We start from the raw sequence: 57,671 nt of genomic DNA on the forward strand, positions 1-57,671 counted from the left end.
AAGAAGCACTGTACCAATTGCAGTACCGATTATTCCCTGCGGTAGTTGATTTAGTCTATCGGCATAATATATATAGGACACCGCATTTGGTATAAAACTCGCCATGATTGTATCAATCCATAAGCTTATTTGAGTTACACAATTGTTGATAATTGCAGGTATCACACGCTTAAAAAACAACCTTATTTCATTGCTTAATTCAAGGCTAAAAGAAAAAGCTGCCTTTAACTTGTATGCACTAAACAGTATCAGAAGTAACTGTAAAATCCCTCCGATCAGCACAGCTATAGAAAGGTTGTGCGCTGGAGTTTTTACGTAAGGCACAAATAAACTGATGATTAAACAGAGATTCAAAACAATTGGTGCAATAGCTGTTGAAGCAAAATGCTGCTTTACCTGCAGCATTCCACCAATAAGTGATGCAATTGAAACAAAGATTATGTAGGGCATCATAATTCTTGATAAAGTAACAGTAAGGATAAACTTACTTTGGTCAAATCCAGGAGCAAAAATTTGAATCATATAAGGGGAGAAAGTTTGCATGATAAGGCAAAAAATTACTAAGATAATAAACGTAATGGATATTACACTACTTGCAAAATTAAATGCCTTCTTATTATCATGTGATTCTGCTGAGTATAACGGTATGAATGAGGTAGTGAACGCTCCTTCTGCAAAAAATGCTCGAAATAGATTGGCAAAGCGAAACGAAGAAAAAAATATGTCTGCAAGAGAGTTTGCACCAATAACCGTAGCAATCAATACATCTCTTATTAACCCTGAGATCCTTGAAATAGCCGTAAAAAAACTAAATGTGAAAATACTTTTAAACATACCACTACTTCATTAGTGTCAATACGATCAACTATAATGGTAAAAGTATCAATGAAAATATTTATTGGCTAAACTTAAAACCCTCTGCAAAAGGAGAGTCAAATAATCAATTGACTATTTGCGCTCTTATGTTAGAAATTTTATATCTTGGCGGGCGTAGCTCAGTTGGTAGAGCGTCAGTTTGTGGTACTGAATGTCGCCAGTTCGATCCTGGTCGCTCGCCCCACTAAAATTTTCTGCTTGACGGAGATATGAACAAATGGTAACATATCAAATTAATTAGGGAGGGTGTATGAAAGAATTTTTAATAGCCTGTGGTATAGTATCAGTAATAGGAGCATTGACAGGTTTGGGATTGAGTTTTACAGCTTTGTCACCTTTGGTTATAGGTGGAATTATTGCCGCCATTCCTGCAATATTAGTTAGTGCACATGGTATATACGATAGTGTAAAAAAAGGAGAATTCTCCAAAAAAGATCTTTTCATGCTTGCTGGTGTCTGCGTTACAAGCGCTGCAATCGGAGTTGGCCTTGCTGCAGCCGCAACTGCTATTTTTCCTGGTGCAATGCTTGGAATGGGATCTGCAGCTTTAGCAGGTGCAACAATAGGAGTAATTGCGCCAATTATAGCGTCTCTTGCAATGGAAAATATTATAGTACCAATAGCTGAAAAAGTGAATGAGCACATTATATCACCTATAATTGAGCACTTTTCTTCGAAAGGGAAGGGGTATGAGCCAGTTTAAGCTAATCAAGTAAGGTTTCTGTTATTCCAGTGTGCAACATTGGAATAACAAGATTTGACATTAACCGCTGATAATCGGAATATTAGTAGGGTACGAATTACTTAAAAAGCATGCATAAATATGATGTAGTAGTAGTAGGTGGTGGTCATGCAGGGTGCGAAGCGGCTGCTGCGGCAGCTCGCCTTGGTGCAAACACGCTGCTTATAACTCATAAAATTTCAACTATAGGAGAAATGTCCTGCAATCCAGCAATCGGAGGAGTTGCAAAGGGTGTTGTAGTTAGGGAAGTTGACGCTCTTAATGGAATAATGGGAAGAGCAATCGATCAAGCAAGCATACACTCAGTCATTTTAAATAGCAGCAGAGGTGCAGCAGTATGGGGACCACGTGCACAGGCAGACCGAAAATTGTACAAGCAAGCAATACAGGAAATTATTCTAAATTATAACAATTTGACGGTAAAAGAAGAGTCAGTTGACGATTTTCTTATAGAGAGTAATAACAATGGAGAATTGTACATTAAAGCTGTAATAACAAGTTCTGGTGAAAGTATACTAACAGGTAAAGTTGTTTTAACTACGGGAACTTTCCTGCAAGGTGTAATTCATATAGGAGAGCAAACAACTCCTTCAGGGAGAATGGGAGATAAGTCTGCCGTAGAACTTGCAAATACGTTGAAGAAATATAATTTCAAATTAGGTAGACTGCGTACCGGAACTCCACCAAGGCTTGATCGTAATACTATAAACTGGTCAATATTGCAAGAACAAGTGGGTGATAATCCACCTGTGCCGTTTTCTTACTTAACAGAAAAAATTAACCAACCCCAGGTACCATGCTTTATTACCCATACTAATGAAAATACGCATAAAATAATTCGAGAGAATCTTCACAGGTCAGCTTCCTCATATTTAGATGACATTGTTGCACCAAGATACTGCCCATCCATTGAAATTAAAGTTAATAAATTTGCAGAAAAAAATAGTCACCAAATATTTCTAGAGCCAGAAGGGCTTGACGATAACACTATATATCCAAATGGAATTTCAAATTCATTGCCTATTGAAGTGCAGCGTGAAATGATAAATAGTATCAAGGGACTTGAAAATGCAGAAATACTAAGGCCTGGGTATGCGGTTGAATATGACTATATTGACCCACGAGAGCTATTTCATACTCTTGAAACTAAGAAAGTCAAAGGTCTATATTTCGCCGGCCAAATTAATGGCACTACTGGATATGAAGAAGCAGCAGGGCAAGGAATTATCGCTGGAATTAACGCAGCACTTTCTGCATCTGAAAAAAAAGAAAGCTTTGTTCTCCATCGTACAGATTCGTATATCGGCGTAATGATAGACGATTTGGTCACCAAAGGGGTGATCGAGCCTTATAGATTATTTACCTCACGTGCAGAATATAGGCTAGCTATCAGGTCAGACAATGCAGATAGAAGATTAACACAAAAAGGTTATGATATTTCCCTTGTTTCGCATGAGAGATACTCTGTTTTACAGAATAAACTTGAATCCATTAAGCAGCTTGAAGAGAAGTTAGGGAGTCTAACGATTACTCCTGAGCAGCTTAGGTCTTATGGTATCAAAATATCTTATGATGGGATAAGAAAAACGGCACTAGATTTACTTAGCTACCCAAATATCGACTGGAATAAATTACAAGAAATATGGCCGGAGTTAAGCAGCGTCACGCGCTGGAATGGCAAAATGGGACACACCAAAGCGGATAATGCAACTAAGAATGAAATATGCGAAGCGGTTGAAATTGAAGCAAAATACAAACCTTATCTAATAAGGCAAGAAGCGGATATGAAGTTTTTACGAGAGGAAATTAACACTCAAATTCCAATCAACTTCAACTATTCACAAGTTAAAGGCTTGTCAAGTGAAGTAATAGAAAAGTTGCAGACGATAAAACCAGCAACAATTGGCATTGCAAAGCAAATACAAGGCATCACTCCCGCAGCGATAGTTAGCATATTAGTGTACCTTAGGAATAAGAAAACGAAAGTAGCTGCTAGTTTTGCGTGAGGTATTCCATGTCAAAAATCGAAGAATTTCGTTCTTTTATGCACGAAATAAACGTTGATGCATTTGTGTTGTATACTAAAGATGAATATTTAAATGAGTATTCAGAGGAGCTAACTAAGTTATGTGGCTTCACAGGAACAAATGGGCTGCTCATTGTCACAAAAAACAACAAGTGCCAATTTTTTACAGATGGACGCTATATCACACAAGCTCACAATCAGCTCGATCGGGGCAATTTTCAAGTATATAATATACAAGAAGAGGATCCACGCGAATGGATAAAAGCAAACTTAACATCGACTGCCTCACTAGGTTATTATTTGCAATATTTTACCATAGAAGATATAAGAAAGTATGAGAATATCTGTAAATTAATACCCTGTTTAGCTGGAAAAAAAAGTGACTATCGAAAACAAGCAGTGGTTTTACATTCTATTAAATATGCTGGTGAAAGTAGCAAGAATAAATGTGAAAAAGTCGCTAAAAGCATAGATAAAGAAGCTGAAGCAGTGCTTTTAACCGATCCAAATTCAATTTCATGGTTATTAAATTTAAGAAATGAAAATGCTAAATATACTCCATGTATATTGGGCCGTGCTATATTGTATAAAAGCGGTAATGTTGATTTGTTTATTCAAGATAAAAAACATTCGACTATAGAAGCAAATTTAGATAACCATGTAAATATTTTTGATATTAGTGAGCTAGAAAGTTCGCTGTGTAAGCTAAATTCAATAGTTATAGATCCAAGCACAACTCCAATGAGTATCATGGCTGTAATAAAAGATAAGCAGGTAATTGAAAGAGAGGATCCTTGTTTAATTCATAAAGCAGTAAAAAATCAAACTGAAATAGCTGGGGCTATAAATGCGCACATCAGAGATGGAGTGGCAGTTACAAACTTTCTACATTGGCTTGAAAATAATGTTGGTACAGAGCTTGAAGCTGAAGAGAAACTCTTGGAATACAGAAAAGAGCAGAATTTGTTTAAGCAACTAAGTTTTCCAACAATTTCAGCATTTAATGAGAATGGAGCAATAATTCACTATCGTGCAAGCAGTAAGACGAATAAGGTAATTCAGAAAAGTGGACTATATTTGATTGACTCTGGTGGCCAATACCTTGACGGCACAACTGATGTGACAAGAACTGTAGCAATTGGTAATCCAACTGATGAACAAATAACCCACTATACAATAGTGTTGAAAGCTCACATTGCTGTAGCAAGTGTCATCTTTCCTCCTGGCACTACTGGTGGAGAATTGGATATATTAGCACGTACGCATTTATGGAAATTTGGAATGGACTATATGCATGGTACAGGACATGGAGTAGGAAGCTATTTATCAGTGCACGAAGGACCACAAGCAATATCAAAAAGTAATAAAGTAAAATTAGTACCAGGGATGATACTTTCCAACGAACCTGGCTATTACATTCCGGGAGAGTATGGAATAAGAATTGAAAATCTGATGTATGTTGACAGACAAGAAGACGGCTTCTTAAACTTTAAACAACTGACCTCTATTCCATATGATAGAAGGCTAATAGATGTGCAAATGCTTACTAAAGATGAAATTGAATGGATAAATAGCTATCATCAATTTGTCTATAAAAACTTAGAAAATAGCGTCAAAGATAAGGAGTGGTTAAAGAAAGTATGTAACCCTTTATAAGCAAAGGAGCATTTTTTGTTGTTTAAAGAGTATTAATGCAATTGTGATGAGTATTTTGTATTGTTTTTAATTTAAAAACAATATATAATAGAGAATCGATATTTTCAAGTAGGTGTAATTATGACAGGTAAAGTGCAAGAAGATGAATTTATGAAGCAGTATATGGATACTTGCAAAGAGCAAATAGAAAAATTAGCCAAGGATCCCGAATTGCTTAATCAGACTTTAAAACCATTTATGCAAATGTCTCAGCAGCTTATGGCTGGCGGTATGTTAGAAGGTGCTATGCCTAACATGATACCTGATTTGGGCAGCATGGATGCTAACAAGATGATTGCGCAGATGAAGGAAATGATTGACTACATAAGAGGTAACTATAAGGAACTAATGAAAGAGCGCAGCTCGCAGATTCAAGAGCTCGATGAATCCAGTAAAAAGCTAAGAGGCTTAGTTAAAAAATTGATAGAAAAGATCGAAAGTAAATAAATAACATCTGGATTTCTGTCATTCTATGTACAACTTTCTAGTTGGGCGGTAAGTCGAGATCAATTATTGATGTCATGCAAGTAGTGTGACTACTTGCATGGCATTATTATACCAATTTCCGTAAATAAATAAGGTACATTGCTTAAGGCTGCAGCTATAGATAGTAAGTTCTAGTTTGTTTTCTTATTTCTGAGGTTTATAGCTAACCCAAACAAGGTTTTCCCTACGTCATACCGCGATTCATTCGCGGTATCTCAGTATAGATTCCGCTAACGAGTAGCGGAATGACGAATTTGTCGTTTTTCAAATCGTCGATGAACCTAAGTCACTTTAGCTATAGTATCGGGAACGTAATTGCACATTGGTTTTACAAATTTGAAAATTAGTGTTAAATAAAAATATAAACGCAAAAGGAAAAGAGATGATTAAACTTAAAGGCCCAGAAATTTGTGCAGGCGGAAATAAGAAAAATTTGATTGTTTTTTTACATGGTTGGGGCTCAAGTGGCGATAATTTCATTCACCTTGCTAAAGTTATGAGCAAGTTTTTACTGGGTTCATATTTTGCAGTACCCAATGCTCCGTTTGAAAGAGAAATAGGTGATGGTTATCAGTGGTTCAGCTTGGAAGATCGTAGTGAGGAAGCGCTATATAATGGAGTAAAAAATGCTACATCAATTGTAAATCATTTCATTGATACAAAATTAAAGGAGCTTAATTTAAAAGATACGCAACTTTCTTTAGTTGGATTTTCTCAAGGAGCAATGCTTGCAATACATACAGCTCTCACCCGCTCTCAATCCTGTGCATCAGTTGTTGCATACTCTGGTAGGTTTCTTTCACCTTCAAAAACTGTACCAGAGATCAAATCAAAACCTAACATATGTGTTATCCATGGTGATGCTGACGACGTGGTACCTTTTTCGTCCCTCGACTTAGCGGTTAAAGCTCTGAAAGAAAATGGAGTAAATGTTGAAGGACACCCAATTCATGCATTAGGGCATATTATTAATGAAGAGGGAATAAAATTAGGAGTAGAGTTTATCAAGAAAAATTTCAGCAACTAACTTCTATGTACTTGTTTTGCTTTGGTTATGGATATGTAGCTAAATTTTTATCGAAAAAACTACTAAACTTAGGTTGGAAAGTCAGTGGCACATCAAGAAGTAAAAATATACAAAATGTAATCCTCTTTAATTATGAGAAAGTTAGTCAAGATCTGCTTAAAAGCGCAACGCACGTTTTAATTTCTATTCCTCCAGATGGCGATGATGTTGTGGAGAGATACGGTGATTGCCTGCAAAATGTTAAATGGTTTGGTTATTTGTCTGCAACTAGCGTCTATGGTGATCACTCTGGTAATTGGGTGAATGAGGAATCTGAAACACAACCTATAGAAATCAGAGGAGAAAAACGCCTTAAATCTGAAAAGAAGTGGCTGAATAGCAAACTGCCTGTACATATTTTTCGTTTAGCTGGAATATACGGTCCTGGTAGGAACGTGTTAATTGACTTGCAGCTTGGCAAAGCAAGAAATGTGAAAAAAGAAGGGCATTTTTTTTCTCGTATTCACGTTGAAGATATATCGAATATTCTATTTTCTTCCATGCAAAACATAAAACCTGGTGAAATATACAATTGTGCAGACGATTTACCCACTACACAATCTGAAGTGACAATGTATGCAGCCAAACTTCTCAATGTTAGCCCTCCAGAGCCAATTGAGGTTTCTTCCTTACCAGATTATGCACAGAGTTTTTATTTAGGATCAAAAAAAGTAAGTAATGTTAAAATTAAAAAAGATCTTAATGTCTCTCTAATTTATCCTAACTACAAGGTGGGATTAAAGAGTTTGCACGTAAAAAAAACTGAAATCACATTAGAATGATAGATAGGCCTATTGCTTAGTTCTGTGATTGTGTCCGTTCAGACGAATGTTCTCTAGGGAAGATTGTGGAGTATTCGTTGCAGCATTTGGCTGTTCAATTACGCTAGTTGATTCTTTAGGTATACTATTTCTTTCAAAATTTCCATCTCGTATAGCTTCCCAAACACTTTTTCTTCCTAAAAGACAGCTTTCTCCTAAATTTTTCCCCTTATCTTCTAACTCGTTAAGCCTTGCTTCGCTCTCCTTATCAATCTTTACTTCTATTTCATTACTATTTTTCTTAGGATTTAGATGAATACTGATTTTTCCTGCTTCACTATCAAAAGATAATGTTACACCTTGCTTACAAACATCCAGATAATTTCTTTTTCCGTTGTAGCTTTCAACTCTTACTATACTTTTCCCAATTTGCAGTATAACAACTCTTAAGTTTAAACCTTCATTCTTTTCATTGCTTAGGATTTTTGCAACTTTAACAATACTATCTTGTGGATATTCTATATAAAGACATCCATTATCTATCTCTACTTCTAATTCATCCTTTTGGGTTTGCTTATTTTTGTTTACAATACTTTCATATGCTACATTTTTTAGATCGTTTTCAATTTTCTCACATTGTGCAAAGAGATCATTTACATAACCAAAATCAGAAGTTACATGTCCTAGCTCACCACCATCGAAGAGACCTCTTTCTACTTTCCCACCTTTTAACAATAAATCCCTAATGGTGTTTCTTATGATGTCTAAATTACCATCTTCCAGTGCTTCATTCGTGTTGTCATCATCTTGATCTTCATTGTTACAGGAAACATCCTGACCTCCAAATGCATGCGCTTTACTGCTAGGGCATAGGCCTTCATTCTTAATAACATCTATTATTTCTTCAAATATCAAATTTGTTACAGTTCTATAACGATCACCATAACATGAATTTAGTCTTATCCCTTTCCCTAAATATTCATTTGTTATGTATTGAATAAGCCTTAAAGCACTTCCTTTGTTATTTTCTTCTTCCACCTTTTTCATCTTCTCACAAAATTTATCAATCAGCTTCTCTTCATTTTCAGTTAATGGTATTTCTAGATCCATTAAAAGTGAGCCATCTTCCGAAAAACAAGAATAATCTGAACTACAGCTCGAATTTGAGTTCCAATCACTTGATTCAGTACAAGGCATCTGATTACCATCAGCGGAACTATCATCTGAATCATAATTACTAAAGTGCTGTAGTCGATTATCACTTTCGTCTAACCAGTTATGAGTTGGTGACAGATTCATTAAAAATGAGTTTTCTGGAAGAAGATAATCAGTGTAAATTACCTGATCATCATCGGCAAGGTTATATCCTTGATCAAGCAAGAGCTTCGCCAGATTTTCTATATTACTTTCAACATTTTGTTGATTATCATCATCGGCAAAGTTATACTCTTGATTAAGAGAGAACTTCGTCGGATCTTTTATATTACTTTCAAAAATTTGTTGATCTATTATTTGTTGCTTTTTTATCTCATAAGTCATGTTATATAACCATTACCCATACAAATACTATAATACATAGGCAAGTCAGTAAAGAAATTTAATTTACATTACTCTACCACGATTTTGAGATAGAGCAATGAATTATTTTAGTTTTGATATTTAAATGTTTTGTATCTGCTGTAATGATTTCACTTCCAATTTGCTATTCTTTACATATTGAATTGCAAGCACTAACGCTTTACTTCCAGAAGCTGTGGTGCTGTAAGCTATATTTTGCAAAATAGCAGTTCTGCGAATATTTTTGCTGTCTGAGACTGACTTTACACCTTTTGAGGTATTGATCACTAGATTTATTTTTCCATCTTTGAGCATATCAACGATGTGGGGTCTGCCTTCTCTCACTTTATTTACAGCTTTTGCAGCAATGCCGTTATTGTTCAGATACGAAGCTGTGCCTTTGGTGGCATATATTTCAAAACTCAGTTCTTTCAACATTCGTGCAACTGGCAATATATACTCTTTATCATCATCTTTTACTGAAACCAGAGCTGTTCCTTCTGTTGGTAACTTGTATCCTGCAGCCATATGCACTTTTGCAAGTGCAGCTTCGAAAGATGAGTCAATTCCCATCACTTCTCCTGTTGATTTCATTTCAGGACCAAGTAAAGTATCAACTCCTGCAAAGCGGGTAAATGGAAAAACAGCAGCTTTAACTGCAAAATGATTGAAAGGCTTGTTTTCCTGATTCAATTTTTTACCCAAAATAACCTGAGTGGCAAGCTTTGCAACAGGAATGTTGATTACCTTGGAAATAAAAGGAACTGTGCGACTAGCCCTTAGATTCACTTCAAGTATGTATACATCACTAGACCTCTTGCATAATTCGATTTCTGAAGGCAATTTTGTCGTCAAAGCTTGTCTGCGCTCCTCAAATACATTCGAGTATTCTGTGGTGCTCATCTGCACTTTTCCTAAAAATTTCTCATCACAAACAGGTTCTGCAAGAGGTCTATTCTCTTGAACAGCAAACTGAATGTTTATCAGACCTTTCACTTTTAATGCTAATGCTATTCTCTCAGTTTGGAGCTCGATCTCTTTTATTACTTCGTCACTCAATATATTTGTCGGTATTGAGCATGTTGAATCGCCAGAGTGGATACCAGCTTCTTCAATGTGCTCCATGACCGCTGCAATGAAAACTTTTTCCCCATCACATACAGCATCAATGTCAACCTCAACTGCATTGACTAAAAATTTATCAAGAAGCAGCGATCCGTGTTCAAAAATTTTGGTTTGATTCAAGACATACTCTTTAAAGCTCTGAGTATCGTGTCTAATCGACATAGACTGACCGCCGAGGACATATGATGGCCTGACTACTAGTGGAAACCCCACCTTTTCTGCATTGGTTAACGCTTCTTCTACTGAATGGCAGATAGAACTTTCAGGTTGTTTTAAATTAAGTTGCAAAGCAAGATTTTTAAACCTCATGCGATCTTCTGCAAGGTCAATAGAATCAAACGAAGTTCCCAAAATTTTGAAACCTCTCTCGTTAAGCACTTTGGCTAACTTTAAAGGTGTTTGACCACCTATTTGAACTATCACACCAACCAGTGTGCCATTTTCTTGCTCTTTACTTAGTATTTCAAGCACATCCTCTGCAATGAGTGGTGCAAAATATAAACGATCAGCGGTATCGTAGTCAGTTGAGACAGTTTCTGGATTACAGTTGATCATTATTGTTTCATACCCCATTTCTTTGGCGGCAGAAGCTGCATGTACGCATGCATAATCAAACTCAATACCTTGACCAATGCGATTTGGACCACTTCCTAAAATGACAACCTTTTCTCGGTCAGAAATATTCGCCTCACATTCCGTTTTATTTTCAACATCACCCTCATAGCAGCCATACATATAAGCAGTGCTCGATTCAAATTCAGCTGCACAGGTGTCTACACGTTTATAAACTTGTTTGATGCCAAATTTTTTTCTTATTTCTTCAATCTGTTCTATTTTTTTGTTACTTAATTTTGCCAATCTTGCATCTGAAAATCCCATTTTTTTCAGCTCTAACATTTCATATGCAGTCTCAGGAAGGCCGTTTTCCTTGATTTTTTGTTCAGCTAAGATGATTTGCTGTATATTTTGCAGAAACCATAAGTCATATCCTGTAATCGAATTTATTTCTTCTATGCTAATTCCGTGGCGCATTGCGTCAGCAGCAATCAGTAATCTGTTTGGCAGCAATTTTGCTAATTGAGATTTTACGTGATCAATATCAATGTTCTCAGGAAATACTTCATCAAGTCCTGTAAGATCAGTTTCAAGTGAACGGAAAGCTTTCTGTAGTGACTCATTAAAAGTGCGGCCTATAGACATTACTTCTCCCACTGATTTCATGGAAGTTGATAATTCACAATTCGTCCCCTTAAATTTTTCAAACTCAAATCGAGGAATTTTAGTGACGATATAATCAATCACTGGTTCGAATGCTGCTGGTATTATTGGAGCGCAGTCGTTACGTATTTCATCGAGCGAATAGCCAATAGCAAGTTTAGTTACAACTTTTGCAATAGGATAGCCTGTTGCTTTTGAGGCAAGTGCAGAAGAGCGAGAAACCCTTGGATTCATTTCAATTACAACGAGGCTTCCATCTTCTTTAGGATTCACTGCAAACTGAACATTTGCACCACCGGCACTAACGTCAATTTCCCTCAGCACTGCTATAGATGCATTTCTCATCTGTTGGTATTCTACGTCACGCAGAGTCAAAGCAGGAGCAACTGTGATACTATCCCCAGTGTGCACCCCCATTGGATCAACATTTTCTATTGAACACACTATTATACAGTTATCCTTGCAGTCACGGATAACTTCCATTTCATATTCTTTCCAGCCGATAATTGATTCATCTATCTGAACTTCATTTATTGGCGAAATTTTGAGAGCACTTTCTACGATATTGAAAAACTCCTCTTTATTATATGCTATGCCGCTACCTGCACCGCCAAGAGTGAATGATGAACGGATGATTGCTGGTAATCCAATGTAATCCAAAGCCTTTTTTATTTGTTCTTGATTTTTTATAATGACACTTTTGGGGTATTTTAGCCCTATTCTATCCATGGATTGGCGAAATAATTCCCTATCTTCTGCTTTTTTTATTGCTTCTCTATTTACTCCTATTAGTTCTACGTTGTATTTGTCTAACACTCCATCATCTGCAAGTTTTATTGCACAATTGAGCGCTGTTTGCCCGCCCATTGTTGGCAATATTGCGTCTGGCCTCTCCTTAATTATAATTTTCTCTATGATTTCAGGCAACACCGGCTCAATATACGTCGCATCAGAAAACTCAGGATCTGTCATTATAGTTGCGGGGTTGGAGTTAACTAAAATAACTTTATAACCTTCGCTTTTTAATACTTTACAGCTTTGCGTTCCGGAATAATCAAACTCACACGCCTGACCTATAACTATTGGGCCTGCTCCTATTACTAATATAGAGTCTATATCTGTGCGTTTTGGCATAATTACAATAACGGTCTTTATTCAAGTAATGTTACCAATCTTTCCTATAAATGTGAATTTTTATTAAACCTATTAGCTAACTACTTTTAGGCTTGACGCATAACTGTACGAACATTGCAATTTGCGTGGCAGATTCCAGTGCTTGACACACAGCTGTACAAACATTCATTTTTGAAGGTAAATTGCACAGCAAATGATGTCATTCAAGTAGCTGACACTGGTTCCTTTATGACGGCAGTGCCCAGAGGTGTCATCCCAGTGCCCAGACACTGGGATGGCTTTGTTGCATAGCAACCGAAAAAATCTGGTGGCTACTGACAAAATTCATTATAAATAACCATTTAACTGTTGAAGAAAAAATATGCCACAGAAAATGAAAGTCAGTAACCAAAACGAATATAACAAATTCCTTGAAAAAAGGGGAAATATTTTTCGTTACATCGATGAAGCTATCGAAAATTGGTATGAAAATAGTCCAAAAATGCAGGGCGGCAACTATATTTACAGTGATAAAGTCGTAATTTTGGTGCATATAATTGTCAATCTTTTTAGAATTGGTTTAAGACAAACGGTGGGGTTTATAAAAGGATATCTGCAACAAATAGGAAAAAATTTGGCAGTTATCAGCTATTCACAAGCATCAAGAAGGTTTAAAAAACTTAATATTAAGATAAATGATTGCAGGGTTGATAAAAGCAACATGGAAAATATTGAAATTATCATAGATAGCACAAGTATCAGCATTTACAGTAACACTCCTGGCCACAGTAAGGAAAACAGTGCAGATAGAAAGTACCGAAGCTACGAGCAAGTAAGAAAGTTACATGTTATGTTAAGTGTGAATAGTAAAAAAGCTATAGCTGCAAGATACAGTAATGGCGTCTACTCTGACCACTATGGAGCTTGCGATTTGCTTGAAGAAGTTAATTTTCAGCACAAAATAAAAGCATTATATGCAGATAGGGCATACGATAGGCACAAACTTTATAAATTGTGTAAGAAATACGATATAAAGACAAAAGTTCTACCAAAAAAGGATGCAGCAGAACATTCAAAAATAGATTATATGTCTGACAGAAATGCTGCTATTAGGTTAATAAAATTATATGGACAAGATGGTGTAAAAGAGTGGAAAAAGGAAGCAATTTATGGAAAGAGATCTTACATAGAAGGATTTTTCTCAAGGTTGAAGCAAGTATTTGGATTTAGCTTTAGGAATAAATCTGAAGTAAATCGTGAAAAAGAATTACTAATTAAGTGCTATTTGCTCAACAAATTCACTGATATTGGTATGGCTAAATTTGAAATCATTACATAAATTTGTCGTAAACCATCACTGCTTAAGGTGCTATGCAACAAAGCCCACTGGGATCCAGAAAACTTAACTTTAAATAAGTGGCTGCATAATAAAGACTAGATTCCAGTGTCAAGCACTGGAATGACACCATAAAGGCACTGGGATGACATCCTACCTTGTGGAAATTGCTCTCAAATCACAATGTTCATACAGTTGTGGGCTTAACGGTATCTTTGCAGATACTATGGTAATTTATTCAAAAGATTTACTGAGTGGTAAGATTTTTCCTGATACGCTGCAGTCTTCAGAAGCTAATTCCACAAATTTATCTGTTAGTTTATCAGGTGACACCAATTCAGATGTATCTTTTCCAAGAAATGCCTGCTCACTACCCACAGGTCCTTCCGTGTATACAGCATTTACACATAATTTTGTATGTTTTGTCTCAGATGCATATATCTGCACCATTATTTCTAGTGCAACTTTACTTGCAGCATACGGCATCCAATATGGATAAGAGGAAGGAGAAAGTGTCACCTCTGAGGTCATGAATATCGCTCTTCCAGCATTAGACTTTTTTAGCATTGGATCTAAGTTTTTTAGTAAGTACCAATTAGCAGTAAAATTTGTATTCATTACGTTCTGTAGCTCTTCAAGCTCGCAATCATGAACAGGGTTCAATTTGCCTAAAATTCCAGTACACGCAACTAATATATCAAGCGCTCCAGATTCTGATAATTTCAGGCTTTCTATCATGTTTGTCAGTATCTTTACATTCTCAAAGTCTAAAAGATCAAGCTGAATTAGTTTCACAGAGCCTTCTTTAAATTCTTCAAGCTCTTCAATTTCATTATATAGTGGCTTGAGATTATCAAGAGATCTTGAAATCAGAATCACACATGCACCTTCTCTTACAAACCTTTTTGCAACAGCAGAGCCTATTTCACCTGAAGCCCCGGTAATTAAAGCTACTTTACCTTCTAACTTACCCATTTCTTTTTCCTTAGCGAGATTCATTGAAGTATTTTAGCTGAAAATTAAATTTTGCTCCATATATAAAAATCAAACTTAGCATATAAAAAAATAGTAATGACACTACCATACCACCTAAACTTCCATATATCAAATTCAGTTGATCAAAGGAAGCTTTTAAGTATTGCTTGAAAGCTGAAGCGGAAATCGTCCAAAGAATAACAGCCACACAAGATCCGGGAAATACGTCTGATAAGTTTTGTTTTATGTTTGGCAACATAAAATATAGCCAAGAGACTACTGTGAAAAGTACAAATTCAATGAGCAGGTATTTAGTATAACTTAGCCCCTGATAGGAAAAATCAATTAGCATTGGCACTAATGTAGAGAACGCTATAGTTAGAGTTATAATAAGCGTGATCACTAAAAATTGTAATATACTGAGTACCCTTCTCCATATATAAGGCGGCGAAACCGGAATTTTATAAGCTTTGTTCAATACTGTTCTTAGCCCTTCAATTGTTGACGAGGCGGTCCAAACAGCACCTACAATTGCCAAAGTTAGTAAGCTTTGCGGCGGGCCTGATATTATCTCTCTGATACGCGGCATCAAAGATGCCAAAATATCCTGTGGCATGTTATCAATGATAAATACCCAGCCAATGTTATACTGGTCTAAGAAACTTGCGAATGTTGACGCCACAGCCATTAAAACGATGAGAAAAGGAAATATTGATAACAGAATTAAAAATGATAAATACCCTGCGTGCTCCACCCCATCGTTATGAATTGTGTCAATCAAAGCACGATAAAGGCAATAAACGATGCTGTAAAATTTCTGTAGCATGTAATATAAACGAACCAAGAAAAGTATTCTAAATGAAATAAAGGATACTTTTAAGCAAAAAATCCTCACCGTTTACTTAAATTTAATCAAAGTGATAGATAATCAAATATGAAACAGAAATTATCGGAGGCGTAATGAAAAATTTTCTTCTACTTGTAGCTTTAATTCTCTCCTTTGCGTTTGATGCAAATGCTGCGAATCCGCCGGCTACGGGTAATAAATTTGTTGATACAAGTGATACAACATCATCAGTGATATGCAAGATAATAGGCTATACTCATGGCATAGGTGGACCAATGATCACAATAGTGATAATTGGTGCAGCGTTGCTTGCAATATTCGGCAGGATGCCGTGGCCAGCGCTTTTTGCACTCGGTGCATTTACTGCTGTGTTTTTTGGCGCTCCTGTAGTCGTTTCAAAAATAACACCAGGAGGTGTGATTTGTAAAGACGGTGCAGTAGCGAATAATCCATAGAAATTATAGGAGGCGTAAACGTAGTTTTCTTTACTTGAAAGTGGTAAGTTTCACCACTTTCAGTGTCTATAACTACCTAATAAATTCTCTTTCTGTAATCATATCAGTTAAAGTCTGGATTCCAGCGTCACGCGCAGGAATGACAGCAGTCCTACGTCATACCGCGATTCATTCGCGGTATCTCATCCGCTAACATAGTAGCAACTGTTCTCCCTTGTCATACCGTCACGGTATCTCTAGATCCCGCTAACAAGCAGCGGGATGACGGTTGTCGTTTAGCCATAAATGTTTAAGAAATTTACCAAACGAAAAAAAAGGCAAAAGAAACCCTAGTCACTGTCTATTTTCAGTATTGGCGTTTTTTAAGTCTTAAACACTGCAATTTAGCTGCTTTTAAATGCAACTCACCTTAGTTTAAATGTTTAAGAAATTTACTAAGCAGAAAAAAAGGCAAAAGAAATCCCGTGTTAGCTAGTTGTCACTCTCTAATCCTGCAAATTGGCGTACTATACTGTCTTAAACGACTTATAAGCGCGTTTCAGCTTATATAGGTAAAAACCCAGAAATGTTGTGAAGACATAAGGTGCACATAGTGCGAAAAATTAAAAATAAGACGCCAAGTACGTTGTTTTTTTTGCTGTTTAATCTGCACAGATGAAGATAACTGAATACCTTCAGTACCATGATAAGGGCGCTGGCGGAGTTTGTCAAGTAGGTTTTGCATTTAATTCATTTGATAATTCAAAAAACTTGAAAGAATAAAGATAGCTATTGAAATTGTCTTGATTTACATCAGTTATCCAAGTTTGACATTGAATACTTAACACTTCCTCTATTAACGCCTTTCTGTAATGTTTATCCAGATGAGACATTATATCATCAAGTAGAAGAAGTGGTGCCTTATTGTAATGAATACACCTTGCTTTTACACTGGATAAAATAATAGAAAGCAGTAATAACTTTTGTTCTCCAGTGGAGCACAGATTTATTGGTACGTTTCTTTTTTGACAAAAAACCCGAAAATTATCGTTATGCACACCAAAGGTTACTCTACCAGTCAATGAATCTTTTTCTCTGTTTTCCTTTAGACGATTCTGAAAATATTCTGCAGTATCGTTCAAAGTTAGTTGGCTGCTGAATTTCAAACTTGCCTTCGGAAAAAGCTCACTGGAATGGTTATCAATTGTGTCTTGTAATATTTTTAAAACAGACGATCGCATACGTAAAATACTAACTGCATTAACAGCCATTATGTTTTCAAGACTAGAGAGCCAATTTTCGTCCAAGGTGTTCTCTCTCAACAGTTTACTTCGCTCATGTTTAGCTTTCCTATATTTCATGTAGCAGCAAGTGTAATTTTCCTCAAACAGTGAGACTATACGGTCTAAAAATTTTAATCTGTCACTTGGAGAATTAAGAAGAACATAGTCCATTTGTGGAATCAGCCATATTACATTGGATATCTTATACAGAGATGAATAACTCGATTGCGTTTTTCCATCAATTTGTATTAGTTTCTTATCAAAACTCTTTGCGATACCAATTGAATTAAAATCTGTTCCATTAAAAAAATCATAGTGCACTACCCAATCTTCATTACTGAATCTATTTTGTATCTCACTGGCTTTTGCTTTTTTCATTCCGTTGCTTTTAGCAAGCAACGAGATTGCTTCAAGTATATTAGTTTTACCAATACCGTTTTTGCCAGTTATTACAACTGAGCTATCATCTGAATCCAGTTCAAAGTTTGAGTGGCTACGAAAATTATGTAATTTCAGCTTTTTTATGTAGCAATGGGTAGCCATTAACCTATTCTTTAGTTTATATTCTCTTTACTTCTTCCAGAACCTCATCAACATGTCCACTAACTTTTACATTTTTCCAGATCTTCACTACTTTACCTTTTTTATCTATTAAAAAAGTAGTGCGTTCTATTCCCATATACTTTTTGCCAAACATACTTTTCTCTACCCAAACACCATATTTTCCCAACATTTCAGCATTCTCATCAGAAACTAAAGAAAATGGCAGAGAATATTTTGCTTTGAAGTTAGCGTGGCACTTAACGCTATCTTTTGATACACCAATTATCACTGTATCAAGGGAAGAGAAGTCATCTATTTTATCTCTAAAGCCTTTTGCCTCCATTGTACAACCCGGAGTATCATCTTTAGGATAAAAATAAAGAACTACATTTTTTTTATCAAAGAATTCACTCAATGATAAATTTTCACCAGAATCTGTTGGTAAGCTAAAATCAGGTGCATTATTTCCTACTGCTAATTCCATACCTTGCTCCATTAATAACACTTTTATCTATAGTAGTATATTGTAGTCAGAGTATCAAATTTTATATATAGCTAACACAGATAAGATTCTTGATAGGGGGCTTATTGATAACTGCCTTCTCGGCTTGCCGCTTTTGATAAAGTGTGATTCTCAAGACCATATCAATAGATCCTATTAAAAATCAATCGAATCTTCACATGTTTGCTCTTCATAAAAGAAGTTCAATGTTATCGTAGTACCAAGTTTTGCTTCACTTTTAATGTCGAAAGTTCCACCCATTAACTCTACTAATTTCTTGCTTAGCGGCAATCCGATGCCCGTACCTTCATTTCTATATCCCGAATTTGCTTGGCCAAAAACAGACATAACTTTATATATATCCTGCTGCATTATTCCTATTCCATTGTCATGAAACTCAATAGTTAATAAGTTTTTTTCTATATTTTCTTTTACCACCATTCTTATTAAACCACCCTTTGGGGTAAATTTGATTGAGTTTGATAATAAATTTATTATAACTTGTTTCATTCTCTTAGGATCTGCAATAACTAATAATTGCTTATTAGGTATCTCTTTTTTTAAATTAATCTCAGTTTCTCTTAATTTAGGTAATAGCATATTTATGCATGAATCCATTATTTTGTTCAGGTTAAACTTCACTTTTTCTACTGTTAAACTACTTGATTCAGCTTTTGAAAAATCTAACACATCATTAATTAAGGTAAGTAAGTGTGTTCCTGCATTATATATATCGTCTGCATACTCCTTGTATTGAGAATTATCCATTGAACCTAAAGTTTTATTTTTGATCAACTCCGCAAATCCAATAATAGCATTAAGAGGTGTGCGTAATTCATGTGTAACGCTTGCAAAAAACTTTAGCTTGTTTGCATTTTCTTGCTCTAATGTCTCTTTTATCTGCTGTAATTCAATGTTAGTTTTATGTTGCTTGGCTAGCATTTGGGTATTAGAAAAGTGCAAATAGAACATTATTAATATTAAAATTATTAATAATAAGCCTAAAAATGTTAAAAATAGGCCATATGCTATAATATAAGAATTATTGTAGTTTCGAAGAATCTTCAAAAAAAACGACGGTTTAACGCTATTTTCATGGAATATAGGGAAAATAGAAGTTAATGTATTTCCTGTAGTATAAAATATTTCTTGGTTACTTAATAGTTTATCAATTTCATCGTTTGTAAGTAACTGTTCATAATCATAATCTTGAGTGTTAAAATTACTGAATATTATTCTGCCGTTTTGATCATACAGTATTAAGCTGAAATCCTTTACTTTGCTCACTGATTGTAATAATTCAGCACGCAGCTTTACCAGTTGGTTTATGTAATCAAAACTTTTGTATTTAATGTGATGCTTTTCTATTAGTAAATAATGGTATTTTTTTATTATGCCATTTTCCAGTACACTTTTTAAGTTTACACTTGAATCACGGTAAGAAGAAAGGAAATTACTCCTTAGTAAATAATTACAATATATCACACTGAATAAAATCATAAAGATCGATGAGAGTAATACAATAACTTTTGTGTATTTGTTTTTCTCCAGTGCAGAAAACATTAATTTACCTAGCTTATACATATCCTTCTTATTGTGAAACAACGGTTTTTATGTTATTAATAATAAAATTTAGCATATAATATTTTATGACAATTTCTCCTATCTTGCCAGTTTATTCTCCTGTTAATATAAATTTTTCTCATGGCAAAGGTATCTACCTATATGATGTTGATGGTGAGCGCTACGTAGATTTTCACTCCGGAATAGCCGTTAGTAGCTTAGGTCACACTAATTCGCGATTAATTAGTGCTCTTAAATTGCAAGGAGAAAAATTATGGCATATATCAAATACCTATAATATACCTGCCGCCAATAATTTTGCAGAAAAATTAATAAACAACAGTTTCGCTGACACTGTATTTTTCTCAAATTCTGGATCAGAGGCAGTAGAATGTGGGCTTAAGATTGCTAGGGTCTATCAAAACGGAAAAGGCAATAAAAACCGTCACAGAATTTTAACATTCCATGGTGCATTTCATGGAAGAACCTTCCTAACTTGTGCTGCAAACGATAAACAGAAATTTTCTGAATTACTGAGTCCCTGTATTGATTGGTGTGATAATATCGAGCCCAATATTGAGAGTGTAAAGAAAGCAATTTCAAGTGATATAGGCGTTATATTAATAGAACCAATACAAGGGCAAGGTGGTATCAAAGTAATGAATGAAGTCTTTATGAAAGAACTAAGAAAGCTGTGTGATGAAAATGACATATTGTTATTTTTTGATTGCGTGCAATGCGGTGCCGGTAGGACAGGAAAATTATTCGCATACGAACATATAGGAGTGGAACCTGATATATGTGCTCTTGCAAAGGGAATAGGCGGGGGGTTTCCGCTAGGGGCTTGTCTTGCAACTGAAAATGCTGCTAAATACATGGCAGTTGGTATGCACGGTTCCACTTTTGGTGGCAATCCGCTTGCAACCTCAGTAGGTAATGCTGTGCTCGAAGAATTGCTCAGCCCCGGCTTTTTGAAAAATGTTGAAATTAGAGGTAAATACCTAAAAAATAAACTAGAAGACTTAGCAAGTAAATTTCCAATAATAGAAGAAGTGAGAGGGGAGGGGCTAATGCTTGGAATAAAAGTAAAAGCAGACAATCAAAAGTTTGCAGAAGAGTTAAGTCATCGTGGTTTACTCACTGTTGGGGTAACATCAGATAACGTTGTGAGAATTTTGCCTCCATTAATCATCGCTGAAAAAGGGATTGATGAAGGAATTGAGATTCTTAGACAATATTTATCTGAGAAATCTTCTGGTTAGATAATCCATATTAATATGAACGACAATCTGGTATGCTTAGGAATTATTACCTCTCCTCACGGAATTAAAGGAGCTGTTAAAGTAAAAACCTTTACTGAAAAGCCCGAAAATATCTCCTTATATGGTGAGCTAATAAGTGGTGATGAGAATTATGAAATAGACTCAGTATCCGTCATAGGTGATAATTTAGTAATAGCTACAATAAGCGGAGTAAATTCCCGTAATGAAGCAGAGCTTTTAAGGAATAAGAAGCTATATATAGAAAGAAGCAAGTTACCAGAGCTAAATGATGAGGATGAATTTTACCAAAGTGACCTTGTAGATATGGAAGTAAGGCTGAAAAGTAATGAATTATATGGCCATGTAAAATCTGTGTATAATTTTGGCTCAGGGGATATATTAGAAATTTTAGTTATCAGCACAAAAAAACGCATTATGCTATCTTTCACTAAAGAGATATTTCCACATATAAATATAAAGGGGAGGTATATAGTATTAAATATGCCAGAATTTATTGACTAATAAAGACTTTGATATTTATATAAAGCTACTTATAATTGTAAGATCAAACTGAAAATGTAATTATGGCAGAAAGAGCTAACGATATCAGACCAGGCCAGGTGTTGGAACATAACGGCGGATTATTTTTGGTTGTAGGTATTATGCATACTCAACCTGGTAAAGGTGGTGCATACATACAAGCCGAAATGAAAAACATCAAAACCGGAGCAAAACACTATGAAAGATTTCGCTCTGATGCAACAATCAGAAGGGCAATTTTAGATGAAGAGGAGTATGTTTACCTTTTCACTGAAGGAAACATTGTAAATCTTATGCATCCAAGTAATTACGAACAAATCACTATAAATTTAGAATTATTGGGAGAAAAAAAGATTTATTTGCAAGATAATATGAAAATTAAAGTAGTAACTTATCAAGACAAAATAATTTCTGCGCATGTGCCTGATTATGTTACACTTGCTGTGAAAGAAACAGAGTCTGTTATTAAAGGACAAACTGCTACTGCTTCTTATAAGCCTGCAATTTTAGAAAACGGAATGCGTGTTAACGTGCCTCAGTTTATAAAAGAAGAGGATAAAATTATAGTACACACTACTGATGACAGCTATTACGAAAGAGTAAAAGAGTAAATGTCCATTTCCTCACCACGAATCAATGTGATGCTTGATTCTGTACGCAGTGCTTCCAAGCAGCTTATGCGCGATTTTAATGAATTGCAAATCTCCAGTGTTAAGTCAGCGGACTTTATCAATAAAACTTATTCAAAATCCAAGCAAACCATATACGATTGCTTGCACGACTACAAACGAGACTATGGGTTTATTTCCGAAGATGATACTGATCAAGAAGTAAAAGATGACACTTATACCTGGTTTATTATGCCTATAGAGGGCAGGGAGAATTTTTCTAGTTGTATGGTTTATTTTGCAGTATCAGTCTGCCTCATTCATAAAAACAAAGTTGTAGCAGCTGTAATTGATGCTCCGGCTCTTAGAGAAACTTTTTGGGCAGAAGAAAAGAAAGGTGCTTTTCTTGAGGATTTTAGATCTCGTCATATAAAAATGCGGGTGAAAAGCCGTGAAGGGGGTCTAATAGATGTAAGTGGTAATTTGTTAAATAAATTGCTGCCTGGCAATAGTAATGTACGCTCCATCGGTTCAACAGTTCTGGGTTTTGCATATCTTGCTGCAGGAAGATACAGTGGAATAGTTTACTCTGGAATTAACAAATACAAAACTTCGCTCGGTAGGCTTTTTCTGCAAGAAAGCGGTGGAAGGCTAACGGAAGACAACGGATTAATTATTGCTGGCGATATTAAATTAGGATAAACAGGCTACAGAGATAGACAACTTTTCGAAAACTTTTACAAGAGATTCTGTTAAATGTTCTATCATTTCATCAGTATGATAAGGTGTAGGGGTAATACGGAAACGCTCAGTTCCTCTTGGAACTGTCGGGTAATTTATATGTTGAACGTATATTCCATACTCATCAAATAATAATTTTGATGCTCCTTTGGATAACTCTGGGTCGCCAATTATTATTGGAATTATATGAGTTTCTGTTGGAATGAAGTTAATTCCTGCATTTCTCAGTGAGTTTTTTACTTTTTCAACGACTTGCTTTTGCTTTTCCCTTTCAATGTTGCTCGATTTTAGGTGCTCAACGCTTGCCTTTGCTGCCGCTGCTAAAACAGGCGACATAGCAGTGGTGAAAATAAATCCTGGAGCGGAACTTCTTATTACATCTACCAAGCTCTTTGAAGACGCTATATACCCACCCATCACTCCAAAAGCCTTCGATAGTGTACCTTGAATAACGGTTATTCTATCCATCAGGCCTTCTCTTTCTGCAATTCCGCCACCATGTGAACCATACATGCCAACTGCGTGCACCTCATCCAAATAGGTGATTGCATTATGTTGATCTGCAAGATCACATATCGCTTCAAGCGGCGCTATATCGCCATCCATTGAATATACGGATTCAAGTGCTATTATCTTTGGTGTTTTTGTGTCTACGGACTTTAACAACTGCTCTAAGTGATCAACATCATTATGTCTAAATATATGTTTTGGTCTTTTTCCTGATTTTATGCCTTCTATCATCGAAGAATGGTTTTTCTCATCTGAGAAAATTACTACGTCAGGAATAACAGACGATAAAGTGCTAAGTGTTGTCTGGTTAGCGAGGTAGCCACAAGCAAAAGTTAAAGCAGCCTCTTTTTTATGCAAACAAGCTAAGGATTTTTCAAGTTCGACAACCTCTTTTGTTGTGCCAGATATATTTCTTGTTCCTCCAGCGCCAACAGATGAATTTTGAATAGCGGCAATAACTTTCTCATTTTGTGACATTCCTAAATAGTTATTACTGCACCAGACTATTACTTCCCTATTTCTTTCATAGTCCATAATGTGGGGGAGCCTACCTGGCAATGACGCAAAGTTCGTAAATTCACGGTAGCGCCCCTCATCTTTTATATCTTTGATTTTGTTCAAGAATATTTCTTCGTAGTTTACCAAGTTTTCATTCGCTAATAATTAATATAATTATAATAAATTATTAAATGGTAAACTACAATATTTATTCCTTATTGTGCTGTTAGTTCAGCTGTTTTAACAGTTTCAACATTGCTGTTTTCAACTGAGTTTTTAGGTGTGCAGCAGTATATAACTGCAGCAGCAACCAGACAACAAGCTCCAACTGCTATCCCTGCAGCTAGCATTTCCAAGTAAACTGCAATAGCTACCCCTGAAACAACTCCAGCTACTGCTAATGCAGAAGCAGCTATAACAGGCAGCTTACTACTTTTTATATTTTGTGAACCATTGTTTGGATTAGTAGACTGTTTGCTGTTGGTTGGAATACCATTTTGTTCAAGTTTTTTGTTACCTACTAAAGGTACTTCTGCTGAACTTGATTTCGATTGTGTATCTTGTCTATCATTACCTTCATGTGCAGAACTATCCTCACCATTTGCTGCACCTAACACAGGTCCTTTTTCTACAATTACTGATGTATCACTGTTATCAGGTTGAACTGAAGTATTACCAAGACCATATTGTGGTACATGTTCAGCAGGTTGAACAGGAGTTTGCTCTTTCTTACCAATATCAACTAATGGTGCGGTAGCATCGTTCTTATCATCCTCTTCAGTAGTTACCTGTGAACTATTATTGTTACCAATATATGTTTCCCTAAATTGCTCTTCTTTTTCTTGTTCATTTTTCTTTTTTTCTTCTTTAAATTGTTTTATGCTCTCTTTACGTTTTTTAGCACTATTTTTACCCATTTCACCCTCCTCAAAACTATTGCTAATGAGCTCCTCTGTCGAGCCCTCTCTATTATTCATAATATTTTCTCGTCTGTCCACATTTTCTTGTGGCTGTTGACTGTCAGTACTTTTGGATTTTTGACTACTTAATTGACTATTATTTTTTCCATCCACTGCTTGGCTTGAGGTTGCAGTTTCGCCTATCATAGCTGAGGTATCCTCTACATTCACAATAGGTGATACTGCATTATCACTGCTTCTTTTATTAACTTGTGTATTCGCTTGTGTCTGTATATTTGCTTTACTGGAAGTATTGATTAATTTACTACTTTCTAACAAACTTCTAATTAGATATAGATTATTCAAAGTATCCCTATTTTTTTGATACTCATTACGAGTCATACTTGGAGAAAGCTCCATACTTATTTTTTCAAGCTGTTCTGCAACTACTGGTAAAGCTTTCTCAAATTCTTCCTTGCATATTGCCTGAAGAGCTGCGAATTTTAGGTCAACATGCTGACATAAGGGTACAACAACTCCATAACTAGCTTCTTTTATCGCATTGCTCAGTATATTTTGTATGGTTTGCCTGACTACTTGCTGTTTATTATTGAGTATGCTTTGATAAATTTGAACATGAGCTAGAACACTGATTATAATGTCTTGACTTCCAGTATTAGACAATGCAACTAGAATTGATTCATATATTTCATCAAATTCGTTATTTTTAGATTTATGATCAAGATAATTAATCACATCGTTGCTGCACTCAGCACATTCTTTGCATAGGTGGTCAATAAATGCAATATTGCCAGCATCCAATGCAGTTTTCAGAATTAAATCATAAATTTCTTTTCTGCCACGAGCTCCTATATTTTTCAGGATTTGTTGCCTTAGTATTGTAATAACTTTATCATCTGCAAATGCTTGTTTATATACATCGTAAATGGCATGATCTGCACTATTAGTGTATCGTTTGCACAAGTATTCAATGATAGATATGCGTTCTTGACTTATCGCAGTTTCTAACAAGGTAGCAAAGCTCTTTTTTAATAACTCTTCTGTTGAGGCTTTTTTAGTTGGCTCATTAACATATCTTTCAAATGCACTTAGCACTACCGTGATGAATTCTTCATTTTTGATCAGAGACGCTGTTTCAAGCACACCATACAAAGGATCAGGTTTACTTGTTTTTAACACTTGTTCAAGATCCCTTAAGACGTATTCGACAAAAACTGCATTTAATAATTCTTGCTCTTTTCTTAGTGCTATAACTGAGAAAAAGTCAATCTTATTAGGTTCGACAAGTTGTATAGCTTGATCTTTTAATCTTCCATAAACTCCATCGGTACCATGGAATTTTTCTATAAAAGCTTCAATATATTTTTGACCACCAACAAGTAAAGGTAAAAGACTTAAATTTCCTTCAGCAAAAAGTATGTCCTGATATCGTTCTGTCAACTTGACATTAGCCGCAATTGCTAGCAATACCAACTCTTTTACTGAATAATCATACTTGAAACCCTCTTGATCAAATTTATACTGTGATAGTACATTTGAATATATATGTTGATGGTTGCTTCTGTTTTGTAACTCCAAATTAAGTTGATTTGAACAGAAATCTTTGAGATTTTCATTATCCAGCATAATAGACCTGCCTTCATAATCTTCAATATTTTGTACAACCTCGTCTAATTCTTCACAATCATCTTCCCTTACAGCTTGATTTAAGATATTTATTATCTCAGCAAAAGTTAAGTTTTTAGGAATGATACCATATGAATCTTCATCTTTTAACTCTACAGTAAACGACCTATCACAACCATCAGGAAAGTTTGCAAGTATTGCATTCTCTAAACTTAGATCTTCAGGGGTGTGCTACATGGAGTAGCTGGTATCTCTTGACTTTCGCTATCTAAAACTTCAAACTCTTCTTCAATACCTGAATCTTCAGAATCTGGTTTTTCAAAACCATGCCAACTTTTGATTAATCTTTCCGAACTTGATTGATCTTGCAAAGCTGCATCCTGTGATACAAAGTCTCTAAAATTGGAACCAAACATGTTTTACCTCCTAACTAGCAGCTAAGCTAAGTATAGCATTAAACAGAAATCTTGCCAAGCAAATTATTCAGTCTCTTAGCAAAGCTGCTCGCGTCATCCATCTCTTCGCCTTCCACGATGCAAGCTTGGTAAAACAATAAGTGAACCATGTCCTCCAATGTTGGGTTTTCACCACTTTCAGCATAAGATTTCATTATACTCTTTATTACAGGATGCTTAGTGTTAATTTCCAGCACCTTTGGCGTGCGGTAATTTAGCTGCTTTTGTTCGCGTAAAAAACGCTCCATGCGAAGATCCATAGCACCTTCATCAACCGCTAGGCATACAGGGCTGTCAGTCAATTTTTTGGAAATTTTTACGCTTTTCACTGAATTGCCAAGAACTTTGGTGAAATATTGCAGTATAGAATCTGCATTTTCCTCAGTTTTTTCTTCATTCGATTTATTTTCTTGATCTTTCTTATCTTCTTCTGAAGAGAATTTTTCCAGATCAACATCAGCGCGAGTCACAGACTTGAATTTTTGATCTTTATATTCATGAATTACACTGGTCCAGAAATCATCAACTGGATCAACAAATAGGAGCACTTCTAGTCCTTTACTGACGAATCCCTCAAGTTGCGGACTGTTTTTCACTGAATCGAGGCTATTTCCGGTGAGATAATAGATATGCTCCTGCTCAGGCTTCATTCTGCTTATATAGTCATCAATGCTGACTAATTTCTCATCACCAGTGCTATGAAATCTGCAAATCGAGAGCAGTGCCTCTCTCTCATCAGTTGGCATAGCTTCGCAAAGACCTTCCTTTAAAACTGCACCAAAATTGGTCCAGAATTTTGTGTATTCTTCTAAATTCTCTTTTGCCTTTTTACCAAGCTCTGATATCGCGCGTTTAGTGAGGGATTTCCTGATTTGCTCAACAACACGATTGTTCTGCAGTGTTTCTCTGCTGATATTAAGAGGCAAGTCCGGTGAATCAACAATACCTTTCAAGAAACGTAAATACTGCGGTATGATCTGTACATTATCTTCAGTGATAAATACTTTATTTACATATAACTTAACAGAGCAACGTCTATCTGGATGAAATAAATCAAAAGGTTTAATAGAGGGAACATAAAGCAAATTCGTATATTCTATTGCACCTTCATTTTTATTATGCAATATCATCCAAGGTTCACCACCAACATGCGCAACACTGCGGAAAAAATCATTGTGCTCCTCTTGAGTAACGTCATTTTTTGGCTTAGTCCAAATTGCAGCCTTACTGTTTAACTTTTCACTTTTTCCTTCTTCGTCTATAAATTCAACAGGAAAGTTTATGTGATCTGAATAAGTAGTGACAATGTTTTCAACACGAAACTTGTCTAAAAACTCATTCTCTTCAGGGCGCATAATGAGCGTAATTTTGGTTCCGCGAGGGACTTGATTATCTGATTTACTTATTGAATATTCCCCATTTCCTTTGGATTGCCAGACCCAAGATTCTTCTTCTCCAGCTTTTCTTGATTCTACTATTACCTCCGATGCAACCATAAAGCTTGAGTAAAAACCAACACCAAACTTCCCAATCAGCTCCACAGCTTGGCTTGAATCTTTGCTATTTTTAATCGCATCTAAGAACTTTTGCGTACCAGAGCTTGCAATTGTACCAAGGTTGTCTATTAAATCTTGTCTGTTCATTCCGATACCATTATCAGTGATATATAGCTCGTTCTTATCTTTATTGGAGCTGATAGTGATTTTTAATTCGTCACTCAAATCTAGCAAATTAGGATTTAGTTGAGATTCATAACGCAACTTATCACATGCATCCGATGCATTTGATATTAACTCACGCAGAAAAATGTCCTTGTTAGTATAAAGTGAATGAATCACTATATTCAGTACTTTTCCTACTTCAGCGTCAAATTTTAAATTTTCAGTTTCTTGTACGTTATGCATTTTGAGCTCCATGATTAGCCTACTATCCTAATAATTTAAGTATTGAATTACGATCTTTCAAGGTCACGTACATCAAAATTAATGTGGGTGTAGTTATTATGACACCCAATTTATGGGATCTCTTGCATAACAAACTTTTGGCAGCGTGTCAAGCAGCTTTTTCGCTTCTGTGAGCTACTTGGGTGACACCAACAGTTGATATTGGTTTGTTGCTTTGCTGGCAGCTACTAGCTATGCCTCAAGTTTCCTATTCAAAACTTTCAATATTAAATCTAATTCATTTGGATTATTATACCGTATCATAACTTTACCCTTAGAATTGTTGTCATTAATTTTGATCTTTAAACCAAGTTGAGAGGATATAGCGCCTTCTATTACCGTCATATCTTGATTTCTAGTATATCTCTGCTCTTTTTGGTTGTTGCCTTGATGCAAATCTTTTATCAATTTTTCAGTTTGTCTGACGCTTAAGCCTTGAGAAACTATTCTTTCTGCAATATCTTCTGCATTTTTAACATTAATCAGTGTTCTTGCATGACCCATAGACAATTTTTTTTCATTGATCATCATTTTCACACTATAGGGAAGTGATAACATCCGAGTCATATTGGTTATGTGGCTGCGGCTTTTGCCTATAGCTGAAGCTAATTCTTCATGTGTATAGAAAAACTCATCTATCAGTTTTCTGTAAGCTTCACCTTCTTCTATTGGATTAATATCTTGTCTTTGTATGTTTTCAATTATGGATACTTCCAAGCATTCCTTGTCGTTCAAATCTTTTATGATAACCGGTGCACTATTAAGATTTGCAATCTTGCTTGCTCGCCAACGACGTTCCCCAGCTATTATTTCGTAACCATCATCATTTGAATCTTTGCGTACCACGATAGGCTGTATAATGCCGTTTTTCTCTATTGAACTTGCAAGTTCTCTTAATGATTCCTCGTCAAAATGTTTCCTCGGTTGAAATTTGCTTGGGTGCAGTAATGAAATAGGCAAATACTCTTGTCGATCTTCTTTATTATCATAATTATCGCCTATGAGGCCGGCAAGACCTCTGCCGAGGCGTCTATCATCCTTCATACCACGCCCTCACTCACTAGCTTCTTTTCCTTACAACTGCTCGCGTGCTTTTTTAAAATTTCCCTTGCCAAACTTATATATGCTTGTGCACCAGGACACTTAAGATCATACACAATAGCGGGTTTTCCATGAGAAGGCGCTTCTGATAACCGTACGTTACGTGGAATAACAGTCTCATACAATGGGATGATAGTTTTGTATACTTTATCATTTAAATACTGGCAAATATCGTTTTTAATCTGTTCACTGAGTTTGTTACGCCTGTCATACATTGTTAACACTATCCCTTCTATTGCCAAAAAAGGGTTTAGGTTATTCCTTTTTATCAGTTCTACAGTTTTAACTAAATGGCTTAATCCTTCCAGAGCAAAAAATTCACACTGAAGAGGAACAATAATAGAATTAGCAGCAGTCAAAGCATTTATGGTTAGAAGCCCAAGTGATGGAGGGCAATCGATGATTATATACTCATAATTATCGCGTATCTTCTCTAATGCGCTTTTTAGCACAAATTTTCCTCGCTCAAGTTGCGATAATTCAATTTCTGCAGCTGATAAATCAACTACTGACGAAATTAGTGATAAATTTGGAATTTCCTTTATATTGAAAATTGCCGATTCTATCAATTTATTTTCGCTGCTCAGTAGTATTTTGTATATATTTTTTTCTTCCCTACTACGATAAGAAATCCCGAGCCCTGTACTAGCATTTCCTTGAGGATCAAGATCTACCAATAAAGTGCTTTTTCCCACAGCAGCAAAGGCTGTCGATAAATTTATACTAGTTGTGGTTTTGCCAACTCCACCCTTTTGATTTACTATTGCAATAATCTTGCTCACGCCTTTTATCTTATGTATAAAATAATTCTATTGTATATATGCAAGAAACTTTTGCATTAGAAAATTTTTTTGTTGCTAATCGTACTAAAATTAGACTATTTTTTTTGCTTCGTGTAATACACTTTGAACTTTGTCTCCTAATTCATTCAGAGTGAATGGTTTTGGCAAAAAGTGAAAATCTTCTATATTGATGTCATCACTCTTTAAAAAAGCATCTTCTGCATACCCAGAAATAAAAATAACGTTGATATTTGGCCTATGGATCAATGCTTCTTTAACTATTTCTGGGCCGCTCACCTCTGGCATGATTACATCAGTGATTATAAGATCTATGTGTTGACTTTTTTTACTGATTATTTCTAGCGCCTCGCTGCCTATGCTCGCTTCTATTACATCAAATCCTTTTCTTTTGAGTGCTTTAGAGATGAATTCCCTTACTGAATCTTCATCTTCGATCAATAAAATTATACCATTACCTTTAATTTCACTTACTACCGGTCTTTCTATTTCTTCACTATCTTCCTCTCTCAAATTTTCATCTGATATGTAAACCATGGGCAAAAATATGCTAAATTTAGTTCCATGATTTACTTTGCTAGCAACATAGATGTATCCTTCAGTTTGTTTAATAATGCCATATACAGTAGAGAGGCCAAGACCTGTACCGGAAGCAATATCTTTAGTAGAAAAAAATGGATCAAAGATCTTTTCAGTTGTATCACTCGTCATTCCACATCCTGTATCAATTACTTCAATCACAACATAATTTCCATGTTCAATCGCTTCCTTGTCTGGAGAAAACATATCCTGAGGTGTAGAATTTAATGAGTCAATCTTTTGATTAAAGGTTCGTATAGTTAATTCTCCACCCTTTTCCATAGCAGCACTAGCATTGACTGCTAAGTTAAGTATAACTTGCTCTAATTGCCCTTGATCAGCCCTAACAGCACCCAAGTCTCTACCATAATAAATATTAAATTTTATATTTTCACCTATTAATCTTTTTATCATTTCATAAAGATTAGCTATAGTACTATTTACATCAATAATTTTTGGCTGCAAGGTCTGTCTTCTTGAAAAAGCAAGCAATTGTCTTACTAAATTTGATCCACGCTTTGCATTTTGCTGTATCTGTATTATATCTCCAAAAGATGGATCACCAGCTGAATGTTGGAGTAAAAGCAAATCGCAAAATCCTATTATCCCAGTCAATATATTGTTGAAATCGTGCGCAATACCACCTGCTAACTGCCCTATAGCTTGCATCTTTTGATAATGCTCAAGCTTTATCTCTAGGTTTTTGTGTTCAGTATTGTCAATAAAATAACAAAGTATGAAGATCATTTTGTTATGAAGAAACTTATTGAAATATATTTTTATGTTATTACCGCCGTTGAGCTGTACATCAAAGGATGCATTATTTATTCTATTACTCGAAAAATATTCACGTATTTTCACATGATAACTATCCAATATCAATGTAAAGATTGAATTATTATCTGACCCTGCAAGCTTTATTAGTGCCGTATTTTTCTTTACAAAGTTGCCATTTATGTCACATTGTGCAATAGCAATTGATGAATTTGCAAAACAAGGGTGTAATTGATAATCAACAATATTTGATTCGGTTGGTGTTATAAAGCCATATATATAGCTATGGTTGTATTTATCACAAAATATAGCAGTGCTCATATAAGCCTTGAATGGAATACCACTTATAGTAAAAAACAAAATTTCATTATCGGTTGTTGTATTGTTATATTTAGATTGAGATATAAAATCACTGATTGAGCTACCTTTTTCCAGTTTTTTCAGTTCAAATATGTCTAAAAATCTTTTATTTACAGATAAAATCACCCCTTTGGCATTTGCAATGTAAGTTCCTATACTGTGTTTTTCTATTAACTCTTCATATATCTGCTCCTTGTTTGTCTGTGTTGCTTTTAACACAAAATACCCATCTGGCCTTGCTATTGGCACTAATGATAAATTTAAAATCTTATTACTATTTATAGCAATTTGGGGATTATCTGGTATCGGCTCAAAGAGCAAAAGAAAGTTAGATACTCTATTCTTCTTGTTTAAGGAAATGCATACCTGTACAGAAGAGTTATTTTTTAGTGCATGATAGAGTACTTTTTTGTCTTCTTCTGAAACATCTCCTATTTCAAGAATCTTGCCCAACGTAATGTCATCATCTATATGATCTTTAAACCTTTCGTAGAACCTTGCATCAGCATAAATAATACCCTCATCTTTGTGTAAAATAAGGCAAAATTCTGTATTATGATTTAGTGCATTTGCAAATATTGCATTTTGAAATTCTATAGTATTAAGTAGGTATCTGTAGCGTTTTACATTATATATCATAAAGAGAGTTGTTAGAATGCTAACTAATAAATTAATCTCTATATTAATATGCTGACTATATATATCAAAAAAGTAGAGTATCGATATTGCTACTGGAGGTAAGAGCATAATAACTGCCATCACAACAATTGACATTCCATAATTTCTTAGTATGAAGTCAACCCTGTTCTCTTTTTTGTTATCTATGTATCTTTTACTCATTATTGTTACTTGGCATCGTTGTACATACGAAAATGTTTTATTATATTGATTTAATTATTATAGATTTATTAACGTCTTTGATAGATAATTATCATCCAAATCTAATTAAGTTCCTTAAATATCAGATATAACAATGTTAATAAGCTAGCGAGAGGATATTATGGAAAAACAAAGAACACAAGCATTTAAGTGGTTCTGTGCACTAAGAGATAAGATTATAGAATCTTTCTTATTAATTGAAAAACAATCATCCGCAGAGCCAAAGATCGAAAAGAGAAAGTGGGATCGCCCAGGTGGTGGAGGTGGTGAATCTACAATTATTTTTGGTAATGTTTTTGAAAAAGTTGGAGTAAACGTTTCAAAAGTACACGGAAAATTTGCAGATTCAGCCATTAATGAGATTCCTGGTGCAAGTGAAAGTAACGGAGAGTTTTGGGCAAGCGGTATATCTTTAGTGTCTCATATGCAATCGCCCCTTATCCCTGCAGCGCATATGAACACAAGGCTGATATATACTTCAAAACAATGGTTTGGTGGAGGAATGGATTTTACGCCGATATATAAAAATGAAGAAGATTGCAAGTATATTCATGAATTAATCAAAATGACATGTGATAGATTTGACACCGGATATTATCCAAAATTTAAAGAGCAATGTGACAACTATTTTTTCTTACAACACAGAAAAGAGCCGCGTGGCATTGGTGGTATTTTCTATGATAATCTGAGTTCTGGCAATTGGGAGAATGATTTTGAGTTCACAAAAGCAGTAGGTGAAGCCTTTTTGGAAATTTATTTGCACATCATACGTAAACATATACAAAAATCTTGGACAAAAGAACAACGAGAAAATCAATTAATAAAACGTGGCAGATATGTAGAATTCAATCTGTTATACGATCGTGGCACAAGGTTTGGTTTGATGACTGACGGCAATCCAGATGCAATTATGATGTCAATGCCACCACTTGTTAAGTGGGTGTAAATCACTCTTATTACAAATTGGGATTTCACAAAAACTGCTTGTGTCGTAAAACAATTGAATTGACTTTATGTGCATAATCAATATAACTTGAGTTATTAACATTGACTCTTTCGTCTAGTGGTTAGGACACCACCCTTTCACGGTGGTAACACGGGTTCAAATCCCGTAAGAGTCACTCAAATAGAATATAATTAAAGTTTTAAATGGGAAAAATTAGGCTTTATGTTGAAGAAGCTTTATCACAAGGCGTGAGTTTAGCACTTAATCCACAACAAAGTCACTATATTTGCAATGTAATGCGGCTTAAGAAGTATGATAATCTCTCTCTTTTTAATGGAAAAGATGGAGAATGGTTAGGAGAAGTAGTTAATATATCGCGTAAATTGACAAAAGTTACACTCAAAGAATGTACTAAACAACAGCAATATGAGGAAAATTTATACCTGTATTGTGCCATGGTAAAAAGTGCTGCTTTGAACAACATAGTAAGACAGGCAACTGAAATGGGAGTAACCTGCATTCAATTTATTTCAACGGAACGTACAGTAGTAAAAAACATTAACCTAAGTAGAGCAAAATTACAGGCAATCGAAGCTGCGGAACAATCCGGTAGGATGAGTATACCAGAGATTTTGCCTCCTATTAACTTTTGTGAGTTACCTGATTCCCAGAGTAAAAATTTTGTTTTATGTGATGAAACAGGTAAAGCTGATAAAGTGCTGAAAGGCAAAAAAAATGTTGCTATTATTGTTGGCCCTGAAGGTGGTTTTTCATCTTATGAACTTGATCTTGCCGATAAGTTTTGTCAAAAATTGAGTCTAGGAAAAAGAATTTTAAGGGTCGATACTGCTGTAGTTGCTGCATTAACTTTCACCAATTGGTGTAGCTAGATTTTTAAATATGGCTAAGATAAAGAAATCTGGTTCAGTGTTGCGCGCACAAAAACTCTGTAGACTCTCTACGAAGCAGTCCTGTCATCCGAGTAGCTGACTACTTGGATCCAGATTGGATACTGAGTTGGTGAGTATAAAAGTATGGCTAACGCTGACTAAGTTTCCCTACGTCATACCGCGATTCATTCGCGGTATCTTAGCATAGATCCCGCTAACACGTAGCGGGATGACGGTTGTCAGGGTGTCATCCAAGTAGCCTCTTTCTTGTCATCCCAGTGCCCAGACACTGGGATGGCTTTGTTGCATAGCACCTTAAGCAGTGATGGTTTACGACAAATTTATGTAATGATTTCAAATTTAGCCATACCAATATCAGTGAATTTGTTGAGCAAATAGCACTTAATTAGTAATTCTTTTTCACGATTTACTTCAGATTTATTCCTAAAGCTAAATCCAAATACTTGCTTCAACCTTGAGAAAAATCCTTCTATGTAAGATCTCTTTCCATAAATTGCTTCCTTTTTCCACTCTTTTACACCATCTTGTCCATATAATTTTATTAACCTAATAGCAGCATTTCTGTCAGACATATAATCTATTTTTGAATGTTCTGCTGCATCCTTTTTTGGTAGAACTTTTGTCTTTATATCGTATTTCTTACACAATTTATAAAGTTTGTGCCTATCGTATGCCCTATCTGCATATAATGCTTTTATTTTGTGCTGAAAATTAACTTCTTCAAGCAAATCGCAAGCTCCATAGTGGTCAGAGTAGACGCCATTACTGTATCTTGCAGCTATAGCTTTTTTACTATTCACACTTAACATAACATGTAACTTTCTTACTTGCTCGTAGCTTCGGTACTTTCTATCTGCACTGTTTTCCTTACTGTGGCCAGGAGTGTTACTGTAAATGCTGATACTTGTGCTATCTATGATAATTTCAATATTTTCCATGTTGCTTTTATCAACCCTGCAATCATTTATCTTAATATTAAGTTTTTTAAACCTTCTTGATGCTTGTGAATAGCTGATAACTGCCAAATTTTTTCCTATTTGTTGCAGATATCCTTTTATAAACCCCACCGTTTGTCTTAAACCAATTCTAAAAAGATTGACAATTATATGCACCAAAATTACGACTTTATCACTGTAAATATAGTTGCCGCCCTGCATTTTTGGACTATTTTCATACCAATTTTCGATAGCTTCATCGATGTAACGAAAAATATTTCCCCTTTTTTCAAGGAATTTGTTATATTCGTTTTGGTTACTGACTTTCATTTTCTGTGGCATATTTTTTCTTCAACAGTTAAATGGTTATTTATAATGAATTTTGTCAGTAGCCACCAGATTTTTTCGGTTGCTATGCAACAAAGCCCACTGGGATCCAGGAAACTTAATTGCAAGTAATGCATTGGGTTTGGTGAGTATGGGTTTTGCGTTATAGAATAAAGCACTTTTGGTGAATTTGTAAAGAAAGCTGGATTCCAGACTGGAATAACACCGTCATAAGGTGAAACTGGATCGGCTTTGTTGCATAGCAGCAGAAAAACTAGTGATTACTGACTAAATTCATTATAAAATAGCGATTTAAGGATAAATATGCCACAAAAAATGAGAGTCAGTAACCATAGCGAATATAACAAATTTCTAGAAAAAAGAGGAAATATTTTTCGTTACATCGATAAAGCTATCGAAAATTGGTATGAAATTGGGCCAAAATGCAGGGTGGCAACAATATTTACAGCAATAAAGTGGTGATTTTGATACATATAATAACCCATCTATTCAGAATAGGTTTGAGTGGGATTTTTAGAGGGATACATTGAACAAATAGGAAAAAATTTGCAGGTCTATCAGCTATTCACAAGCATCAAAAGAAACTTGATATTAAGATCAATGATTGCAGAAAATAACATGGAAGATATCGAAATTGCTATAGACAGTACAGGAATTAGTATATACAACAACACACAGCAAAGAAAATAGCAAAGATAGAGAGTACCACGGCTATAAACAAGTAAGAACAATTGCACATAATGTTGAGCAAACAAGTCATAGCTACAAAATACAGTAATGGTCTGATCACTATGGAGCATTGGGGAAATTTGATGTTAAATATGCTATAAAAGCACTATATGCAGATAGGGCCTATGATAGAAAAAAAGCTCTATAAGCTGTGTAATCAATATGGCATAAAAACGAAAATTCCTCCGAAAAACAACGCAGCAGAGCATCCAAAATTGGATTATATGCTTGATAGAAATGCCGCTATTCAGTTAATGAAATTACATGGTGAGAATGGTATAAAAAGATGGAAAGAAGAAGTAAATTACGGAAAAAGATCGTATATTGAAGGATTTTTCTCAAGGTTGAAGCGAATATTTGGGTTTAGTTTTAAGAATAAATCTGAGACAAATAGAGAGAAGGAACTACTTATTAAATGCTACTTAATGAACAAATTTACTGCAATTGGTATGCCTAAATTTGAAATAGTCGCATAAAATTATTTACTCTGGAAAAAACTTACGTTGCTATGCAACAAAGCCATCCCAGTGTCGGCTACTTGGATGACACCCTCTTGGATGAAAACCAGTGTCCGCTGCTTGCATAGCATTTATCTACCAAAACAATGGTCATGCAAGAGGCTTAATGACTTTGCTTGGATGTTTGATATAATTTAAATTGTAAGGTCTAAAGAATACTAGCATGAATGAAGTGATAACATTTGGTTGTCGTCTAAATTTTTACGAGAGTGAGTTAATCAAAGAAGCATTAAAAAAAGCAAAGAGAGAAAATGTTGTTGTGGTGCACAGCTGTGCAGTGACAAACGAAGCAGAACGTCAAGTAAAGCAAAAAATACGTAAGATCTATAAAAATGACCCAAGTAAAGAAATTATCGTAGTTGGCTGTGCTGTTCAGTTGGATCCTGAATCGTATAGTGATATTCCTGGTGTAAGTAAAGTGCTCGGTAATCAAGATAAGCTAAAAGCTGAAAGTTACTTACTAAATGATGATAAAATCTTAGTCAGTGATAACCAAGCAAACAAGTCAGAACCTGTTCTAATTAATGGATTTGAAGATAAATCAAGGGCATTTATTGAAATTCAAAATGGTTGTAATCATAGCTGCACATTTTGCTCAATTACTGAGGCAAGAGGGAATAATCGATCTGTGCCAATAAACAGTATTATAGAGCAAATCAGGATCTTTATAGAAAATGGATATCAAGAAGTAGTGTTTACAGGTGTTGATATTACTGACTTTGGTACAGATTTGTTGGGTAAGCCATCACTTGGTTCAATGATTAGGAGAGTTTTAAAAGATATACCAGAGTTGAAGAGACTAAGACTTTCCTCTATCGATGTTGCTGAAGTTGACGACGAATTAATGGATTTAATAGCTAATGAGTCAAGACTTATGCCTCATTTACATTTGAGTCTACAATCTGGTAATAATTTAATACTAAAGAGAATGAAGCGTCGTCACAACAGAGAACAAGTGATAGAATTTTGTCATAAAATGAAGAGCTTGAGGCCTAATATAGCATTTGGCGCTGATATTATTGCTGGATTTCCAACAGAAACTGATGAAATGTTTCAGGATACAGTTGATTTACTGAGAAAAACAAATATAGTTTACCTACATGCTTTTCCATATTCAGAGCGGAAGAATACACCTGCTGCACGAATGCCACAAGTACCAGAGAATGTGCGTAAAGAACGAGTAAAAAATTTAAGAGAAATGAATAGAGAAATGATGAGTAGCTTTTATCAATCTTTGATAGGCACTGAACAAAGTGTTCTGGTTGAGCAAAATCATATCGGTAGAACAGAAAATTTTGCATTAGTAAAGCTTGAATCAAAAGCTCAAGCCAAGAGTATTGTGAAAGTTAATGTTAAAAGAGTGGAAAATAATTATCTAATCGGAAGTATCTTACCTTAATTTTTTGTACATTAAAGAAATATATGATATAGTAGTTATACTATAAATGATAATTATGGGTTCATTTGTGATAACTAAAATATCTATTGCTTTATTTTTAATTTTCATTCCATGTGTCTATTTTTTTATTACTTATATTAGTAATAGTACACACATTGAGCAAGTACAACCCTTAAAATTAGAAACAGACAATAATGAAAGTGTAATACGTTCTGAAGAGATTACTGAAAAAGAAATACTAATAAATGATTTAAAATATCAAGAACTTGAAAGTAGTCCTATTGAACAACCTTCTATTCTCCAAGTAGCTAATCAGAAAAATATGTGGTCACTTATTGCAGATCAAGCTGATAATGAGCAGATTACAAAAGAAAAATCAAAAAAACTTGATTTTTATGTTAGCGCTAACGGTGGTAAGGTATACCATGATAATTCAGAAACATTTGTAAAGGGTATAAAAGCAATAGGAGAAAGATTTATTAGTTTAATCAATGCAGATGATCCTAATAGTTCTTGGATAGAAAATGCAATATCAGGGTTAATAAAAAAGGGATTAGTAGATGAAATTGAGAGTATACGGCAGTTTAACGGTAAAATTAATTTCCAATGGCTTAACAGCATATCTTTAGGTTACTATGCTGGAGAAAATGGCCGAGTTGATTTTGAAACCATGTATTCTAGAGCCAATATTGAAGATAGTAATTCTCCTCCGGTATTTGATAAATCAGCAAGTGTATTTGCGTTTTTGTTAAACTTCTATTATAATCCCAGCATTCAGGGTACACAATTTGCTCCGTACATCGGTCTTGGTATAGGGCCAACAGTTTTTAGATTAAAAAGGATTAGTGGGTCACCCCAAAATTCAATGCCACTTAATCTTCCTTGGTTTGCTTATCAAATAAAACTTGGTGTTAATTATTCAATAATCCCAGAAGTCAAAACCTTTCTCGGCTATCGTTATTTTAGCATTCCGACACCTATTGCAGATGAAATATCTACTCACAATATTGAAATTGGTTTGATATTTAATTTTTAGTAATGATTTAATATATATATAAATTCTTATCTTTTCTATCTAACAAACCAAATGTTGGTACGATTGTTGCTTTTAAAAAAATGACAGTTTCTACTGTTCTAATATTATTCGCTAGCCTTTTTGACTTCTGATGTAATAAGCTTTGCTTATCTTCTCTATGTTCTATAAGCCCGCCGATTACCATAATTTCACCGCTCTTAATTTTTAACATAGAGTTCATTTCTCTGATTTCAACAATTGGAATGTCGCTATTTAATTTCATTTTACTCTGCTGTGCGACGTACTCTATATCTGGATCTTTAACGTAGCCGTTAATTCTTGATAAAGTTGGATGTATATCCATGAATATTTCACTAGTATCAATGTTAATGCTTGGGTGGATTATTAGCACAACACCTATTGGGACGCTATTCATCTTGGTAATTAAGGTCTGATTAGAATCTCTAGTATCTTTTTGTATGTCGGAAGTAAAATAAATATGGTTTTTAGTAAATGAAATCATCGCTTGCTGATTATTTATAGCATGTACTCTGGGGCTTGAAATTACAGTTGAAGTGCCAAATTTGTCTAAATTTCTTACTAAATCTCCTAGATCACTCGCACCAAAGTTCATTACTAGGTTAATAATGGAGTTATCTTGACTTATTATAGACTGAGTTCCATCGCGTAAGTCATTTAAGTTTATACCAGAAAGATATTTGTCATCTAACACAACTTCAACTATTTTTGCCTCTATCATTACTTGAGAAGACGCTAACTTCTTAACCTTATTAATATACTCTTCAACAGCTTTGTGAATATCCTTTCTAGCATTCAAAATAATAACACCAGCTTCTCTGTTGGATGAAAGGAATTCGCCATCATCCACCCCGTTAACATCCATTATTGCATTCAAACCTTTTTCTAATGAATTCCATAAGTCACTACTATATTGAGACTTCATAACATTATTATAGTCCCTATCAGCGTTATTTCCATCACTGTTGGTAATATTGTTACTAATGACAAAACTGCTTTGAGCAGAGTGTTGAATATTGATGAAGTCTACGTAATAATTTTGTGCGTATGGCAAGTCCTGCTCAATTCTAATTACATCATTATTTGTTGAGTAACGCAATTTGGCGCTGTTGGCTATACTCTGCATTACTTCGTTTATATTCTTATCTTTTAGCTTTAAAATAATATTACCTGATATTTTGGGATCTATGTCCAAGTTAACGTCAGAAAGTTTTCCTATCTCAATCAGCAAATCCTTTACTGATACTTCTTCACTAACATTAATAGAAATAAGCTGATTACTGGTTGTAAGATCGGGAAACTCTACTGGTAAAGGTATAATTTCCGGTATTGCCGGTTCATTACTCTCCAAAGAGGTGTTATATTGTTGCAACGAATAATCGTGCTCACCTATATTATGATGATCTTCGTTGTCTATATTAGTAAGATGTTGCTTAGTAGGCAGGTGTGTGCAAGAAATAATGAAGAGGAGTATTAAGCATTTAAAAATAGCCATTAGAACAGCATACAAAATCTATACTAATAGATTTCTATAAAAATATTAAAAATGTATTTAATTTCGTTCTCATCGAGCAGATAATTGTCATATATTAGCTTGACCTGCACTGGCTATGTGTTTTTTGTACACTCCTCTTGTACTTAAATGTAGACCAGCATAGCCTTAGTTTTTTTATATATTTTACTTCTTTCTCTGTATTTAATAATAGGCTTGAAAATAAATGGTAAGCCTATAATTGTTAAGCTTAGAGCTAGGGTTGAAAGTATACAACAGGCTTTGTGTTTACTATGTAGCTCTTTCAGATAAAGCATCAAAAATCTACAAAATTTTTTGTAATTTTCTTCGATGTTTTTTTTGCTATGAGCCTTGCTAATGAACATATCTATTGCGGTATGACCGTTATTACACTTAATGTTAAGGTCTGCACCTTTTTCTGTTAACAGCTGAGCTATATCAAAATAATCCTTTTGAACAGCAAGATGTAGAGGTGCAAAACCTTGTTGCTCACAAATGTTCATATTGGCTCTAACTTCCAATAACATTTTCACAACTTTTGTATGGCCTTTTTTAACTGCTAGTAGCAAGGGAGTTCTGTTACATTTAGTAACAGCATTAATGTTTACCTTAAGCTTCAATAAGAGCTTAACTGTTTTAGTGTTACCATTATAGCTAGCTTTATGCAGCCTGGCGTTGCCATTAAAATCTTGATCATTTGCATCTATTCCTTTTGATACAAGAAATGTTACCATTTTTCTATTATTATGTTCAATAGCGCAATCTAATGCATCAAAACCATGGTTATTTTTTGTGCAAATAAACTCTTTAGGTTTAATTTTATCGTTACTTGCTTGCTGTTTTTTTGCAATAAGCTTTACTATTTGCATTTTGTTGTTATACGCTGCTAGGAAAAGCGTAGTGTTATTTTCTGCATCTTTTGCTTCTATATTTGCACCTTTCTTTATCAGATATTCTATAATTTCTGCTCTGCTGTCATAATGTGCGGTGCATTGATAAATGGTTAAAAACAAAGGAGTACGAAAATTGTTATCTTCACATTCGAGATTTGCTCCGCTATCAATTAAAATTTGGACGCTTTTTTTAGAACCGTATAGTGAAGCTATATGAAGAGGAGTATAGCCCTCTTTGGCATCTTTTTCATTAACTTTTGCGCCTTTTGTTATCAAAAAATCTATTAATTCCGTGTCATCTTGTAGTGCAGCAAGGTGCAGTGGAGTGAATCCATTTTTATCCTTGGAATTAATTGTCAGTTGATTAACAAAAAGTTTAGCAACTTTCTTGTGTCCATGCATAATGGCGTAATGCAGAGGGTTTCTATTTTCATTGTCTACGACATTGAAATCAGCTTCGTGCTCTAGTAATGACTTTACTCCAACTAAATCACCTTCTTTTGTGAACTTGTGCAAGAGAGTGATTCCACTTGCATCTTTTGAGTTAATATCAAATCCATTTTCTACTAATTGGTTTATATCTTCCTCACGCGCCATATTACTTCAATCTCTAATCAAACCTTTTACGTTTCAATAATACTTCTACTTAATTAAGTTTAAATGAATCTGTGAGAAATGGCTAGGATACTATGCATTCTTGCATAACAAACTTTTGGCAGCGTGTTGAGAAACGAAAAACTTACTTGACACCCTTCGCCAGCCCCCTTATTATGAAACTGAAGGTATTCAGTTATCTTCATCTGTGCAGATTAAACAGCAAAAAAACAACGTACTTGGCGTCTTATTTTTAATTTTTCGCACTATGTGCACCTTATGTCTTCACAATATTTCTGGGTTTTTACCCATATAAGCTGAAACGCGCTTATAAGTCGTTTAAGACAGTATAGTACGCCAATTTGAAGGATTAGAGAGTGAACACTAATTACCACGGGATTTCTTTGCCTTTTTTTCTGCTTAGTAAATTTCTTAAACATTTAAGCTAAGGTGAGTTGCATTTAAAAGCAGCTAAATTGCAGTGTTTAAGACTTAAAAAACGCCAATACTGAAAATAGATAGTAATCGGGGCTTCTTTTGCCTTTTTTTCGTTTGGTAAATTTCTTAATGTTTATGGCTAAACGACAACCGTCATTCCCCTACGTGTTAGCGGCTGAGATACCGCGAATGAATCGCGGTATGACGGTTAAGTATCCCGCTACTTGTTAGCGGCTAAGAGATACCGTGACGGTATGACGGTTCGCGGCGGGATGACGATAAAGCCTCGTCACCCCGCTATGTGTTAGCGGGATCTAGAGATACCGCGGCGGTATGACGGTTCGCGGTGGCATGACGATAAAGCCTCGTCACCCCGCTACGTGTTAGCGCCGTGGCGGTATGACGGTTCGTGGTGGCATGACGATAACTTCGTCATCCCGCTGCTTGTTAGCGGGATCTATGCTAAGAGATACCGTGAATAAATCACGGTATGACGGTTTGTGGTGGAATGGCGATAAGCTCGTCATCCCGCTACGTGTTAGCGGCTAAGAGATACCGCGGCGGTATGACGTAGAAGCTATACTTTTATACTCACCAACTCAGCTGGATCCAAGTAGTCAAAGCACTGGAATGACAATGTGGAGTGTCTGCTTCTGTCATCCTATGATAGCTAAAAAGACCTAGATTCCAGCGTCACGCGCTGGAATGACATTGTAGGGTGTTATCCGAGTCCTTTTTTCCGTCATCCGAGGACCGTATGACGTCATCCAAGTAGCGTGACTACTTGCTGGATTACCAATCCGCAGAAATTGGGGCATTTGGATCACTTGGAATATCAAAGATTTGTGTTTGTGATATTTCCTTTTGCACAAAATTTTTAACCTGTTCCTCTGTTACACCAATTGCAAAATTTGGGTGAGCAATTACTTCAGCAGCTGATGGACTTGTTCCATTTGCTCCTTGCTCCCCTTTCTCTCCTTGTGGGCCTTGAGCTCCATCTTTACCATCTTTACCATTTGCTCCTTGCTCCCCTTTCTCTCCTTTTAGCCCTTTACCTTCTAAGAACACCTTTGCTGTTTGGTTATTTTTACCATCATACTTTGCTTCGTCTGAGCTACCAAGAAATTCTCCTAATTTTTCCACTAGAACTGATTTTTTATTGTTATCTTGTGCAGCAAGTATTGCATCTGCTAAAGCTTTTCCTTTATCTGCTTGAGTTGCAATATTGGAACCATCAGTTTTAACAAATGCAGTATCTGCAGCTGTTTTAGTATAGACTTCATCACCTTTAGCAGCTTTAATATATACCTTGTTTGTAAAATCAGGAGAAGCAGTTATAGCATCCACAACAGGCTGTTTTACTACTTCTGTTTTTAGCGTATCTGTAAGTCCTAAAGTTTTAACAAATGCATCATCCATACCTTTTTTGGTATAGATACCTTTATCATCATCACCTTTTGCTAATTCTGGTATTAAAGCATCCACAACAGGCTGTTTTACTACTTCTGTTTTTAGCGTATCTGTAAGTCCTAAAGTTTTAACAAATGCATCATCCACACCTTTTTTGGTATAGATACCTTTATCATCATCACCTTTTGCTAATTCTGGTATTAAAGCATCCACAACAGGCTGTTTTACTACTTCTGTTTTTAGCGTATCTGTAAGTCCTAAAGTTTTAACAAATGCATCATCCACACCTTTTTTGGTATAGATACCTTTATCATCATCACCTTTTGCTAATTCTGGTATTAAAGCATCCACAACAGGCTGTTTTACTACTTCTGTTTTTAGCGTATCTGTAAGTCCTAAAGTTTTAACAAATGCATCATCCACACCTTTTTTGGTATAGATACCTTTATCATCATCACCTTTTGCTAATTCTGGTATTAAAGCATCCACAACAGCTTTTTCTGCAACTTTTGCTGAAAGTTCTGAAGTTTTAACAACTTTGTCTGTAAGCTTGTCTAAAATAACAGTAACTTTAGCATCATCTAAATTGGTACCATCAATATTAGCTTTATTATCTAGGTCAGTTTTCTTAGCAAAAGTAGCACCTATTTTGGTTTCAGAGATTTTGTCATTGCCATCTTTTGCATCGAATATAGCTTCTACAACATCTTTCGCTGCAGCTTTTGTTTTAAGCTCTGTAGCTTTAACAAATGCAGTATCTGCAGCAGTTTTAGTATAAACTTCATCGGCTGGAGCAGCTTTAATATATACCTTATTTGTAAAATCAGAAGAAGCAGTTATAGCATCCACAACAGCTTTTTTTGCAACTTTTGTTCCAAGATCTGCAGTTTTAACAAATGCAGTATCTGCATCATTTTTAGTGTATACTTTATCGGTAAAATCAGAAGAAGCAGTTATAGCATCCACGACATCTTTCGCTGCAGCTTTTGCTGTAAGCTCTGTAGCTTTAACAAATGCAGTATCTGCATCATTTTTAGTGTATACTTTACCGGTAAAATCAGAAGAAGCAGTTATAGCATCCACAACAGCTTTTTTTGCAACTTTTGTTGCAAGATCTGCAGTTTTAACAAACGCAGTATCTGCATCATTTTTAGTGTATACTTTATCGGTAAAATCATGAGAAGCAGTTATAGCATCCACAACAGGCTTTTTTGCTACTTCTTCTGCAAGAACTGATTTACCAACCTTACTACCATCTATAGTAAGTAATTTTCCTAAAGCTGTTGCTAAACCATTTACTGTATGACTTACTTTAGCACTACCGTGTGGTTTGTATTCCAATTTAAGATCATTTGTGGTTATATCCAAAGTATATTTATTACCCGCCTTATCTTCCAAAGCTATAAGTTTAACTTCACTCAAAGCTGTTGCATCAGTTGTTTTATCTTGTTTTTTAAAACTTAAACCAGCCACCATATCACACTCTCCGTTAATTATAAAAACCATAGCATGCATGAAAAAAGTATGATTTTCGTTAATGCTAGATTTTACATAAGATTTCCTTGAAGCTTGTTGTTTCAGAATTCTTCTCTTGTCATTCCAGTGTCAGCTACTTGGATGACAGCTAGCCTGACAACCGTCATCCCGCTACTTGTTAGCGGCTAAGAGATACCGCGAATGAATCGCGGTATGACGTAAGAAAACCTTTCTTGGGTTAGCTATAGATGTAGGCCGAGTTGTGGTCGTGATAAATGTGGTCGCTTGTGTAATCAAACATTTTCACAAAGCCATTCTCTAGATAAAGATTATATTCGTGATGTTGATCTGATAATACAATATTATCTTGCTCCCCTAAATTGAAATGACTTGAATCTGACAGCAATTCGTAATTTGGATTATCTATTTTACTAATGCTGCTTATTACTTTGCCATTACCACTTGATATAGCTAAACTATAACTATCACCATCCTTCATTATCTTGATGGACACCTTATCTTCAGGTAACACTATAAGCTTTTTCGTATCACTATCGTGGATTACGAATTTGCCTTTTTCAAAATAGTATTTGTCTTCCGGCAAAGCACCAAACTTGTATTCTGATGTGTGCAGTTTGTTCCAAAAATCTAACACAGATTGCTTTTCTGTTCCTTCCGCTCTATCATACAAGGCTTTCACATCATTATAATCTATGGTTACATTTGCCTTGTGCTTCCCTTCTGAGTCCTGCTCGCGACTCTTTTCTATTTTGAGAATTGTGTCTTTTAATACTACCTGTTCTTGCTCTTTCTCCTCCACTGAAGCTGTTCTTTTCGTTCTTGTTAAACTTTGTGATGGAATTGGCTGATCAGACTGCATTTCACTATTGTCGTTTGATACAGTTTTCTCTTCAGCAACTTGTGCAACAACATTAGTAGTACTATGAACTTCTGTCTTAGTTTCACTTACCTGCCCTTTTGGACTTTCAGTTTGTTTCTCTTTTGTGAATATTCTCTGATAGTCCGTGTAGCCTCTATTAGTATCACCGATATCGCCATCACCTTGATCGAAAGTTATTTTTTTACTTCCATTTTCCATGTTCTCAATTTCAACTTGAGGAGAAACAGATGCTAGGAAATCGTTATAACTGTAGTTGTAGTCAGCAGAAAAGAATATTTTCCCTTTGAAATTATGGAAGTTATTAGATAACATTCCAATTTCTTCGTCGCCATCAAACAATTTTACCTTAGTGAAATATGTTTGATCTTTTATTCTAACTATTTCACCGCTAGAGTTTTTTTGTATGTGGTAATCATTTGGGTCGTACTTTATAGCAAAAAGTTTGCCAGAGCCATATTTCTCTAAGTTTATAAGGCCCACATTTACATGTTTATGGGAATAATCTCTCTTTTCATATTCATGTGCAAATATTGGATCTATATATCTATATTCATCTGGTATATCATCACCTCGAACATCATACCTGTATTCAGTACCATATTTATCAGATGGTGCTAGTTTATATGCTCCGTCTTTTTCCACTAATTTTAGATGAGTGATACTAGTTGGTAATTGAAACCTTACATTTGCTCCGTGATCATGAATAAATAGATCACCTTTCTCGGTAATATAAAAGCCCATATTTTTGAACTCATGTAAGCGCTCGTCTCCTTGCTTTACGACAGCTTCATATACATCATCGTCTGTCCTATCTGTTCCCTTATTATCCAGTAATTTTCCTTTTTCCACGATTACTCCATTTGCCTTTTGCTCATCAGAATATTGTGCATGCTCTGAATCCTGATGATTCAAAATTTTGGTACCTCTAAGGAGCAGAGAATCTAAATCTTTTTGAATATGTCCAGTGCTAGGATGCAACAACTCATTCTCATGTAAATGCGCCTCATCAAAGTATTCATCGCGTTCAACTGTTCTGCCATCTATCAGAGAAGCTTTATAATGACCATTTTCTTTTGTAATAGCCATATAAGCACCACCATCATATTGAGTATTTAAGTTGTGCAATATATCCTCAAAAACGAAAGTTTCTTTAGTTTGACCTTCAACTTGCTTAAAAAATCCTGATTCACTCGATAATTCTCCAAGCTTTGTATTTCCGTCATATATAGACAGTGCACCCATATCTCCTTGACCATGAGCTTGCATAGAAAAAATCTTACCTTCTTGTAGATCAATATGATTTGTACCTCTTATCAAGTTTGAATCGATATTGATCATCTCTTCTAACATCTTTTCTACATCGATGTTCTTAGTCGCTTTTACTTGTTCTAAGCCAGTGTTTATGGTTTTATCAAGTAAGGTACTTTTTAAATTTTCATACTTATCTAGTATTGCATCTTTCAGTTGTGTATATTTGTCTTGTGTAGCACTATATAATCTCTTATCTTCATTACGATAATTAGTGCTGGCTGAATTGCATTTTTCTACAAATTTCTCATAAGAGATCTCTCCTCTTTTGTATTGCTCGTATGCATCATGACGCTGTGTTTCTTCCTGTTCACGCAGGCCTTTCAACACATCATCATATTCTATATCCTTCTGCTTATCTAAGTCTTCTAGCTCGCTCGCACGTATTTTTTCTAAGTCTTCTTTCCCATTATAGTAAGATTTTCTTAGATCTTCACCATATTTTGATAGCATCCTTAAAGCCTGATCTTTATACTCTTGACTATTTTGATATTCATTACCTTGTTGGTCAGAGTAAGTTAGTTTATCCTGTCCATCGGAAGTTTTTACTACCTTGAGGAAATGATATTCCTTTGATATATCAAGTGTATCATTTGTTGCCCTATTTATAGCACGAGCAACATCATAAAATGCAACGTGTTCTACAGGAGAAAAACTTCCAACGTTTTCTCCATCCATTTTTTCTATATTTGCTTTATAATAGGATACATTTTTAATTTCTCCGCCCACTATTTCTTGACCAGTTGCTATAAAATCTCCTTTTGTAACTTGCAAAGCGTTAAGATGTTCCATTGCAGTTTCTGTATCATTCTCAGCAAGCCAACTTTTGAAGTCAGCATCATGTCCTTTTATGTCTTTCAAGAAACTTTTTGACTCATCTGAGTTACCTTGACGTAAAGCATCTAGGTAGTCTCTTAATAAACTAGGATCTTTTTCCTGTAAGTACATTATCAACGCATGACCTGTTTTATAAACCAGGCTATTTGCTTCGCTGTCCTTTGAATATTCTAAACTTAAAATTTTATCTAAATCCAAATTTGCAGCTTCAGTTTTGTCGATACTTGATCCTTGAGAATTGAATTTATGATCTGAATGATGCTCAAAGTAATCTGCAATTCCTTCCATTAATACTGTAGGTAGGTGCTTACCTCCTGTAGCCAAGTAAGTTAAACCATGTGCAAATTCATGCTGAAGGTTATGAACGCCACCTTGCTGATAGACATACATTTCAGCAAAAACATCAGCTTCCCCTTTGTAGTAACATTTACCACCCTCATCTCCAAGGTAAGAACCGAAATGCTCGCTTCCGCCAAGGTGAGTGTAATCATCCTTGTCATCAAACATATAAATTTTAAATGTTTGTTCTGAGTTGCTGTGTTCTAACTTGAATGTATCTTTAAAACTAGTAGCTGTTTCTCTTATCTCACTTTCAATTGTTGCAATTTTACTTGCTCTTAAATTATGAGAATAAACTTCTACTTTAATATTTAAGTCTTCAACTTCTACAACATGTGGCGAATTAAACCCTTTGCCGTTATTGTTAAAGTATTCTTCTTTAGTTATATTTTTATTTATTTGTTGATTGATTGTCATAATTCTAACCTCTAATTTATTAACTCTTCAAATATAAGGTGATCTCTACTAAAAAAGTGTGAATTTTCATATTGGTACAATCTATATCTTAGTGAAAAAATATAAGTAATTAATTTAATATGAACAATATAAGATATAGCTATAACTAAAGCAATTTAGATTTACCGATAATTTGGTAAGCTATGAACTCGTCATTCCGCTACGTGTTAGCGGAATCTATGCTGAGATACCGCGAATGAATCGCGGTATGACGTAGGAAAACCTGACCTGCACTAGCTATAGGCTCTATAGCTTGACCACAAAAAAAATTTAGGTTCTAACGTTACATTAGGATAGGGTAAGAATTTAAAAGCAAATTGACTTTCATTCCACCAAAGCACTATACTAAAACCACGATGGGTAATTAGCTCAGTTGGTAGAGCACTTGCTTGACGTGCAAGCGGTCGCTGGTTCGAACCCAGTGTTACCCACGTTTTTGTTTATGAAAAGATTTTATATGACAGCAGTGCATAACGGTAAACACTCAGCAGCGCAGTCCAAGCGCTTAATCTATTCCATAATAATAGTTGCGATAACAATGTTTATGGAAATAGTAGGTGGAATAATTTCACATTCGCTTGCTCTATTATCAGATGCAGGGCATATGCTCACTGACCTCTTTGCCTTAGTTTTAAGCTGGTTAGCACATAGGTTTTCAGCTAAGAAATCCGATTTGCAGAGATCATACGGATATCATCGGTTGCAGATAATTGCAGCATTTGTTAATGGTTTAACTCTATTCCTCATTGCAGTAATCATTATAATTGAGTCAATAAAAAGATTTATTTTTCCAGTCAATGTTGAGTGGAAAGTAATGTTAATAATTGCTACACTTGGCCTGATCTCTAATATCATAGTCTTTTTTATATTACATAGTAAATGCGAGAGCAATATAAACATAAAAAGTGCTGTACTACACGTTATAGGAGATATCTTAGGTTCTGTAGCTGCTATACTTGCATCCATAATTATCATGCTTACTGGATGGCAAGTAGTAGATCCTATTCTGTCAGTATTTGTCAGTGTAATCATCCTAAACAGTGGCTATAAAATTCTAAAGAATTCTTGCCACATACTCCTTGAAGGTACGCCTGAGGGTATATCAACTGAAGAAATAAAAAGTAAAATTGTATCTAAGCTACCTGAAGTGATAGATGTGCACCACATACATGCATGGTCGCTGTCTGATAATTACTTTATCATAACGATGCATGCCAAAGTAAAGCAAGATGCACAACACACTGATATTTTGTATGAGATAAAAAAAATACTACTAAATAGGTTCGAGATAGCACACTCTACAGTTGAAATTGAATACGATGAGTGTGCAGATACTAAGATACTTAAACATTGACGTTTAAAATTATTATGGTATTACTAGAGTGTAATGATGTTAAAGGTAAGCTATGATAGGTATTTCTCAATTACAATTTCCTTCAAAGGAATCTAGTAAGCTAAAGTTTTTTGTTTACCTTGGTATTGTGCAAGCGTTAAATATATTAACTATGCCCACCAGTATAGCAATTTCTTTTGTGGCTGTTCTTTACAGATCAGAGGTCCAAACTTTTCTTACCTATAAAAAAATAAAGAATGAGGAAGTAAATAAAAAGGAATACTGGAAAATATTTATTAAAGATAATATAATCAAGTCAGTGTTTTTTTTATCGTTAGTAGGGTTTATATTATATCTATCCTTTACTAAGACTCTCATATTAGCTTGGCTGTTAGCACCGATACCATTAACGATGCTAATAATTTTGTTGCAACCTGAAGTCAGACCAAAAAAACTTAATCCTATTGCCCTGTTTAAGAATGCAGTGAATTTACTTTTGGATGGTGCACGAGAAAACTTATTCGGTATGAAGTGTATTGTTAATACTGCTATTGAACACACATTGCCTCATTTATCGAATGATAGTATTATTGACAATATTAATATATTAAAAGATAAATATGGTGAGAAGGTACCAGAACCTAAGGATGTTATACGTAATGATGAGTTTGTTAAGTTTATCCAGTATATAAAAGAAGAAAAAGAGTTTAGGAAGAGTAATGAATCAGAATTCATTAACTATCTTAATAGATGGTGCAATAATGATGAACAAGTTCATGTTTCTGGACTTACAGGAGGGCAAATTTTATACTTAGTTCTAAAGGCTTGTAATAGTGGAGATAGTGAATCAGTTGCAGCAAAAAGGCGGGAATTGGCAAAGTCTTTAATGTATGCCATAAATTATGCTCAAGGGACGTTTATTCCTGAAACTTGCTTTACCGGTATTATTGGTGCTGCGATAAAGTCATTAGAAGGAATACACCCTGATATTAGAGTAGAATACCTTATGGAAGACAGAATTGGAACAGATGCAAAAGATGAGGCATGTAAGTTTATTAAGAAAGAGCTGCAGAAAAAGAAGAATCATAAAGAAATCCTCAATGCTTGGGATAAGTCAGATGATAGCAGTAACCAAATAACTTCTAATTTTATTCAAGAGATCAGGATACCTTTAATGAGAAATTTGTTTAGCTTGGATTGTAGTGAACAGAATGTAATAGATACAATAGAAAATCTTGAATATATTAATCCAGGAAAATTAACCGACCTAAACATCAATAACATAGCAGAAACAGGGTCAGCACGTAAGTTATAAAAATTTATGTTCCTTTCCTTGCAAAAGATTTGCAATATTTTTGTGATGCTTTAAAAAAATTAATATTGCTACAATTAATAGTGCAAAAAATAAGTCTTTTTGAAAAAAGAAAGATGTTGCTACAATAGTTGCAGTAGCAGTCAATGAAGCAAGAGAAGAATATCTAGAGATAAAAAATACCACTATCCAGGCAAATATAAATATCAAGGCAATTGGCATATTAAGTGCTATCAACACTCCCAGAGTTGTTGAAACTCCTTTGCCTCCTTTAAATTTTAGCCAAATAGGAAACATGTGCCCTAAAACTGCTAAAATTGCAGATACATATATATAAAAATCGTTATTATCACAAAATTGTTGTGCTATATAAACGGCGATGAATCCTTTCAAGGAATCCAGAAGTAATGCCAGAGCAGCAAGAAATTTATTCCCTGTTCTTGCAACGTTTGTAGCACCGATATTACCTGAACCTATTTCTCTTAAGTTTATCCCTTTTATTCTTGTAATAATTAAGCTAAACGGTATTGAACCGAGTATATAGGATAGTATAAGGACTATAACTAACACAGGTAAAATTTACTATCGAAAGACCTCGTCATCCCGCTGCTTGTTAGCGGCTGAGATACCGCGGCGGTATGACGTAGGGAAGTCTTACTTATTATAGCTATACCTCTCCGCATATATCGAAGATTCAATTAATTTTATTATTTTTCAGCCTTTTTAGGTAGCACTGAACTTCATCGTTAATCTGATTACTAAACAGTATAAGCGCTGTCATATTGATGAGAGCTAAACAAGAGAATAAAGTTCCACCAATATTGGCAATAGCCATTATATCTTTAGAAAGACCAGAAAAAAACGCCACAATTATTACCGCTATGCGATATATCACTATACTTTTTGCACCGAATAAATATAGCCACCCCATTTCACAACAATATACAAACGAAATTACTGAAGAAAATGCAAACAAAGGTGCAGCTATTGTTAGAAGTATAGGAAACCACGGAGAAACTGTCTCAAATGCCTTTTGAGTAATTAATATCCCTTCACCAACACTAGTCTGGTATGCACCTGTTATTACTATCGTTATTCCAGTTAAACAGCAAATGAGCATTGTATCAAAACACGGTTCTATCATAGCAACAAGCCCAGTTCTTACTGGTTCTTCATCTTTAGTTGTTGCATGAGTAATTGCAGCAGAACCAACACCCGCTTCGCTGGCAAAAATTGCTCTTTGAATTCCAGCAACAAATGCTCCTACCATCCCTCCGCCAACAGCATTAAAATCTATCATGCTGGAAAATAATATCTTAAATGTGTGACCAAGATTGTGGATATTAAATCCAATAATAACAAGGCAGCTACATATATATATGAGTGACATAATAGGCACTAGTGCAGAAGATACTCTAGCTATCCTTTTAATTCCGCCAATAATCACTAGAGCAAGCAGCGCAGAGATTATGGAAGAAAGAAACCAAGAGTGACCATCTACCCAACTTGAATAGCCAGATAATATTGAAACCATTTGGTTGGTTTGAAACGCTACACTTCCACCAAGGCCTGATAATACAAAGAATACTGCATACATGGCAGCCAGCACAATACCAAGTTTTTTAAATCCAAATTCCTCCAGACCATTCCTTATATACTGAAAGGGGCCACTAAACAATTGGTCCTGATCTTCTGTTCTATGTCTAAATGCTAAAGTCACTTCGGCAAATTTTGCTGACATACCAAAAAAACCTGTAATCATCATCCAAGGCACCGCTCCTGGCCCTCCCATTGAAACTGCAATTGCGACTCCAGCAACAGTTCCAAGGCCTACTGTGCTTGAAAGTGCAGTCATAAATGCCTGAAAATGTGTAATATGACCATTATGGTGATTCGTGTCATATTTTCCACATAAAATAGCAAACGCATGCTTAAACATTCTTATGTTGAGAAATCCAAAACGTAATGTTAGAAACACATAACCAAAAACTAGTAGAAGAAGTATGAACGGTATATAAAAGATTTTGAAAAACAGCACTTCATTCATGAAGTTATTTATTCCATTCAACACAGCGTCATAACTTTCGTAAAAACCTGAAGCAGCATACGCATCATTAAACAATAGACAAAATAACACCATACAAAGCAATCTATAAGTCATGTTTAATACCTTTTAGAATTGTAATAAGAATCTATTGTATTCAAAACTTCCCTTCTTAGTAGATATATTGCAACAGCATTTGGAATCATAAGGCACATGAACAAACTGTCACCTAGATAAGATATAAATTCTATATCCTTTGACATACAACTGATATACACTGAAACCACTATAAGAATTTGGAACGGTATCAGTATTTTTTTATTACCAAATAAATACAGCAAAGCAACTTCACAGTAGTAACAATAAGCTATTATTGTAGAAAATGCAAAGGAAAACATCATTAGCGGAAAAACTAACTTGCTGAACAAGGGCAAAGCTGTTGAGAATACCGAACTAATTAGTGTAATATCACCCACGTTATCAGTGCTATGCATACCAGTGATAATTATCACAATACCAGTCAAAAATGAGATTAATATTGTGTCTATAAGTGGTGCAATCATTGCAACACACCCAACTTTAATTGGATCTTCTTCTTTTACAGCTGAATGTGCTATAGCTGCTGTTCCGGTACCTGCTTCGTTAGCAAACACTGATCTTCTCACTCCGGCTATTAATCCGCTCAATACTCCGCCTCCTATAGCCGATTTATTGAAAATATCTTGAAATATTATAGATAAAGCATTCAGCAAATTACTTCTGTTTACATAAATTAAATATATACACATACCCACATATAGCACTATCATAATTGGTGCTAAGCTCGTTGAAACGAAAGCAATGCGCTTTATTCCTCCCAATATTACAATAAAGACAAGCAGAGATATAATAATGGACGCGTTGTATTCAAAGAGGTTATTTGACAATGCTGCTATCTGATTCGCTTGAAATGGTATACCGCCCAAAATCATTGCAATAAGTAGCATAATTGCATAAGTAAAGGCAAGAAATCTACCAGTTTTTGCAAATCCAATCTTTGCAAGCCCGTATTTCATGTAATAAAAAGCACCACCAGTTGTATTTTCAGAGCGATAAGTGAATGCAAGCACCACCTCGGCAAACTTTATCGACATACCAAGTATTCCGGTAATTACCATCCAAAAAACTGCACTTGGGCCCCCTATTGTGATAGCTATTGCAACTCCTGATATTGTTCCAAGGCCAACTGTTCCTGAAATTACTGTTGCAAACGCTTGAATATGAGTGATTATGCCATTGTTATTGTTATTACACTTTAGATTGAATAGCGTCTGTATTCCATGCTTGAACAATCTAAAGTTAGTGAATTTGAATTGGATGGTACAAAAAACCCCAGTTGCAATTACCCAAATAATTATAAATGGAATGTTGAATATCTTTATGTACAGAAATGAATTTAACAGTTCACTTATTTTTACAATCATGCTGCTCACTACTTTTTATTACAACTTATAGCTAACGAGCTTTATACGAGTAATATATATAAAGCCCAGTGCTTACTGGAATAGTAAGTACATACACTACACCTAAAATTGGTAGCGTTATCCAGGGCTTACTGATGAAAAATATAATAAGTACTCCAAAAAATGACACAAATATATAAGATAGGCTTTTGGGAATATAAATATATTTTGCAGAGAAAGTTGGAATGTGACTTATCGAAAAAAATGAAATGGCCAGAAAGTAACAAGCTACGTTTCTTGTGTTAAAAAATCGCTCTATGAGAAGTAAGTATTCACTCTCATGAGATTGAAAGGTAATAATTATTGGCAACAAAGAAAGTAAAGCACACACTGGAGCTGGAACACCAGAAAAGAAAAATTTTTCCCAGTATGATTGTTCTGAGTGTAGCGAAACATTAAATCTTGCAAGTCTTATTGATATGCAGATTACGTATATCATTACTAAAATCCAACCTATGACTTTGATTTCATTTAGCTTCCAAAAATACAAAAGAAATGCAGGCGCTGCACCAAAATTTAGAAAATCTGCAAAAGAATCAAGCTGGGCTCCAAAATCGCTAGTTGATTTTAGAATTCTAGCTATTCTGCCATCCATTCCATCTATTATTGCTGCAATGATGATAAAAATTACTGAGAATTCCCATTGTTCATTAAATGTAAATTTAAGTGAAGTGAGACCAGAACATAAACCCAATAAAGTTATAAAGTTTGGGAATAATTTAGTAATAGGT

The 57,671-nt window shown here is 35.0% G+C and carries 45 protein-coding genes, 3 tRNA genes and 1 pseudogene (2 of these 49 running past the window's edge); 24 read left to right on the forward strand and 25 right to left on the reverse strand.

From position 1 onward, the window contains the following. A protein-coding gene (murJ, locus tag ACJZL1_RS04895) for a murein biosynthesis integral membrane protein MurJ (protein WP_419247084.1) crosses the window boundary here: on the reverse strand, positions 1–834 show its 5' portion. It extends 666 nt beyond the left edge of the window; the window shows 834 of its 1,500 coding nt (coding positions 1–834); its start codon is at positions 832–834; the stop codon falls past the left edge of the window. A 150-nt stretch (positions 835–984) separates the two neighbouring features. Between murJ and ACJZL1_RS04900 the strand changes: the two genes are divergently transcribed. The 7 genes from ACJZL1_RS04900 to ACJZL1_RS04930 all read left to right on the forward strand — a co-directional run bounded on the left by ACJZL1_RS04900 (position 985) and on the right by ACJZL1_RS04930 (position 7,673). Then, positions 985–1,060: transfer RNA gene (locus tag ACJZL1_RS04900), tRNA-His, on the forward strand. A gap of 66 nt (positions 1,061–1,126) precedes the next feature. Then, positions 1,127–1,579 carry a hypothetical protein gene (locus tag ACJZL1_RS04905; RefSeq protein ID WP_419247085.1) on the forward strand — a complete coding sequence of 151 codons (453 nt, stop codon included), beginning with the start codon at positions 1,127–1,129 and terminating at the stop codon, positions 1,577–1,579. Positions 1,580–1,689: 110 nt separating this feature from the next. Further along, a complete protein-coding gene (mnmG, locus tag ACJZL1_RS04910) occupies positions 1,690–3,624 on the forward strand; it encodes a tRNA uridine-5-carboxymethylaminomethyl(34) synthesis enzyme MnmG (protein WP_419247086.1) in 1,935 nt (644 codons plus the stop codon). Between the two features lie 8 nt (positions 3,625–3,632). Further along, entirely contained in the window at positions 3,633–5,300 is a 1,668-nt protein-coding gene (locus ACJZL1_RS04915; protein WP_419247087.1) for a M24 family metallopeptidase, read from the forward strand. Positions 5,301–5,420: 120 nt separating this feature from the next. Next, entirely contained in the window at positions 5,421–5,786 is a 366-nt protein-coding gene (locus ACJZL1_RS04920; RefSeq protein ID WP_419247088.1) for a hypothetical protein, read from the forward strand. 421 nt (positions 5,787–6,207) lie between these two features. Next, positions 6,208–6,852: an alpha/beta hydrolase gene (locus ACJZL1_RS04925; RefSeq protein ID WP_419247525.1), complete on the forward strand. Its 645-nt coding sequence runs from the start codon at positions 6,208–6,210 to the stop codon at positions 6,850–6,852. Positions 6,853–6,857: 5 nt separating this feature from the next. Next, positions 6,858–7,673, forward strand: coding sequence for an SDR family oxidoreductase (locus ACJZL1_RS04930; protein ID WP_419247089.1), 816 nt, complete (start codon positions 6,858–6,860; stop codon positions 7,671–7,673). A 9-nt stretch (positions 7,674–7,682) separates the two neighbouring features. On the opposite strand, the gene ACJZL1_RS04935 is transcribed toward ACJZL1_RS04930, so the two are convergent. Together ACJZL1_RS04935 and carB are read right to left on the reverse strand one after the other, a co-directional pair. Continuing rightward, the gene (locus tag ACJZL1_RS04935) at positions 7,683–9,191 is read right to left on the reverse strand and encodes a hypothetical protein (protein WP_419247090.1); all 1,509 of its coding nucleotides are present in this window, start codon (positions 9,189–9,191) and stop codon (positions 7,683–7,685) included. A gap of 120 nt (positions 9,192–9,311) precedes the next feature. After that, complete coding sequence (gene carB / locus ACJZL1_RS04940) at positions 9,312–12,686, reverse strand: carbamoyl-phosphate synthase large subunit (RefSeq protein ID WP_419247091.1); 3,375 nt, start codon at positions 12,684–12,686, stop codon at positions 9,312–9,314. Between the two features lie 114 nt (positions 12,687–12,800). On the opposite strand from carB, the gene ACJZL1_RS04945 reads away from it, so the two are divergent. Together ACJZL1_RS04945 and ACJZL1_RS04950 are read left to right on the forward strand one after the other, a co-directional pair. Further along, a complete protein-coding gene (locus ACJZL1_RS04945) occupies positions 12,801–12,977 on the forward strand; it encodes a hypothetical protein (protein WP_419247092.1) in 177 nt (58 codons plus the stop codon). A gap of 70 nt (positions 12,978–13,047) precedes the next feature. Beyond that, the gene (locus tag ACJZL1_RS04950; RefSeq protein ID WP_264735368.1) at positions 13,048–14,004 is read left to right on the forward strand and encodes an IS5 family transposase; all 957 of its coding nucleotides are present in this window, start codon (positions 13,048–13,050) and stop codon (positions 14,002–14,004) included. 231 nt (positions 14,005–14,235) lie between these two features. On the opposite strand, the gene ACJZL1_RS04955 is transcribed toward ACJZL1_RS04950, so the two are convergent. Continuing rightward, positions 14,236–15,000, reverse strand: coding sequence for an SDR family oxidoreductase (locus ACJZL1_RS04955; protein WP_419247093.1), 765 nt, complete (start codon positions 14,998–15,000; stop codon positions 14,236–14,238). Beyond that, complete coding sequence (locus tag ACJZL1_RS04960; RefSeq protein WP_265026157.1) at positions 14,987–15,802, reverse strand: YihY/virulence factor BrkB family protein; 816 nt, start codon at positions 15,800–15,802, stop codon at positions 14,987–14,989. Before ACJZL1_RS04960 ends, ACJZL1_RS04955 begins: the two co-directional genes overlap by 14 nt. A gap of 134 nt (positions 15,803–15,936) precedes the next feature. Here ACJZL1_RS04960 and ACJZL1_RS04965 point away from each other — a divergent pair, with 134 nt between their 5' ends. Next, positions 15,937–16,278 (forward strand): TrbC/VirB2 family protein, encoded by a 342-nt coding sequence (locus tag ACJZL1_RS04965; RefSeq protein ID WP_419247094.1) that lies wholly within the window; start codon positions 15,937–15,939, stop codon positions 16,276–16,278. 707 nt (positions 16,279–16,985) lie between these two features. Here ACJZL1_RS04965 and recF read toward each other — a convergent pair. From recF to ACJZL1_RS04980, 3 genes are all read right to left on the reverse strand, one after another. Next, entirely contained in the window at positions 16,986–18,083 is a 1,098-nt protein-coding gene (gene recF / locus ACJZL1_RS04970; protein WP_265026159.1) for a DNA replication/repair protein RecF, read from the reverse strand. Positions 18,084–18,099: 16 nt separating this feature from the next. After that, positions 18,100–18,567 (reverse strand): thioredoxin-dependent thiol peroxidase, encoded by a 468-nt coding sequence (gene bcp / locus ACJZL1_RS04975; RefSeq protein WP_341818808.1) that lies wholly within the window; start codon positions 18,565–18,567, stop codon positions 18,100–18,102. A 174-nt stretch (positions 18,568–18,741) separates the two neighbouring features. After that, positions 18,742–20,169, reverse strand: a complete 1,428-nt coding sequence (locus ACJZL1_RS04980) for a sensor histidine kinase (RefSeq protein WP_265035705.1) — start codon at positions 20,167–20,169, stop codon at positions 18,742–18,744. Between the two features lie 65 nt (positions 20,170–20,234). Here ACJZL1_RS04980 and ACJZL1_RS04985 point away from each other — a divergent pair, with 65 nt between their 5' ends. The 4 genes from ACJZL1_RS04985 (at position 20,235) to ACJZL1_RS05000 (ending at position 23,260) form a co-directional block, all read left to right on the forward strand. Then, a complete protein-coding gene (locus ACJZL1_RS04985) occupies positions 20,235–21,410 on the forward strand; it encodes an aspartate aminotransferase family protein (protein ID WP_265026162.1) in 1,176 nt (391 codons plus the stop codon). A 15-nt stretch (positions 21,411–21,425) separates the two neighbouring features. Then, entirely contained in the window at positions 21,426–21,932 is a 507-nt protein-coding gene (rimM, locus tag ACJZL1_RS04990; RefSeq protein ID WP_353285151.1) for a ribosome maturation factor RimM, read from the forward strand. A gap of 62 nt (positions 21,933–21,994) precedes the next feature. Further along, positions 21,995–22,561, forward strand: coding sequence for an elongation factor P (gene efp / locus ACJZL1_RS04995; protein WP_265026164.1), 567 nt, complete (start codon positions 21,995–21,997; stop codon positions 22,559–22,561). Then, positions 22,562–23,260, forward strand: coding sequence for an inositol monophosphatase family protein (locus ACJZL1_RS05000; RefSeq protein ID WP_265034722.1), 699 nt, complete (start codon positions 22,562–22,564; stop codon positions 23,258–23,260). Here ACJZL1_RS05000 and hemA read toward each other — a convergent pair. From hemA to ACJZL1_RS05035, 7 genes are all read right to left on the reverse strand, one after another. Then, the gene (hemA, locus tag ACJZL1_RS05005; protein WP_265026166.1) at positions 23,252–24,454 is read right to left on the reverse strand and encodes a 5-aminolevulinate synthase; all 1,203 of its coding nucleotides are present in this window, start codon (positions 24,452–24,454) and stop codon (positions 23,252–23,254) included. The two genes, ACJZL1_RS05000 and hemA, sit on opposite strands and share 9 nt — an antisense overlap. A 68-nt stretch (positions 24,455–24,522) precedes the next feature. Then, positions 24,523–27,051 (reverse strand): host RNA manipulator TomO, encoded by a 2,529-nt coding sequence (locus tag ACJZL1_RS05010; protein ID WP_419247526.1) that lies wholly within the window; start codon positions 27,049–27,051, stop codon positions 24,523–24,525. 14 nt (positions 27,052–27,065) lie between these two features. After that, positions 27,066–27,269: a hypothetical protein gene (locus tag ACJZL1_RS05015; RefSeq protein WP_419247095.1), complete on the reverse strand. Its 204-nt coding sequence runs from the start codon at positions 27,267–27,269 to the stop codon at positions 27,066–27,068. 38 nt (positions 27,270–27,307) lie between these two features. After that, entirely contained in the window at positions 27,308–29,212 is a 1,905-nt protein-coding gene (gene htpG / locus ACJZL1_RS05020; RefSeq protein WP_419247527.1) for a molecular chaperone HtpG, read from the reverse strand. Positions 29,213–29,443: 231 nt separating this feature from the next. Beyond that, entirely contained in the window at positions 29,444–30,295 is an 852-nt protein-coding gene (locus ACJZL1_RS05025) for a ParB/RepB/Spo0J family partition protein (RefSeq protein ID WP_265026168.1), read from the reverse strand. Continuing rightward, entirely contained in the window at positions 30,292–31,134 is an 843-nt protein-coding gene (locus ACJZL1_RS05030) for a ParA family protein (protein ID WP_006280226.1), read from the reverse strand. The genes ACJZL1_RS05025 and ACJZL1_RS05030 overlap by 4 nt, the downstream gene beginning before the upstream one ends. Before the next feature lie 90 nt (positions 31,135–31,224). Then, positions 31,225–33,705, reverse strand: a complete 2,481-nt coding sequence (locus ACJZL1_RS05035) for a response regulator (RefSeq protein WP_265034716.1) — start codon at positions 33,703–33,705, stop codon at positions 31,225–31,227. Positions 33,706–33,865: 160 nt separating this feature from the next. Here ACJZL1_RS05035 and hemF point away from each other — a divergent pair, with 160 nt between their 5' ends. The 3 genes from hemF to ACJZL1_RS05050 all read left to right on the forward strand — a co-directional run bounded on the left by hemF (position 33,866) and on the right by ACJZL1_RS05050 (position 35,580). After that, complete coding sequence (gene hemF / locus ACJZL1_RS05040) at positions 33,866–34,690, forward strand: oxygen-dependent coproporphyrinogen oxidase (RefSeq protein WP_265026170.1); 825 nt, start codon at positions 33,866–33,868, stop codon at positions 34,688–34,690. 103 nt (positions 34,691–34,793) lie between these two features. Beyond that, positions 34,794–34,865, forward strand: a tRNA-Glu gene (locus ACJZL1_RS05045). 28 nt (positions 34,866–34,893) lie between these two features. Next, complete coding sequence (locus tag ACJZL1_RS05050) at positions 34,894–35,580, forward strand: 16S rRNA (uracil(1498)-N(3))-methyltransferase (RefSeq protein WP_265036241.1); 687 nt, start codon at positions 34,894–34,896, stop codon at positions 35,578–35,580. Positions 35,581–35,921: 341 nt separating this feature from the next. Here the strand turns inward: ACJZL1_RS05050 and ACJZL1_RS05055 are convergent, their stop codons facing one another. Then, entirely contained in the window at positions 35,922–36,878 is a 957-nt protein-coding gene (locus ACJZL1_RS05055) for an IS5 family transposase (RefSeq protein ID WP_264735368.1), read from the reverse strand. Further along, positions 36,863–37,042 (reverse strand): hypothetical protein, encoded by a 180-nt coding sequence (locus ACJZL1_RS05060; RefSeq protein ID WP_419247096.1) that lies wholly within the window; start codon positions 37,040–37,042, stop codon positions 36,863–36,865. The genes ACJZL1_RS05055 and ACJZL1_RS05060 overlap by 16 nt, the downstream gene beginning before the upstream one ends. A gap of 145 nt (positions 37,043–37,187) precedes the next feature. Between ACJZL1_RS05060 and ACJZL1_RS05065 the strand changes: the two are divergent. From ACJZL1_RS05065 to ACJZL1_RS05075, 3 genes and pseudogenes are all read left to right on the forward strand, one after another. After that, positions 37,188–38,089, forward strand: a pseudogene (locus tag ACJZL1_RS05065) (transposase). Between the two features lie 205 nt (positions 38,090–38,294). Then, the gene (mtaB, locus tag ACJZL1_RS05070) at positions 38,295–39,530 is read left to right on the forward strand and encodes a tRNA (N(6)-L-threonylcarbamoyladenosine(37)-C(2))-methylthiotransferase MtaB (RefSeq protein WP_265034594.1); all 1,236 of its coding nucleotides are present in this window, start codon (positions 38,295–38,297) and stop codon (positions 39,528–39,530) included. Between the two features lie 67 nt (positions 39,531–39,597). Beyond that, on the forward strand, positions 39,598–40,566 hold the full coding sequence (locus tag ACJZL1_RS05075) for a P44/Msp2 family outer membrane protein (protein ID WP_419247097.1): 969 nt from the start codon (positions 39,598–39,600) through the stop codon (positions 40,564–40,566). A 7-nt stretch (positions 40,567–40,573) separates the two neighbouring features. Here ACJZL1_RS05075 and ACJZL1_RS05080 read toward each other — a convergent pair whose 3' ends face one another. Beyond that, a complete protein-coding gene (locus ACJZL1_RS05080; protein WP_419247098.1) occupies positions 40,574–42,079 on the reverse strand; it encodes a secretion system protein in 1,506 nt (501 codons plus the stop codon). Positions 42,080–42,222: 143 nt separating this feature from the next. Further along, complete coding sequence (locus ACJZL1_RS05085) at positions 42,223–43,587, reverse strand: ankyrin repeat domain-containing protein (RefSeq protein WP_419247099.1); 1,365 nt, start codon at positions 43,585–43,587, stop codon at positions 42,223–42,225. Between the two features lie 834 nt (positions 43,588–44,421). Here ACJZL1_RS05085 and ACJZL1_RS05090 point away from each other — a divergent pair. Next, positions 44,422–44,571, forward strand: a complete 150-nt coding sequence (locus tag ACJZL1_RS05090; RefSeq protein ID WP_419247100.1) for a hypothetical protein — start codon at positions 44,422–44,424, stop codon at positions 44,569–44,571. A 243-nt stretch (positions 44,572–44,814) separates the two neighbouring features. Here the strand turns inward: ACJZL1_RS05090 and ACJZL1_RS05095 are convergent, their stop codons facing one another. Together ACJZL1_RS05095 and ACJZL1_RS05100 are read right to left on the reverse strand one after the other, a co-directional pair. Next, positions 44,815–46,938: a collagen-like triple helix repeat-containing protein gene (locus tag ACJZL1_RS05095; RefSeq protein WP_419247101.1), complete on the reverse strand. Its 2,124-nt coding sequence runs from the start codon at positions 46,936–46,938 to the stop codon at positions 44,815–44,817. Positions 46,939–47,146: 208 nt separating this feature from the next. Continuing rightward, on the reverse strand, positions 47,147–50,710 hold the full coding sequence (locus ACJZL1_RS05100; protein ID WP_419247102.1) for a peptidase M2: 3,564 nt from the start codon (positions 50,708–50,710) through the stop codon (positions 47,147–47,149). Positions 50,711–51,107: 397 nt separating this feature from the next. On the opposite strand from ACJZL1_RS05100, the gene ACJZL1_RS05105 reads away from it, so the two are divergent. From ACJZL1_RS05105 to ACJZL1_RS05115, 3 genes are all read left to right on the forward strand, one after another. After that, a tRNA-Val gene (locus ACJZL1_RS05105) sits at positions 51,108–51,180 on the forward strand. 11 nt (positions 51,181–51,191) lie between these two features. After that, on the forward strand, positions 51,192–52,103 hold the full coding sequence (locus ACJZL1_RS05110; protein WP_419247103.1) for a cation diffusion facilitator family transporter: 912 nt from the start codon (positions 51,192–51,194) through the stop codon (positions 52,101–52,103). 52 nt (positions 52,104–52,155) lie between these two features. After that, on the forward strand, positions 52,156–53,397 hold the full coding sequence (locus ACJZL1_RS05115; RefSeq protein ID WP_419247104.1) for a hypothetical protein: 1,242 nt from the start codon (positions 52,156–52,158) through the stop codon (positions 53,395–53,397). Here ACJZL1_RS05115 and plsY read toward each other — a convergent pair. The 4 genes from plsY to ACJZL1_RS05135 all read right to left on the reverse strand — a co-directional run. Then, the gene (gene plsY / locus ACJZL1_RS05120) at positions 53,392–53,964 is read right to left on the reverse strand and encodes a glycerol-3-phosphate 1-O-acyltransferase PlsY (RefSeq protein WP_419247105.1); all 573 of its coding nucleotides are present in this window, start codon (positions 53,962–53,964) and stop codon (positions 53,392–53,394) included. The genes ACJZL1_RS05115 and plsY overlap by 6 nt on opposite strands. Before the next feature lie 124 nt (positions 53,965–54,088). Then, the gene (locus ACJZL1_RS05125) at positions 54,089–55,555 is read right to left on the reverse strand and encodes an alanine/glycine:cation symporter family protein (protein WP_419247106.1); all 1,467 of its coding nucleotides are present in this window, start codon (positions 55,553–55,555) and stop codon (positions 54,089–54,091) included. 2 nt (positions 55,556–55,557) lie between these two features. Further along, the gene (locus ACJZL1_RS05130; protein ID WP_419247107.1) at positions 55,558–56,901 is read right to left on the reverse strand and encodes an alanine/glycine:cation symporter family protein; all 1,344 of its coding nucleotides are present in this window, start codon (positions 56,899–56,901) and stop codon (positions 55,558–55,560) included. Positions 56,902–56,932: 31 nt separating this feature from the next. Beyond that, positions 56,933–57,671 carry the 3' portion of a CDP-alcohol phosphatidyltransferase family protein gene (locus ACJZL1_RS05135; protein ID WP_265026190.1) on the reverse strand. 32 nt of this gene lie beyond the right edge of the window, so 739 of the gene's 771 nt are visible here — the last part of the coding sequence; its start codon lies beyond the right edge, outside the window; the stop codon is at positions 56,933–56,935.

Source organism: Wolbachia endosymbiont of Rhagoletis indifferens, from assembly GCF_048537595.1.
GTDB lineage: Bacteria > Pseudomonadota > Alphaproteobacteria > Rickettsiales > Anaplasmataceae > Wolbachia.

Coding starts and splice junctions, on each gene's coding strand:
- ACJZL1_RS04920 (WP_419247088.1), top strand. CDS start 5,421: ATGACAGGTAAAGTGCAAGAAGATGAATTTATGAAGCAGTATATGGAT.
- ACJZL1_RS04950 (WP_264735368.1), top strand. CDS start 13,048: ATGCCACAGAAAATGAAAGTCAGTAACCAAAACGAATATAACAAATTC.
- ACJZL1_RS05115 (WP_419247104.1), top strand. CDS start 52,156: ATGATAGGTATTTCTCAATTACAATTTCCTTCAAAGGAATCTAGTAAG.
- ACJZL1_RS04905 (WP_419247085.1), top strand. CDS start 1,127: ATGAAAGAATTTTTAATAGCCTGTGGTATAGTATCAGTAATAGGAGCA.
- ACJZL1_RS05085 (WP_419247099.1), bottom strand. CDS start 43,587: ATGGCGCGTGAGGAAGATATAAACCAATTAGTAGAAAATGGATTTGAT.
- ACJZL1_RS05090 (WP_419247100.1), top strand. CDS start 44,422: ATGACGGTTCGTGGTGGCATGACGATAACTTCGTCATCCCGCTGCTTG.
- ACJZL1_RS04985 (WP_265026162.1), top strand. CDS start 20,235: ATGACAATTTCTCCTATCTTGCCAGTTTATTCTCCTGTTAATATAAAT.
- hemF (WP_265026170.1), top strand. CDS start 33,866: ATGGAAAAACAAAGAACACAAGCATTTAAGTGGTTCTGTGCACTAAGA.
- mnmG (WP_419247086.1), top strand. CDS start 1,690: ATGCATAAATATGATGTAGTAGTAGTAGGTGGTGGTCATGCAGGGTGC.
- ACJZL1_RS05130 (WP_419247107.1), bottom strand. CDS start 56,901: ATGATTGTAAAAATAAGTGAACTGTTAAATTCATTTCTGTACATAAAG.
- ACJZL1_RS04925 (WP_419247525.1), top strand. CDS start 6,208: ATGATTAAACTTAAAGGCCCAGAAATTTGTGCAGGCGGAAATAAGAAA.
- ACJZL1_RS04960 (WP_265026157.1), bottom strand. CDS start 15,802: ATGCTACAGAAATTTTACAGCATCGTTTATTGCCTTTATCGTGCTTTG.
- ACJZL1_RS05125 (WP_419247106.1), bottom strand. CDS start 55,555: ATGACTTATAGATTGCTTTGTATGGTGTTATTTTGTCTATTGTTTAAT.
- mtaB (WP_265034594.1), top strand. CDS start 38,295: ATGAATGAAGTGATAACATTTGGTTGTCGTCTAAATTTTTACGAGAGT.
- ACJZL1_RS05095 (WP_419247101.1), bottom strand. CDS start 46,938: ATGGTTTTTATAATTAACGGAGAGTGTGATATGGTGGCTGGTTTAAGT.
- ACJZL1_RS04930 (WP_419247089.1), top strand. CDS start 6,858: ATGTACTTGTTTTGCTTTGGTTATGGATATGTAGCTAAATTTTTATCG.
- ACJZL1_RS04980 (WP_265035705.1), bottom strand. CDS start 20,169: ATGTATAAGCTAGGTAAATTAATGTTTTCTGCACTGGAGAAAAACAAA.
- rimM (WP_353285151.1), top strand. CDS start 21,426: ATGAACGACAATCTGGTATGCTTAGGAATTATTACCTCTCCTCACGGA.
- efp (WP_265026164.1), top strand. CDS start 21,995: ATGGCAGAAAGAGCTAACGATATCAGACCAGGCCAGGTGTTGGAACAT.
- recF (WP_265026159.1), bottom strand. CDS start 18,083: ATGGCTACCCATTGCTACATAAAAAAGCTGAAATTACATAATTTTCGT.
- ACJZL1_RS05000 (WP_265034722.1), top strand. CDS start 22,562: ATGTCCATTTCCTCACCACGAATCAATGTGATGCTTGATTCTGTACGC.
- ACJZL1_RS04955 (WP_419247093.1), bottom strand. CDS start 15,000: ATGAATCTCGCTAAGGAAAAAGAAATGGGTAAGTTAGAAGGTAAAGTA.
- bcp (WP_341818808.1), bottom strand. CDS start 18,567: ATGGAATTAGCAGTAGGAAATAATGCACCTGATTTTAGCTTACCAACA.
- carB (WP_419247091.1), bottom strand. CDS start 12,686: ATGCCAAAACGCACAGATATAGACTCTATATTAGTAATAGGAGCAGGC.
- ACJZL1_RS05055 (WP_264735368.1), bottom strand. CDS start 36,878: ATGCCACAGAAAATGAAAGTCAGTAACCAAAACGAATATAACAAATTC.
- htpG (WP_419247527.1), bottom strand. CDS start 29,212: ATGCATAACGTACAAGAAACTGAAAATTTAAAATTTGACGCTGAAGTA.
- ACJZL1_RS05050 (WP_265036241.1), top strand. CDS start 34,894: ATGGGAAAAATTAGGCTTTATGTTGAAGAAGCTTTATCACAAGGCGTG.
- ACJZL1_RS05080 (WP_419247098.1), bottom strand. CDS start 42,079: ATGGCTATTTTTAAATGCTTAATACTCCTCTTCATTATTTCTTGCACA.
- ACJZL1_RS05015 (WP_419247095.1), bottom strand. CDS start 27,269: ATGTTTGGTTCCAATTTTAGAGACTTTGTATCACAGGATGCAGCTTTG.
- ACJZL1_RS05025 (WP_265026168.1), bottom strand. CDS start 30,295: ATGAAGGATGATAGACGCCTCGGCAGAGGTCTTGCCGGCCTCATAGGC.
- ACJZL1_RS04965 (WP_419247094.1), top strand. CDS start 15,937: ATGAAAAATTTTCTTCTACTTGTAGCTTTAATTCTCTCCTTTGCGTTT.
- ACJZL1_RS04935 (WP_419247090.1), bottom strand. CDS start 9,191: ATGACTTATGAGATAAAAAAGCAACAAATAATAGATCAACAAATTTTT.
- ACJZL1_RS05110 (WP_419247103.1), top strand. CDS start 51,192: ATGAAAAGATTTTATATGACAGCAGTGCATAACGGTAAACACTCAGCA.
- ACJZL1_RS05100 (WP_419247102.1), bottom strand. CDS start 50,710: ATGACAATCAATCAACAAATAAATAAAAATATAACTAAAGAAGAATAC.
- ACJZL1_RS05035 (WP_265034716.1), bottom strand. CDS start 33,705: ATGAGTAAAAGATACATAGATAACAAAAAAGAGAACAGGGTTGACTTC.
- ACJZL1_RS04915 (WP_419247087.1), top strand. CDS start 3,633: ATGTCAAAAATCGAAGAATTTCGTTCTTTTATGCACGAAATAAACGTT.